Genomic DNA, 55888 nt, shown 5'->3' on the forward strand with positions numbered 1-55888 from the left:
CTCGTCGTCGCCCGAGCCGTCGCCGGTGAGGTTGTCGCCCGAGTGCTGGATCGTGCCGCCCAGGATCTGCAGGCGGCCGAAGTAGCAGGCGTCGATCATGTTGCGGTCGGGGCCGTAGGCGATGACCGACGCGTCCAGGTCGATGGCGCGGCCGTTCCACGCCGGCTCCCAGCCCAGGCCCATCTTCACCGAGCGCGTCAGCGGCTTGCCGCCCTTGACCAGGGACACGGTCTCGTTCTTGCGGAGGCTCACCCGCCCCTTGTCCAGGTTGATCTTCCCGGGGACGGCGGGCGGGGCGGCGGGAGCCGCGGGAACGGGCGGGGCGCCGACAGGCGCGACCGCCACCGGCGCGGGCGGCATCGGCGCGGTCACCGGCGCCACGGGCGCCGTAGGCGCCGCCGGTTCCTCCACGCTCACCCCGAAGTCCGTCGCGATGCCGGCCAGGCCGTTCGCGTAGCCCTGGCCCACCGCTCGGACCTTCCAGGCGCCGTTGCGGCGGTAGACCTCGACGATCAGCAGTGCCGTCTCGGTGCCCAGCGGCGGCGGGGTGAAGGTGGCGATCACGGAGCCGTCGTCCGCGCGGACGGTCGCCGTGGGCTCGATGCCGGCGAAGGTGGTACCGGCCGCGTCCGGGCTGGCCGTGACGACGATCTTCTCGATGGCGGCCGGGACGGCGGCGGTGTCCACGGTGATGGCGTCGGGCGTCGCGCCGGACGCGGCCCGGTGGGTCACGCCCGGTCCGTTGGGCTGGTTGTAGAAGACGAAGTCGTCGTCGGAGCGCACCTTGCCGTCGGCGGTGAGCAGCAGGCCCGAAACGTCGAGCCGCACGGGGGCGGTGACGTCCACCGTCACGCGGGCGACGGAGAGCGGGATGTTCGAGCCGGGTGTCATAGCGGTCATGTCCCGGGTAACGAGTCATGAGGCTTTACGGTTCCATGACCGGCGTGGCCGGGAATAATCGAACACCCGCTGCGGCTGGAGCCCTCGTACATCGTTTTCGATCTTGAAAATACGGGGGTATCGATGACTGTCGCCCAGGGCACCGTCGCCGAGGGGTTCGAGCCGGTGCGGGAGGCCTTCGAGGCCACGCTGGCGGAGGAGCGGGCCGGGCACTCCGCCCAGCTGGCCGCGTACGTGGACGGGCAGCAGGTCGTGGACCTGTGGGGCGGGCCGGAGATCACGGGGGACTCGCTCACCGGCGTGTTCTCCTCCACCAAGGGCGCCGCGCACCTGGTGGTCGCGCTGCTCGTCCAGGACGGCACGCTGGATCTGGACAAGGAGGTGCGGCACTACTGGCCCGAGTACGGCGCCGCGGGCAAGGAGGGCGTGACCCTTCGCGACCTGCTCTCCCACCGGGCCGGCTCGATCGGCGTCGAGGGCGGATTCACCGCCGAGGAGATCGCCGACGACCGGGCGATCGCCGAGCGGCTGGCGGCCGAGCGGCCGTACTGGCGGCCCGGGACCGCGTTCGGCTACCACGCCTATGTGATCGGCGCCCTGACGGGCGAGGTGGTGCGCCGGGCCACCGGGCAGACGCTGCAGGAGGTGTACGAGGCGCGCGTCCGGGCGCCCTACGGCATCGACTTCTACCTGGGGCTGCCCGAGGAGCAGGAGCACCGGGTGCTCGACATCCAGCCCATGGACCCCACGCCCGAGCAGAAGCGCGCCATGGCCGAGACGGCGCGCGGCGCCCAGAGCTGGGCCGGCGTGGCCTTCAACCACAACCACGCCGTGCCCACGGTGCTGGAGTCCCTGCCCAACTCGCGTGCCGTGCGGGCCGCCGGGCCCGCCTCCGTGGGCGGGATGGCCTCGGCGCGCGGCCTCGCCCGCATGTACGCGGCCGCCATCAGCGAGGTCGACGGCAAGGCGCCGCTGCTCACACCGCAGACCGCGGCCGAGTTCGCCCAGCCGCACTCGTCCGGCCATGACCTGGTGATCGGTCGGCAGACCACCTTCGGGCTGGGCTTCGCCTCCTCGTCCGCCGACTACCCCGTCCTGGGCGCGCGGTCCTTCGGGCACAGCGGCGCCGCCGGGTCGCAGGCGCTCGCCGACCCGAGTGTCGGCCTGGCCTTCGGCTACAACCGGCGGCGCTTCGCCTACCCCGGCGGTGCGGCCCCGGAGACGGGCGTGCTGGTGAAGGCCGTGCACGACTGCGTCACCCGCGCCTGACTCACCGCGGGGAGACGAATCCGCACTCGTAGGCGGCGATGACCGCCTGGGTGCGGTCGCGCACCCCGAGTTTGGCGAGGACGGCCGCCACGTGGGACTTCACCGTCGCCGCGCCCACCGTCATCCGCTCGGCGATCTCGGCGTTCGACAGGCCGGTCGTCATCAGCTCCAGCACCTCCGCCTCCCGCTCCGACAGTCGCTCGCGCAGCCTGGCCGCCCGGTCGTCGGCGTGGCGGCCGGTGTGGGCGGCGGCCAGGGCGCGGACGGCGGAGGGGAAGAGCACGCAGTCGCTGGCGGCGACGACCCGCACGGCCTGGACGAGCTCGTCGGCGCCCGCGCGCTTGAGGAGGAAGCCCGCGGCGCCGGCGCGCAGCGCGTCGTAGACGTAGCTGTCGTTCTCGAAGGTGGTGACGACGACGATGCGCGGCGGGTCGTCCATGGTGGCCAGGATGCGCTCGGTGGCGCGGATGCCGTCCACTTCGGGCATCCGGACGTCCATCAGGACGACGTCGGGGCGCAGTTCCCGCACCAGGGACACCGCTTCGGCACCGGTGGTGGCCTCGCCGACGACCTCCAGGCCGGGCTCGGCGCCCAGGATGGCGCGCAGCGCGGTGCGCACCAGGTGTTCGTCGTCGGCGAGGACGACGCGTATGGGGGCGGTCGTCATCGGGCGTCCCCCCGCAGCGGCAGGCGGACGGACAGCCGCCACACGCCGTCGGTTTCGCCCGAGGTGCTGCTGCCGCGCAGCAGCCGGGCGCGCTCGGCGATGCCGGTCAGGCCCCGGCCGCCGGTGCGGCGGGTGGCGGCGGAACCGGGTGCGAGGGGGTTCTCCAAGGTGACCTCCAGGTCGTCGTGGTCCAGGGTGACGCGCAGTCGGATGGGTGATCCGCCCGCGTGCCGCAGGGCGTTGCTCAGGCCTTCCTGCACGATCCGGTACGCCTCGCGGGAGACGACCGGCGGTATCTTCTCCAGGCCGCCGGGTGCCGTGCACTCGATCGTGGCGCCCGCCGCGCGGGTGCGCTGCAGCAGGCCGTCCAGTCCGGTGAGGGTGGGCGCGGGTGCGGCGGAGGCGGGGCCGTCCTCGCGCAGCAGGCCCAGGACGGTGTCGAGCTCGCCGACCGCATCGCGCGTGGTCTCCTCGATGGCGGCCAGGGCCTGCCAGGCGAATTCGGGGTTGCTGTCGAGGACCCTGCGCGCGGCGCTCGCCTGGAGGGAGACCGCGCTCAGGGCGTGCCCGACGGAGTCGTGCAGCTCGCGGGCCAGCCGGTTGCGCAGGGCCAGCCGCATGGCGTGCTGCTCGGCGGCCGCCAGGCGGTCGGCCGGCGTGGGGCCCAGCAGGACGGGCGCCCAGCGTGCCAGCAGCGCGCCCGCCGCCCAGGAGGTGCCGACGACCAGTGCCAGCAGCGCCAGCCCGGCGAGCGGGGCCAGCGGCCGGCCCGACTCGCGGAAGAACGCGACCCACTCCGGGTCGTCGGCCCGTCGGCCGCCCAGCAGGGGAATGATCATCAGGACCACCGCCGCCGGTGGCGTGGCGAGCGACATGCCGCTGACGATGCCGCCGAACAGCAGGTGCAGGACGTACCAGGTGGCCGTGCGGCCCCGGGCCGCCCACGAACGGGCGGGAGTCGCGTCCAGTTCCTCCTTCGGCACGCCGCACAGCGCCCGCGCCGCCCCGCTCACCATCGGCCGCGCGAGCGGGTGGAGGGCCGTGACGGCGGCCGGGGCGAGGGCCAGGCCGAACGTGGCGAACTGCCAGCCCACGCTGGGGGCGAAGAAGAGGCTGGCGCCGGGAACGTACGCCGACAGCAGGGTGTTGACGAGCAGGTAGTACGGCATCAGGAGCGCGCCGCCCAGCAGCAGGTGCACCCAGCGCAGCCGGGCGCGGCGGCCCAGCACCGCCTGCGCCGGGCGCCGGAGGGCGGCCGTCACGAGGCACGGGCCGGTATCGCGCGCCGGGTGAAGAAGCGGGCACCTGCCGCGAGCACCAGCAGTCCGATGATCATCTGCACAGAGTAGGTGACGGTCATCAGCCACGTCGCGGCCTTGCCGCCGTCCCGCGGGCCGGACAGCGTGGCCATGAGCAGCCAGCCGCCCCAGCCGGCGAGTGCCGCCGAGCCCACTCCGGCCAGTAGCAGGGGCACCCGCAGCGCCAGCCGGCTGCCGCCGGGGCGCAGCAGGAGCGCGGCGCCGGCGACGGTCGCGGCCGCGTAGAGGACGAAGCCCGTGTCGGAGGCGGCGGAGTTGGCGTCGTAGGTGTCGGCCAGGGTGGTCGCGAGGCCACTCCTGAAGCCGGACAGCCACAGCGCGTGCGTCACGGCGGGCCACAGCGCCAGCAGCGCGGCGGCCGCCACCGCGAGGCGCGGCCCGCGCCCCGGCGGACGGGCCGTCAGCTCACCGAGGCGGCCCTGCCACAGGTGGCCCCAGCGCTCGCGGGCGTACAGGACGAAGAGTGTTCCGAGCGCCAGGCCCTGCAGGATGAAGCCGGTGTAGACGACGTCGAAGACCCAGGGCTCGAGGAACGGCCGGTCCGGGGAGGCCGGGTCGGCCGCCTCGCCGCCGAGGGCCTGGGCGACCAGCCCGGCGGGGAAGCCGAACATGATGGGCGTCAGCAGTCCGACCGCGCCCCACATCGGCAGGGCGAGCAGCCAGGCGGGCACCCGCCTGCCCCAGGGGCGGGTGAGCAGCAGGGCGAGGACGGCGATGCACGCGTCCATGAGGACGGTCACGGCGTTCGCGACAGTGATCAGCACATCGCCGGACAGCAGCACGCTGCCCTCGGGGATGCCGATGTCGCTCCCCGCCAGCCAGGCGATCTTGAGGGAGAGGTAGGGCGCGGAGGCCGCCATGGCCAGGATCCGCAGGAAGATGGGGGTACCTCCCATGCCGTTCAGGCTATGGGGGAAGGTCGTCGTCATGCGCACCAGGCTTCCGTGGCGCGGCGGCCCGCACCTCGGCCCGGACGACGATCCGCCTCCGCCATGAGGCGGAACCGGATCTCGTCCTCGTCAGGGCCCGGCACCTCGTGGGACGCGCCGGGTGGGGTGGTCGTCCCGGTTGCCGCGCCCCCACAGGGCGTTCTGCGGCGAAACAGGCGAAAGAGACGGATTGCTGGTGATCTGCTGTGAATATTTCGTCAAGTTGCTCATAAGTCCAGAATTCCGCACCCGCCGCCCGGACACGTCGGTCTCAGGTCCGGAGCGTCTCGGTCGCCGGTGGGACTTCCCTCTCATGCTCACGCCAGAGAAGCCCGGCCCGGTTGCCCTGCCCACGACCGATCCCCGGATCGTCCTCAGGAAGGTCGCCCCGCGCCCCGCTCCCGGCGGGCGCGGGCTCGTACAGTGCGTGCATGGTCTCCATGAACGAGAGCGCGGCGGCGCCCGCACCCGCGAAGCCGCCGGTGCTGCACATCAAGGGACGGATATTGACCGGCGCGGACCCGCTCGACGGGGTGCGCGACGAACTGTGGGTGGTCGGCGGCAGGATCACCTTCGACCGGCCGGCCGGGGTACGCGACGTCACCACCCTCGAGGGCTGGGTCCTGCCCGGCCTGGTGGACGCCCACTGCCACGTCGGGCTCGACGCGCTCGGCGCCGTCGACGACACCACCACCGAGAAGCAGGCGCTCACCGAGCGCCACGCCGGCGCCCTCCTCCTGCGCGACGCCGGATCCCCGGCCGACACCCGCTGGGTCGACGACCGCGAGGACCTGCCGCGCATCATCCGCGCGGGCCGGCACATCGCCCGGACGCGGCGTTACATCCGCAACTACGCACATGAGATCGAGCCCGAGGACCTGGTGGCCTACGTGGCGCGGGAGGCGCGGCGGGGCGACGGCTGGGTGAAGCTGGTGGGCGACTGGATCGACCGGGAGACCGGCGACCTGGCGGCCTGCTGGCCGCGCGGCGCGGTCGAGGCGGCCATCACCGAGGCACACCGGCTGGGTGCCCGCGTCACCGCCCACTGCTTCGCCGAGGAGACCCTCGCCCCGCTCGTCGAGGCCGGCATCGACTGCATCGAGCATGCCACCGGGCTGACCGAGGAGACGATCCCGCTGTTCGCCGAACGCGGGGTGGCCATCGTGCCGACGCTGGTCAACATCGCCACCTTCCCCCGGCTCGCGGACGGCGGCGAGGGCAAGTTCCCGCGCTGGGCGGACCACATGCGCCGCCTGCACGCGCGCCGCTACGAGACGGTGGGCGCCGCCCACGACGCCGGCATCCCCGTCTTCGTCGGCACCGACGCGGGCGGCTCGCTGCCCCACGGCCTGGTCGCCCAGGAGGTCGCGGAGCTGGTCAGGGCCGGCATCCCCGCCACGGCCGCCCTGTCCGCGGCGACCTGGGGCGCACGCGAGTGGCTGGGCCGCCCCGGCCTCGAGGAGGGCGCGCCCGCGGACCTCGTCGTCTATGAGGCCGACCCGCGCGCCGACGTACGGGTGCTGGGGGCGCCGCGCCGGGTGGTGCTCAGGGGGCGCGTGGTGAGCTGACGCGGGTGCGGTGCCGTGCCGAGGGGTGCGGTGGGGTGCGGTCGCGGGGCCCGCCGGGGGGTCAGGAGGTCGACATCGCCTCTTCCAGGGCCGCTATGAAGCGGTCCGTCGTCGCCCGGTCCCGCACCGCGAGCCGCAGGTACTCCGGGCCGAGACCGGGGAACGTGTCACCCCGCCGCACCGCGAACCCCAGTCCGCGCAGCCGCGACCGCACGGCCTGCGCCCGCTCCGTCCGGATCAGTACGAACGGCCCGGCCGCCGGACCGTACACCGTCACATCCGCGAACTCCGCCAGCCGCAGCTGGAGATGGGCCCGGTCGACGGTGATCCGGTCGGCGGCCGCCGCGGCCTCGGCCAGCGCCGGGGCCGCACTGCACGCCTCCGCCGCCGCCAGCGCCGGCGAGGACACCGGCCACAGCGGCTGCGCCCGCTCCAGCCGCGCGATCTTGCCGGGCGAGGCCAGCACGTACCCGACGCGCAGCCCCGCCAGTCCCCACGTCTTGGTGAGGCTGCGCAGCACGACCAGCCCCGGCAGGTCCGTACGCGACGCCAGCGACTCCCGTTCACCGGGCACGGCGTCCATGAACGCCTCGTCCACCACCAGGATCCGCCCCGGCCGGGCGAGCCGCGCCAGGGCACGGGCGGGGTGCAGGACCGAGGTGGGGTTGGTGGGATTGCCGACGATCACCAGGTCCGCGTCCCCCGGCACCGCCCGCGGATCGAACCGGAACCCGTTCGCCGCGTCGAGCACCACCCGCTCCACGCTGTGCCCGGCGTCCCGCAACGCCGCTTCCGGCTCGGTGAACTGAGGGTGCACCACCACCGGCCGCCGCACCGGCAGCGCGCGGGCCAGCAGCACGAACGCCTCGGCCGCCCCCGCCGTCAGCAGGACCCGCTCCTCCGGCAGGCCGTGCCGCGCGGCCACGGCACGGCGGGCCGCCCGCCCGTCCGGGTAGGCGGCCAGCGAGCCCAGCGAGCCGGCTATGTGCTCGCGCAGCCACTGCGGGGGCGTACCGGCGCGCACATTGACGGCCAGGTCCGTCAGCTCCGCGCCCATGCCGCGTACTTCGGCGTCTCCGTGGTGCCGCAGGTCGGGCTCGGTGGTTTCGTGCATGCGATAGACGGTACTGAGGGGCCGACTGTGACGATCACTCGGGTCGGCGGGCGACGGCCGCGGTGACGTGCGCGGATTTCCGCTTCGGCACGGCGAGCACCGCCCCCGCGCCCGCCGCCAGCAGGGCGGCGGCCTCGGCGACGCCGGGCGTGCCCAGCGCCCTGCGGGCGGCTTCGGACGGGTGCGGCACCGGTTGCGCGGCGAGCGCGCCGGGGGCGTACGCGGTGAGGGGCACGCCCAGGTGCGCGGCCGCGGCCAGCAGGCCGGGCTCGGCGGCACGGGCCTCGACGGTCGCCAGCGCGCCGACCGGGCCGCCGCCGGCCTCCGCCACGGCCCGCCCGACCAGGGCGATCACCTCGTCGGCGGCCACGTCGCGGCAGGTGCCGACGCCGACGTAGAGCACGGCCGTCACCGCGCGCGGGCCCGCGCCACGAAGCGCTCCGCCGTACCGGGGGCTCCCGCCCAGTGGACGTGCAGGTACGAGGCGTGCACGTTGTCCTGGACGAAGCCCTCCACCTGGCGGCGGGGGTGGGTCACGCCCCAGGCGGGGGTGGCGCCGGCGGCCGGTTCGATCACCGTGCGGTGGAACTCGTGCCCCCGTACGCGGGTGCCCGCGGCGGCGAGCGGGTTGTCCGCGATCGCCACCGCCTCGCGGTAGCCGAGCGTCAGCCGCTCCGACATGCGGGCGTCCGCCGGAAGGACACCGCACATCGGCTTGCCGTCGAGGGAGCGGGACAGATAGAGCAGTCCCGCGCACTCGGCGGCGACCGGGGCGCCGGTGGCCGCGAGGGCGGCCACGGCCTTGCGGAGGGGGGCGTTGGCGGAGAGCTCGGGGGCGTACATTTCGGGGAAGCCGCCGCCAATGACGATGCCGGCGGTGCCGGCGGGGAGCCGCTCGTCCTTGAGGGGGTCGAAGGTGACGACCTCCGCGCCGGACGCGCGCAGCAGTTCGGTGTGCTCGGCGTACGAGAAGGTGAACGCCGGGCCGCCGGCTACGGCGATCACGGGGGTGCCGTTCGGGTGCGGACCGGTGGTCGCGTTGTGCCCACCCTCCCCCGGATTCAGCCCGTCCGGCGTTTGAGGACCGGGGTCCGGGGCGGAGCCCCGGTTACGGGAAGGGGCGGGGTGGGGGAATGACTCCTCCGGTGCCCACGCCGGCCCCGGCAGCGGTGGGGCGCTCCTCGCCAGCGCCAGCAGGGCCTCCAGGTCGCAGCCCTCCCGTACGCGGGCCGCGAACGCGGAGACCGCGTCGACCGCCTCCACCGTCCGTTCGGCGACCGGGACCAGGCCCAGGTGGCGGGACGGGGTGTGGATCTGTCCGGCGCGCCGTACGGCGCCCAGAACCTCCACCCCCGACTCGCCCAGCGCATCCCGCAGCAGCGTCTCGTGGCGGTCGGAGCCGACCTTGTTGAGGATCACGCCCGCGACCCGGACCTCCGGATCCCAGGACGCGAAGCCGTGCACCAGGGCCGCCACCGACCGCGACTGCGACGACGCGTCGACGACCAGCACCACCGGCGCCCGCAGCAGCTTCGCCACGTGTGCCGTCGACGCCAGCTCGCCCTGGCCGGCCGCCCCGTCGTACAGGCCCATCACGCCCTCGACCACGGCGAGGTCGCAGCCCGCCGCCCCGTGCAGGAACAGCGGCGCGACGCGCTCCGGGCCGCACATGAAGGAGTCCAGGTTGCGGCCCGGCCGGCCCGTCGCGAGCGCGTGGTAGCCCGGGTCGATGTAGTCCGGCCCCACCTTGTGCGGCGACACCGCGAGCCCCGCGTCCGCGAACGCCCGCATCAGGCCGGTGGCCACCGTCGTCTTGCCGCTGCCGGACGCCGGCGCGGCGATGACCAGCCGGGGGATGCGCGTACTCACCACTCGATGCCCCGCTGGCCCTTCTGGCCGGTGTCCATCGGGTGCTTGACCTTGGACATGTCCGTCACCAGATCGGCGAACCCGATCAGCTTCTCCGGCGCGTTGCGGCCCGTGATCACCACGTGCTGGGTGCCCGGACGGTCCCGCAGCACCGAGATCACCTCGTCGGTGTCGATCCAGCCCCAGTGCATCGGATAGGCGAACTCGTCGAGGACGTAGAGCTTGTACCTCTCCGCCGCCAGGTCGCGCTTGACCTGCTCCCAGCCCTCGCGCGCCTTCTCCTCGTTACTGAGTTCCCCTTCTTTGGCGTCTCGCTGGATCCAGGACCAGCCCTCGCCCATCTTGTGCCAGTCGACGGTCCCGCCCTCGCCCGAGGCGCCGAGCACCCGCAGCGCGTTCTCCTCGCCGACCTTCCACTTCGCCGACTTCACGAACTGGAACACCCCGATGGGCCAGCCCTGGTTCCAGGCCCGCAGGGCCAGGCCGAAGGCGGCCGTCGACTTGCCCTTGCCGATGCCGGTGTGGACGAAGACCAGCGGGCGGTTGCGACGCTGGCGCGTGGTGAGCCCGTCGTCGGGTACGACGGTCGGCTGTCCCTTGGGCATTACGCGGCCCTCCTCGAGTTCGTGTTCCGTACGGTACGCACCAGTGCGGAGACGTTGTCCGCACGCAGCTCGTCGAGCGTCACGACCGGACCGGCCAGGGCGAGCCCCAGCTCGCCCGCCAGGCCCAGCCGCACCGGCCCCGACTCGCAGTCCACGACCACCGACGCGATGCCCTCGCCCGCCAGCAGCCGCGCCGCGCGCCCGGCGCGCGCCAGCGGCTCGGGGCCGCCCGTGGCCCGGCCGTCGGTCACCACGACCAGCAGCGGACGGCGCGACGGGTCGCGCATCCGCTCCACCCGCAGCACCTCGTGCGCCCGCAGCAGGCCCGCCGCCAGCGGCGTGCGGCCGCCCGTCGGCAGCTTCTCCAGCCGCGCCGCGCCCGCCTCCACCGAGGACGTCGGCGGCAGCGCCACCTCCGCCTCCGCGCCCCGGAAGGTGATCATGCCGATCTTGTCGCGCCGCTGATAGGCGTCGAGCAGCAGCGACAGCACCGCGCCCTTGACCGCGCTCATCCGCTTGCGCGCCGCCATCGAGCCGGAGGCGTCCACGACGAACAGCACGAGGTTGCCCTCGCGGCCCTCGCGCACGGCCTCCCGCAGGTCGTCACGCCGGACCAGCAGCCCGGGGCCGCTGCGGCCCCGCGCCCGCTGGTGCGGGGCGGCGGCCCGCACGGTCGCGGCGAGGTGCAGCTTGCCGAGGGCGCCGCCGCGGGGGCGGCGCGCCCCCGTCGTCCGCCCGTGCACGGTGAGCGCGCGCGAACGGCGCCCGTCGGCGCCCTCGCCGAGGCCGGGGACGTCGAACCGGCGCGTGCGGAAGGGGTCTGCGGCGGCCACGGCGGGGGCTTCGGGGGCTTCACCGGTCGCGGGAGCACTCGCGCTCTCGCTCTCCTGCCGATCGGGTGCTTCCGAGTCCTCCCGCTGCCGCGGCACCTCGGGCGTGCCGTCGGGGCGGGGGCCGTCCTGCGGCGGACGGCCGCCGCCGTCCGGGCCACCGGGGCCGTCGTCGTCCGGGCCGCCGTCCTGCGGGCCCTCCGGCTCCGGGTCCGGCTCGGGCTCCGGCTCGTCGTCCTCGAACCCGTTCAGGATCTCGTCCAGCCTGTCCTCGTCCAGGCCGGGCGCGTCGAACGGGTTGCGCCGGCGGCGGTGCGGCAGCGACAGCAGTGCCGCCTGCCGCACGTCATCCTTCGTCACGTCCGTCCGTCCGGCCCACGCGGCCAGCGCGGTCGCGGTGCGCGCGGTGACGATGTCGGCGCGCATGCCGTCCACCTCGAACCCGGCGCACACGGCGGCGATCCGGCGCAGGGCGCCGTCGCCGAGCCGTACGTCCGGCAGCAGCGCGCGGGCCGCGGCGATGCGCTCGCGCAGCGCCTCCTCCTCGGCGGCCCACTTGGCGGCGAACGCGGCCGGGTCCTCGTCGTAGGCGAGACGCCGGCGCACGACCTCGACGCGCTCCTCGGTCTCCCGGGAGGCGGCGACCTCGACGGTCAGCCCGAAGCGGTCCAGCAACTGCGGGCGCAGCTCGCCCTCTTCCGGGTTCATGGTGCCGACGAGGAGGAAGCGGCTGGCGTGGCGGACGGAGACGCCTTCGCGTTCGACGTAGGAGGCGCCGGTCGCGGCCGCGTCCAGGAGGGCGTCGACCAGGTGGTCACCCAGCAGGTTGACCTCGTCGACGTACAGCACCCCCCGGTGGGCGTCGGCCAGCAGGCCCGGTTCGAAGGCCTTCACGCCCTCGGACAGGGCCCGTTCGATGTCGAGCGCGCCGACCAGGCGGTCCTCGGAGGCGCCGACCGGCAGTTCGACCATGCGGGCGGGGCGGGCCTCGCCCGTACCGCCGTCGTGCGGCCCGTCGGGGCAGGTGGGGTCCGGGGCGGCCGGATCGCAGGAGAACCGGCAGCCGGGGACCGTCACGACCTCGGGCAACAGCGAGGAGAGGGCTCGGACGGTGGTGGTCTTCGCCGTTCCCTTCTCACCCCGTACGAGGACGCCGCCGACGGCGGGCGAGACGGCGTTGAGCAGCAGCGCCAGCCGCAGGCTGTCCATGCCGACGATCGCGCTGAACGGGTAGGTGGCCGAGGCCATCAGTGCTTACCCCCTGTGTCGTGGTCCGGCGCCGGCACGGCCGGCGCCCCCGGCGGTATGAACGGGAAACCGGCCGGCACCCCGTCCTCGATCAGCCGCAGCAGCGCGTCCGTGTCCGCGTGTTCCTCGATCAGGTCGCCCAGGCGGTCCAGCTGTTCTTCGCGCAGTGCCGCGAACGACGTGTCCGGGGCCGGGACGAACGCCCGTCCCGCCGCCTTCGCCACGCGGCGCAGGAACGCGCGCCGGAAGCCGTCGCTCTCCAGCGAGCCGTGCCAGTGGGTGCCCCATACGGCGCCGACCCGGCAGCCGTCCAGGAAGGGTTCGTCACCGCCCCGGACGTCCGCGACGCCGTGGTGGATCTCGTAGCCCTCGACGTGCTCGCCCAGGGCCTCGCCCACCGGCCGGGCCAGGGTCTTCCCGGCCGCGAACCGCACCCGTACCGGCAGGAGCCCCAGTCCCTCGACCACTCCGGCGCGGGACTCGACCTCGTCCTCGATCCGCTCGCCCAGCAGCTGGAAGCCGCCGCAGATGCCCAGGACCGGGCGGCCCTCGGCCGCCCGGCGGGCCAGCGCGTCCGCGAGGCCGCGCTCGCGCAGCCAGGCCAGTGCCCGGACCGTTCCGCGGGTGCCCGGCACCACGGCGAGGTCGGCGTCGGCCAGTTCCTCCGGCCGGTCCACGAACCGCACGACGACGCCCGGCTCGGCCGCCAGCGCGTCCACGTCCGTGAAGTTGGACATCAGCGGCACCGCGCACACCGCCACCCGCAGCACGTCGGCGCCGTGCGGCGGGGCCACCACCGACTCGCGCACGGCACCGCGCAGCGAGACGCGCAGGCCGTCCTCCTCGTCGATGCCCAGACCGTGCGCGAACGGCAGCACGCCGAACGTCCGCCGGCCCGTCAGGTCGCGCAGCATCTCCAGGCCCGGCTCCAGCAGGCTCACGTCGCCGCGGAACTTGTTGACGATGTAGCCCGCTATCAGCTCCTGGTCCTCGGCCGAGAGGAGCGCGGTGGTGCCGAAGAAGGAGGCGAAGACGCCGCCGCGGTCGATGTCGCCGACGACGACCACGGGCAGCCGGCCCGCCCGTGCGATGCCCATGTTGACGATGTCGCTGCGCCGCAGGTTGATCTCGGCCGGGCTGCCGGCGCCCTCGCAGATGACGGCGTCGTGCGTGCGCCGCAGCTCCTCCAGGCACTCGGTGACCGTGCCGAACAGCTGCTCCTGGCGGCCCGCGTGGTAGCCGCGCGCGCTGAGTTCGCCGACGGGCCTGCCCATCAGCACCACCTGGCTGCTGCGGTCGCCACCCGGCTTGAGCAGCACCGGGTTCATCAGCGCGCTCGGCTCGACGCGCGCGGCGGCGGCCTGCATGGCCTGCGCGCGCCCTATCTCCGCGCCCTCGCGCGTCACATACGAGTTGAGCGACATGTTCTGCGCCTTGAACGGCGCGACCTTGACGCCCTTGCGGACCAGCCAGCGGCAGATCCCGGCGGTCACCACGCTCTTGCCCGCGTCGGAGGTCGTGCCGGCCACCAGCAGGCCCCCGCCCCTCCCAGCCGTCACCGACAACGCTTCCTCCTCGTCACGGCCGCCACGGCCGTCCTCGTCAGCACGGCCGTAGCCAGGGCCAGTACCGACACCCGGCGCGAGAGCCGTACCGCGCGTTCGATGTCCCCCACCTCGACGGGCCGGTTCTCCGCGCCCAGCACCGGACGGTGTTCGACGCGGCCCGCGTAGGCGAGGGTGCCGCCCAGCCGTACCCCGAGGGCCCCGGCGAAGGCGGCCTCGACGGGGCCGGCGTTGGGGCTGGGGTGGCGGGAGGCGTCGCGCCGGGCCACGCGCAGGGCGCCGCGCGGGTCCGGGCCCGCGAGGACGGCGAGGGCGGCGGTGAGCCGGGCGCCGGGCCAGCCGGCGACGTCGTCGAGGCGGGCGGAGGCCCAGCCGAAGCGCCGGTGGCGGGGGGACTTGTGGCCGACCATCGCGTCGAGGGTGTTCACGGCCCGGAAGCCCGCGAGGCCGGGGACGCCGGCGAGCGCGCCCCACACCAGGGCGCCCACGACGGCGTCGGAGGTGTTCTCGGCGACGGACTCCACGACCGCGCGCGCGATCTGCTGCTCGTCCAGTGCCTGCGGGTCGCGTCCGCACAGGTGGGGCAGCCGTTCGCGGGCGGCCGCGAGGTCGCCGGCGGCGAGCGCGGCGCCGACGGCGCGTGCCTCGCGGCCCAGGGACGTGCCGCCCAGCACGGCCCAGGTGACGGCGGCGGTCAGGGCGATGCCGGCCGTGCGGGAGCGGCGTGCGGCACTGGCCAGCAGGGCGGCGCCGACCGCGGTGCCACCGGCGCACAGCGCGGTGTGCAGGGCGCCGGCGCCGCGGTGGTCGCGCCACAGGCGCTGTTCGACGGCGTGCGCGGCCCGGCCGAAGGCGGCCACGGGGTGGCCGCGGCGCGGGTCGCCGAGGACGAGGTCGCAGGCGAAGCCGAGCGCCGCACCGCACGCGAAACCGATGGGGTCGTGACGCGTCGCGCGCATGGGGTCAGGCCGCCGTCGTGCCTTCGGGGAGCCGGGAGCGGGTGGGCGGTATGCGACGGCCGGGCATGGCGATGTGTCCTCACTCAGGGTCCGCGCCCTGGCTCGACGTGACCGGCGACCAGAGTCTCCTGGCTCCCGGATCGGCGTCGCTCCGGCCTTCCAGCCCGTGGTGGCGGGCCGTGGCCGTCGGTGGAGGACGCTCCCCGGTGACAGTGGCGGGACCGCGCCGGATTCGCACCGGCTTCCTCTGCTGTCGCCGTTTGGCTCCGGAAGTCCACCACGGCCCGGGAAGGGCAGTCAACTCACCCTGACCTGCGGTGAGGCTGCCGGCCACGGGTGGGGCGGCGGGCGACGCGGGCAACGACGAAGCGCCGGTCCGGCGGTGCCGGACCGGCGCTGTCGTGCGCACGGGTGCGAGGCCGCGGTGAGGCGGCGGTCAAGCGGTGATCAGGCGACGATCAGGTAGATGCCGTAGCCCACGGCGGCCGCGCACAGCGCGAAGCAGGTGTACGCGCCGATGCGGGCCGGCGCGCTCGGGCCGGTGGCCGGGGCGCCGGCCGTGGCCTGCGCCTTGCGGGACGTGCCGACGATGCCGAGGGTGAAGACGGCCACGAGGGCGATGGTGAAGACGAGGCTGACGCCGAAGACCTGGCCGAGAGCTGCCCAGTCGATGTTCATGTGGTTCTCCTCCGTTGCCCGGCGGTCAGCCGGTCGTCGCGGGGGCGGGGGCGGGGGCGGGAGCGGCGGCCGGGGTGACGGCGGGGCCGGCCGGCGGCGGGGCGACGGCCTGCAGGGCCGCGGTGACCACGCCGACGGGCTCGGCCGGGACGGAGACGCCCTGCGGCTCGTTCAGGTCGTTGACGTTGTCGTGGGTGACCGGCTTGCGGCGCGAGGCCAGCCAGATCGCGCCGCAGGCGGCCACGGCCAGGACGGCCACCGCGGTGACGCCCCAGTCGCCCTGGTCGGCCAGGAGCGCGGCACCGCCACCGACGAGGCCGGCGGCCGGGAGCGTCAGGCCCCAGGCGGCGACCATGCGGCCGGCGGTGGACCAGCGCACCACGCCGCCCTTGCGGCCCATGCCCGCGCCCATGACGGCGCCGGAGCAGACCTGGGTGGTGGAGAGCGCGAAGCCGATGTGGGACGAGGCCAGGATGGTGACGGCGGCGCCGGTCTGGGCGGCGAAACCCTGCGGCGGCTGGATGTCGGCCAGGCCCTTGCCGAGGGTGCGGATGATGCGCCAGCCGCCGAGGTAGGTGCCGAGCGCGATGGCGATGCCGGCGGAGGCGATGACCCACATAGGCGGGTCGGCGTCGGCGCCCAGCGCGCCGCCGGAGATCAGCGCGAGGGTGATGACGCCCATCGTCTTCTGGGCGTCGTTGGTGCCGTGGGCGAGCGAGACCAGGGCCGCCGAGGCGATCTGGCCGGCGCGGTAGCCCTTGGCGCTGGCCTCGGGGTCGGTGTTGCGCGCCAGGCGGTAGGTCATCCGGGTGGCCAGCACGGTCGCCAGGCCGGCCACGACCGGGGCGACGACGGCGGGGATGAGGACCTTCATGACGACGGCGTCACCGTGGACGGCGCCCGTACCGACGGAGGCGATGGTCGCGCCGATCAGGCCGCCGAACAGCGCGTGCGAGGAGCTGGAGGGCAGGCCCGCGAGCCAGGTGAGCAGGTTCCAGACGATCGCACCGACCAGTCCGGCGAAGATGATCTCCGGCCGGATGCCCGATTCGTCGACGATGCCCTTGGAGATGGTCGCCGCCACCTCCACGGACAGGAACGCGCCGACGAGGTTGAGCACCGCCGACATGGCCACCGCGGTCTTGGGCTTGAGCGCCCCGGTGGAGATGGTGGTGGCCATGGCGTTGGCCGTGTCGTGGAAGCCGTTCGTAAAGTCGAACACCAAGGCCGTGACGATCACGATCCCGATGAGAAGCGTGATGTTTTCCATTCACCCAGGCAATCAGCTCGATGGTCAGTACGCGGCGACCGTAGGGACTCCGGGTGAACGGAAGGTGAACTGGGACGGACCGAGCAATGACGCGAACCGGAGGCGAAGATCGATGAGGCCGCACGAAGAGACCGCAGCGGGCACCGGAACGCGCCGCGCCATCGGCGACGAGGCAAGGCACGCCTGGGCGGAGGTCGTCTCCACCGCCCGCCGCACCACCACCGACGGCCTGGTCGTCGGCACCTCCGGCAACGTCTCCGCCAGGGTCGGCGACGTGGTGCTCGTCACGCCCAGCGGCATCCCCTACGACCGGCTCGGACCCGGTGACATCACCGGCGTCGACCTGTCCGGCCGCCGGGTGATCGGCGAGCTGACCCCCACCAGCGAGCTGCCGATGCACCTCGCCGTCTACCGGGCCACCGACGCCACCGCGATCGTGCACACCCACGCCGTGCACGCCACGGCCGTCTCCACCCTCGTCACCGAGCTGCCGCCGGTCCACTACATGACCGCCGCCCTCGGCGGACCGGTGCGCGTCGCCCCCTACGCCCGCTACGGCACCGAGGAGCTGGCCGCCCATGTGCTGCGCGCCCTCGACGGCCGCACCGGCTGCCTGCTGCGCAACCACGGCACCCTCACCTACGGCGCCGGCCTCGACCAGGCCTACGATCGCACCGCCCAGCTGGAGTGGATGTGCCGGCTCTGGCTGGCCGCCTCCGGCGTCCCGGGCCGCACCCCCACCCTGCTCTCGCCCGGCGACCTGGAGGAGACGGCGGCCGCCCTGCGCGGGTACGGGCAACAGGGCGCCTGAACGCCCACTGGCCCCGGCCGGGGCCCGCGCCCACACTGAAGACGTGGGCATACGCGAAGCGGCGGCGGTGACCGCCGGCACCGTGATCGGTGCGGCAACGGCCGCCGTCGTCGCCGGCCGCTACGCCGGTGACGCCGCCCTCAAGGCCGCCCCCGGCCGGCCGCCGCCCGGCCAGCCGCGCATCGCCGTCCACGAGACGGGCCCCGGCACCCTGACCCTCACCCGCACCCCCGCGGCACTGCGCCCCGGCCGCTACGGACTGGCCGGCCGCGGGCTGCACGCGGTCGTCGGCGACGTGGTGGCGGACGTCTCGCACCCGCACCACTGCGTGGTGCGCCGCCTGGAGCGCGTCACGCACGGTAGCCCGCGCCCGGGGGACCAGGTCTGGCTCACCCCGGGCCTGCACGCCGGCAACCCCCGCGACGCGCTCGGCATCGACCACGACGACGTGGAGGTGCCCGGCGAGCTGGGGCCGCTGCCCGCCTGGTTCGTGCCCGGCGCCCGCGACACCTGGGTGATCACCGTGCACGGCCTGGGCGCCACACGCGAGCACCCCATGAACGTCCTGCCGTTCCTGCGCGGGCAGCGGCTGCCGGTGCTGTGCATCACCTACCGGGGTGACCCCGGAGCACCCCGCCCGGCGCACGGAATCAGCCACTTCGGCGCCAGGGAATGGCGGGATCTCGACGCCGCCGTCCGCTACGCGCTGCGCCACGGGGCCCGCCACGTCGTCCTGTACGGCTGGTCCACCGGCGCCACCATGGCCCTGCTGACCGCGCTGGACTCCTCGCTCGCCGCCCACGTCGGCGGCCTCGTGCTGGACTGCCCGGTCCTCGACTGGCCGGCCGCGCTGCGCGCCCTCGCCGCCCACCGCGTCCCGGCGCGGCTCATTCCGCTTGCTGTCCGGGCCACCGAGGGCAGGATCGGCCTCGCCCCCGACACCCTGCGGGCCGCCGCCGACCCCGCGCGGCTGTCCGTCCCCACCCTCGTGATGCACGGCACCGAGGACCCCCTCGCGCCGCTCGCCCGCTCCCGCGAACTCGCCGCCGCCCGGCCGGAACTGATCACCCTGCGGGCCGTTCGCGGAGCCGGTCACGCGGGCGCCTGGAACGTCGATCCGGCGGGCTGCGAAGAGGCCCTGCGGCGCTTCCTGATCCCCCTGATGTAGCGGGCGCACACCGGCGCCCGCGCCCTGCCTGCGGCTTCCCGTCAGGAGCCGTCCGGCACCGGATAGTTGATTCCGATTGGGTTTTCGGAGCGTGAACGGCAAGACTGCTCCTGTGACGTCCCGTACTCCGCGCGACTCCCGGCTCAGACTCGTCCCCCGACAGCCGATCGCCGCCGCCCGCCGGGCCGTGGCGAACCGAGGCTCCCGCCCGGCGCCCCGACCGCCCGCAGGCACCCCGGCCCGGCCGGAACTCGCCCGGCAGGCGAGAGCCGGACTGGCCGGCGCGGTCCGGCTCGCCCGCTGGGCCGCCGAGGAGCGTGCCCCCGGCGGCGCCCTGCGCGAGGAGACCGCCGACCGGGCCGCCGCCGCACTGGGACTGACGGCCGGCCAGGTGCGGTCCGACTGGGACCGCGCCCGCCTCGCCGGGCTCCTCGAACTCCACGACGGCACCGCCCGCCCCGGCTGGCGGCTGCAGGCCTGGGACCGCGACGACAGCGCCGTGCTGCGTGGCTGGGTCGCCCTCTTCGACGCCTGGTCCCTCGCCCACCCCGAGCCCGCCGGCACCGATCCGACCGTCGCCGCCGAGGTCGTCGAGGCCGCCCCCCAGCTGCTGTCCGTCATGCACCTGTCGGCCGGACCCGTCTCCGTGGCCATGCTGCTCGACCTGCTCCAGCAGCGGGTCGCCGAGATCCGCGCCGAACGCTGCGAGATCCCCTACGGTGACCGGCCCGCACCGGCCGCCCCCGCCCCCGTCACCGGCGACCCCCTGCCCGAACTGCTCGACTGGGCGCTGCGCGGCCTGGCCTCGGTGGGCGCCCTCGTCATGCGCGGCGGGAGCGGGGCACCGGCCGAGGCCCTGCTCACCCCGCTCGGCAACTGGGCGGTGTGGGTCAAGCTCGAGCAGATCTGCGTCGCGGCCCAGAGCCCGGCGGGCAACATCGAACTGTCCGCCGAGGCCATGCTGCGCGGCTGCGCCGACCTCACCCCGGGGCCGGCCCGCGCCGAGTACCGGGCCTGGCTCGCCGCCCGGCCCGTGCGCAGCGCCGTCGAGGAGCTGCTGGACGCCGCTCGCGCCGACGACGCCATGGTCCGGGGCCTGGCCTTCGAGGCCCTGCGCGCCGTGGGCGCCCCGGCGGAGCCCGCCGTGCGGGCCGTGGCCGGCGAGCCCGTGCTGCGCCCGTACGCGCTGCTGTGGCTGGCCGAGCACGAGGGGCACGACCCCGAGGACGCGGCCGAGGTCCTCACCCGTGAGGAGGCCACCTGGCTGTGGGTGGACACGGCGGCCGCGGTCGCGGACCACGGCGAGAGCCGGCTGCTGGTGCGGCACCTGGACTCGGCCGTCCAGGGCACGGTGCCCGGCCTCCTGGAGGAGGTGCGGGCGGTGGGCCACCCCCGCACGGTGCAGGTGCTGGTCGCCCTCGCCGCCGCGCACCCGGACCCGGCGCTGGCCAAGGCGGTGCGCCGGGCGGCCTTCCAGGTCCACCGGGGCGGCGCCTAGGGGTGTCCGACCCATCGGACACACCCCCTAGGGCATGCCCTGGCGGAGAGGCCTCAGGCGGTGATCTCCGGCCCCTTCGGGGCGTAGGTGCCGAAGCTCCAGATGTTGCCCCCGACGTCCCGCGCCATGTAGTCGCGCGAGCCGTACTCCTGGTCCGTCGGGGGCATCAGGATCTCCGCGCCGTGCTCCACCGCCCGCGCGTGGTGGGCATCGGTGTCCTCGACGACCACGTAGACCGCCGCCGGGCCCGCCTGTGCCATGGCCTGGTCGAACACGCCGTCCCGGCCCCTCGAGCCGAGCATGATCATGCCGTTTCCGTAGACGAGCTCGGCGTGCAGGACGACGCCGTCCTCGCTCTCGTACAGTGCCGACCGCGTGAACCCGAAGGCCTCCGTGAGCTGCCGGATCGCTGCCTGCGCGTCGTCGTAGAGCAGCGCCGGAGAGATCGTCGGCGCCGCCGTGCCGGTGTCCGTCATGCCGTTCACTCCTCTCCCGGCCCAGGGCTTTCCTCCCCGAGTATCCGTGAATCACCCCTTCTCTGCCCTTTCCGGAGCGCGGCCACCGGCGCGCGACGGAAGGAAACCGGCTTGCGCGCCCCCGTTAGACTGGTCCGCATGGCATTCCTCCTCGCGCATTAGACGGCGTCATCGCGACCCAGTCCGTCCCACCGCCGTCCACTTCGCACAGGAGCAGAAACCCCCGTGATCACCGCCTCCGGCATCGAGCTGCGCGCCGGCGCACGCGTCCTCATCGAGTCCGCCTCCTTCCGTATCGCCAAGGGTGACCGCGTCGGTCTCGTCGGCCGCAACGGCGCCGGCAAGACCACCCTCACCAAGTGCCTGGCCGGTGAGGGCATCCCCGCCGCCGGCACCATCAGCCGCTCCGGCGAGGTGGGCTACCTCCCGCAGGACCCCCGCACCGGCGACCTCGACGTCCTCGCCCGTGACCGCATCCTCTCCGCGCGCGGCCTGGACACCGTGCTGCGCAAGATGCGCGAGAACGAGGACCGGATGGCCAACGGCAAGGGCGCCACCCGCGAGAAGGCGATGAAGAAGTACGAGCGCCTGGAGACGGAGTTCCTGACCAAGGGCGGCTACGCCGCCGAGGCCGAGGCCGCGACCATCGCCGCCAGCCTCGGCCTGCCCGACCGCATCCTCACCCAGCCGCTGCACACCCTCTCCGGCGGCCAGCGCCGCCGCGTCGAGCTGGCCCGGATCCTGTTCTCCGACGCCGACACGCTGCTGCTGGACGAGCCCACCAACCACCTCGACGCCGACTCCATCGCCTGGCTGCGGGACTACCTCAAGACCTACCGCGGCGGCTTCATCGTCATCTCCCACGACGTCGACCTCGTCGAGACCGTCGTCAACAAGGTCTTCTACCTCGACGCCAACCGTTCGGTCATCGACGTCTACAACATGGGCTGGAAGCTCTACCAGCAGCAGCGCGAGGCCGACGAGAAGCGCCGCAAGCGCGAGCGCCAGAACGCCGAGAAGAAGGCCGCGGCCCTCAATTCGCAGGCCGACAAGATGCGCGCCAAGGCCACCAAGACCGTGGCCGCGCAGAACATGGCCAAGCGCGCCGAGCGGCTGCTCAAGGGCCTGGAGGAGGTGCGCGCCTCCGACAAGGTCGCCAAGCTCCGCTTCCCCGAGCCCGCGCCCTGCGGCAAGACCCCGCTCACCGCGGAGGGCCTGTCCAAGTCCTACGGCTCGCTGGAGATCTTCACCGACGTCGACCTGGCCATCGACAAGGGTTCCCGCGTGGTGATCCTCGGCCTCAACGGCGCCGGCAAGACCACCCTGCTGCGGCTGCTCGCGGGGGCCGAGAAGCCCGACACCGGTGAGGTCACCCCCGGCCACGGCCTCAAGCTCGGCTACTACGCCCAGGAGCACGAGACGCTCGACCCGGACCGCACGGTCCTGGAGAACATGCGCTCCTCGGCCCCCGACCTGGACCTGGTCGAGGTCCGCAAGACGCTGGGCTCGTTCCTCTTCTCCGGCGACGACGTCGACAAGCCCGCGGGCGTGCTCTCGGGCGGTGAGAAGACCCGGCTGGCCCTGGCCACCCTGGTCGTCTCCTCCGCGAACGTCCTCCTGCTGGACGAGCCCACCAACAACCTCGACCCCGCCAGCCGCGAGGAGATCCTGGGCGCCCTGCGCACCTACAAGGGCGCGGTCGTGCTGGTGACGCACGACGAGGGCGCCGTGGACGCGCTCGAGCCGGAGCGGATCATCCTGCTGCCCGACGGCGTCGAGGACCTGTGGGGCCCGGACTACGCGGACCTGGTGGCCCTCGCCTGACCGGCCCCGCCGGTCTCTTGATCAGTGTCGTCCCGATCATTCGGCCGATGTGTGATCCATCATCTGAGTGAGGGCGGCTCGTACCCCCGCCCCGCCCGGCGCCCCGGCGCACGCGCTGTGCGAGGTGCGGGGCGCCGTTCGCGCCGTGCGTGAGGGAGCCCCGTCTGACCTGCCGCTTCGCGCCGCCACCCGTACGGCCGTACGAGCCGGATCCCACGGAATTGCCTGCTCCGGGCACTGGCGTGGCCGGAAAACGCGGAATCTCTTTCCCTTGGACTTCTCATCGACCTTGCCGAATGGGTGGCCAGGAGGCCGCCTAGGGGTGATCATGAGAGACAAGAGGCGCATCTCCCATGAGGAGGCACGGGTGGCCGAGACTCTGAAGAAGGGCAGCCGGGTGACCGGCGCCGCGCGCGAGAAGCTCGCGGCAGACCTGAAGAAGAAGTACGACTCCGGTGCGAGCATCAGGGCGCTGGCCGAAGAGACCGGTCGCTCCTATGGCTTCGTGCACCGGATGCTCAGCGAATCCGGCGTGATCCTGCGGGGTCGCGGCGGAGCCACGCGCGGCAAGAAGGCCGCCTCGGCCTGACGCCGCGCACAGGGAGCACAGCAGTCAGGACAGTTCCCACCCGGTCGGCCGACCGGCCGTCCGGGTGGTTACTGTGCAGTCAACCAACGCGACTGCGGCCATTCGGAGGCCCCACATGACTGCTCGCAACACCCTGCTCGACCGCGACGGCGTACGACTCGTCGTCGACGACACGGTCGCCACCGTCACGCTCACCAACCCCGCCAAGCGCAACGCACAGTCGCCCGCGCTGTGGCGTGCGCTGACCGAGGCGGGCCGGCTGCTGCCGGGTTCCGTGCGGGTGGTGGTGCTCGGCGGCGAGGGCAAGTCCTTCTCCGCCGGCCTGGACCGGCAGGCCTTCACCCCCGAGGGCTTCGACGGCGAGCCGTCCTTCCTGGACCTCGCGCGCGGTACGGACGAGGCGCTGGACGCCGAGATCGCCACGTACCAGGAGGCCTTCACCTGGTGGCGCCGCAACGACATCGTCTCCATAGCCGCCGTGCAGGGCCACGCCATCGGCGCCGGCTTCCAGCTCGCCCTCGCGTGCGACCTGCGGGTGTGCGCGGACGACGCCCAGTTCGCGATGCGCGAGACCAGCCTGGGCCTGGTCCCCGACCTGGGCGGCACCCAGCCGCTGGTGTCCCTCGTCGGCTACGCCCGCGCGCTGGAGATCTGCGCCACCGGGCGCTTCGTCTCCGCGGCCGAGGCCGGGCAGACCGGCCTGGCCAACGTGGTCGTCCCCGCCGCCGAACTCTCCGCGGCCGTCGAGGACTTGACCGCCGCCCTGCTGGCCGCCCCGCGCGACGCCGTCATCGAGACCAAGGCACTGCTGCGCGGCGCCTCGGGCCGCACCTACGACGAGCAGCGCGTCGCCGAGCGCGCCGCCCAGGCCCGCCGCCTGCGCGACCTGGCGGGGCTGGGGGAGTAGGTCGAGCCCACCTGCGGCCCGCCGTCCGTTCCGTTCCCGCGCATCGCCCGGCGGGCCGCGGTGGGCCCGCCTAAGGTGGCAAAGGGAAGGGAAGCGAGGCTGAGAGGCGACCGACCATGACCGACACCGCGGGCGCGGCCCACCAGAGCGGCAAGACCAGCCAGGCCGGGAAGAGCGGCCAGCCCGGCGCCGTCAAACAGCCGCCGGTCGCCGCCGCCGACCGGGGCCGCACCACCATCGCCGACGGCGTCGTGGAGAAGATCGCCGGACTGGCCGCCCGGGACGTGGTCGGCGTCCACGCCATGGGCGGCGGCCTCTCGCGCACCTTCGGGGCCGTCCGCGACCGCGTTCCCGGCGGCAACCGCTCCCTGACCCGCGGGGTCAAGGCGGAGGTCGGCGAGGTCCAGACGGCCCTCGATCTGGAGATCGTCGTCGATTACGGCGTGGCGATCGCGGATGTCGCCCGCGCGGTGCGGGAAAACGTCATTGCGGCGGTGGAACGCATGACGGGCCTGGAGGTCGTCGAGGTCAACATCGCCGTGACCGATGTGAAGCTGCCGGACGAGGAAGAGGAAGAGCCCGAGCCCAGGATCCAGTAGGCCGCGGGGCCGGCGGGTCCAGTGAGGAGCGCGCGATGAGCACGGCCGTGGTCGGCATGATCGCCGGCATGGCGCTCGGATTCGCCGGGTACTTCGGCGGATTCGGGGCCTTCCTGCTGGTGGCGGCGCTGGGCGCCGTCGGTTTCGTCGCGGGCCGGTTCCTCGAGGGGGACCTGGAGCCCGGCGACTTCTTCCGCCCGCGCGACGGACGCGGGAGGTAGGGCGTGCGGCCGCCACGCGCGGTGGAGCCCGCCGAGCGCGGCGCGACCCGCATCGCCGACCGCGTCGTCGCCAAGATCGCCGCACAGGCGGCGCGCGAGGCGCTCGGCGAGCCGTCCGCGACGGACCACGAGCCCCCGCACGCCTCCGTCACCGTCCACGACGGCTCCGCCCGGATCGGCGTGTGGGTGGAGCTCGGCTACCCGACGGACATCGGCGCCCGCTGCCGCGCGGTACGCCGGCGGATCACCGAGCGGGTGAAGGGGCTGGCGGGGATGGACGTCCCGGAGGTGATGATCACAGTGGAGCGGCTGCACTCGGCGCACGGGGACCGCACGGGCGGGGAGCGGGTGCGATGAGCGAACAGGTGCCACTGGAGAAGGACGCCCCCGGACCGCCGGACGAGCCCGCCCCCGCCGCCCCCGCCGCGCGCCGCTTCCGCTCGGCCCGCCGGGTGCCCGCCGCACTCGTCGCGGCCGGCCTCCTGGGCGCCACCGGCATCCTCCTCTACGACGTCGCCGCCGTACGGGCCGGCCGTCCCGCCCTGGGCTGGCGCCGCCGCCTGGCCCACCAGCTCGCCACCCGCCACCTCGACGACCCGTGGGTCGTCGCGGCCGCCGCGGCGGCCGTCGTGCTGGGCGCCTGGCTGATCACACTGGCCGTCACGCCCGGACTGCGCCGGATCCTGCCGATGCGCGGCGAGTCCCCGGACGTACGCGCCGGACTCGACCGCACCGCCGCCGCCCTGGTGCTGCGCGACCGGGCGATGGAGGTCGCCGGGGTGCGGTCCGTACGCGTCGACGTCGGCCGCCGCGTCGTCCGGGTCCGGGCCCAGTCGCACTTCCGCGACCTGGACGAGGTGCGCACGGACGTGAACTCCGTACTGGCCGAGGGCGTACGGGAGATGGGCCTGGCACGGGAGCCCTCGTTGTCCGTGCGCGTCGACCGCCCCGCGAAGAGGTGAGCGCCCGGTGCTGAGGGCCGTCAACCGGATCCTGCTGGCCCTGGCCGGTCTCGTGCTGCTGGCGCTGGGCGCCGCCGTGCTCACCGGCGCCCTCGACCTGCAGCGGCACTGGGGCTTCACGCTGCCCGCCGCCTGGCCCTTCGACGGGCCCGGCGACGTACTGCTGGGCGAGGCGGACCGGCGCGGGTGGAGCGGGCGCGGCTGGTGGTGGCCGGCCGTCATCACCGCCCTGGCCGTGCTCGTCCTGCTGTCCCTGTGGTGGCTGCTCGCCCAGATGCGCCGTCGCAGGCTGCGCGAGGTGACCGTCGACAGCGGCGACGGCGCGACGGTGGTGGTGCGCGGCCGGGCTCTGGAGGAGGCACTGGCCGCCGAGGCGCGGGCGCTGGCCGGGGTCGACCACGCCCTGGTCGCGCTCACCGGCAGGCGCTCCGCCCCCGCGGCGCGCGTCGTGCTCACCCTCGCCCCGCACGCCCGGCCCGCCACGGCCCTGCGCGGGCTGGGCGCCGAGGTCCTGCGCCACGCCAGGACCTCCGTCGGGCTGGCGCGCCTGCCGGCGGAGGTCCGGCTGCGCGCGGTGCGCCACCGCGCGGAGCGCGTGGGGTGAGCGGGGCGGGTTCAGAAGCCGTGCCGGGCACCGCCGTCGACGGGCAGCATCACTCCGGTCAGGTACGAGGCCGCCGGCGACAGCACGAACGCCGCCACCTTGCCGAACTCCTCCGGGTTGCCGTACCGGCCCAGCGGGATCGTCGCCGAGCGGCGGGCCCGGCTCGCCTCGGGATCCCCCGAGAGCGCGTCGAGCTCCCGCATCCGGTCGGTGGCGATCCGGCCGGGCAGCAGCCCCACGACCCGGATGCCGCGCGGGCCCAGGTCCACCGACAGCGACTTCGCGAAGCCCGCCAGGCCCGGCCGCAGCCCGTTGGAGATCGCGAGCCCGGGGATCGGCTCGTGCACCGAACCCGACAGGACGAAGCCGATCACGCCGCCCTCGCCCAGCTCGGCGGCCGCCGTGCGGGCCAGCCGGACCGCGCCGAGGAAGACGGAGTCGAAGGCCGCCCGCCACTGCTCGTCGTCGTTGTCGGCCGCCGAACCGGGCGGCGGGCCGCCGACGCTGATCAGGATGCCGTCGAAGCGCCCGAAGCGCTCGCGCGCGGTGGCCACGAGGCGTTCGGCCGCCGCAGGGTCGGCGTTGTCCGCGCAGACCCCGACGGCATTCGGGCCGATCTTCTCCGCCGCCGCGGCCGCCGTCGCCCCGTCGCGCCCGGAGACGACCACCCGGGCGCCCTCGGCGGCCAGTTCACAGGCGGTGGCGAAGCCCAGCCCACGGCTCGCACCGGTCAGGACGTACACCCGGTCCCTCAGTCCAAGATCCATGCGGTCAGTGTGCCGTCTCCGCACCCGTCAGGAGAAGGGCGGTGCCCACGAGAGCGATGTGGCTGAACGCCTGGGGGAAGTTCCCCAGCTGCCGGCCCACCACGGGGTCGTACTCCTCGGCGAGCAGCCCGACGTCGTTGCGGACGGCCAGCAGCCGCTCGAACACCTCGCGGGCCTCCTTGTGCCGGCCGGTCAGGCACAGCGCGTCGGCCAGCCAGAACGAGCAGGCCAGGAACGCGCCCTCGCCGCCGGGCAGGCCGTCCACGGGGCTGCCCTCGAGGGTGTAGCGGTGGACGAATCCGCCCTGCTCCAGCTCCCGCCGGACCGCCTCGATCGTGCCGGTCACGCGCGGGTCGCCGGGCGGCAGGAAGCCGGTGCGGGGGATGAGGAGGGTGGCCGCGTCCAGTTCACGCGAGCCGTAGTACTGGGTGAAGGTGCCGCGGTCCGCGTCGAAGCCCTGTTCGCAGACCTCGCGGTGGACCTCCTCGCGCAAGGTGCGCCAGCCGTCGAGGTCACCGCTGAGGCCGGGGTCGTTCTCCAGGGCGCACACGGCCCGGTCGGCGGCGACCCAGGCCATCACCTTGGAGTGCACGAAGTGGCGGCGCGGGCCGCGGACCTCCCACAGCCCGGCGTCGGGCTCGCGCCAGTGGTCCTTGAGGAATCCGAGCATGCTGCACTGGATGTTCCAGGCGAGCGGTTCGGTGCCGCGCCCGCCGCCGCGCGGGACCGCGTGCAGGGAGTCGACGACCTCGCCGTACACGTCCAGCTGCAGCTGGGTGACGGCGGCGTTGCCGATCCGCACCGGGAAGGACCGCTCGTAGCCGGGCAGCCAGTCCAGCACCGTCTCGGGCAGCCGGCGCTCGCCCCCCAGCCCGTACATCGTCTGCAGGTCGGCCGGGTCGCCGGCGGCCGCGCGCAGCAGCCAGTCGCGCCAGGCGGCGGCCTCGTCCTCGTAGCCGACGGCGAGCAGCGAGTTGAGGGTGAGGGTGGAGTCGCGCAGCCAGCAGTGGCGGTAGTCCCAGTTGCGGACGCCGCCGATCTCCTCGGGCAGCGAGGTCGTCGGCGCGGCGACGATGCCGCCGGTGGGTGCGTAGGTGAGGGCCTTGAGCGTGATCAGGGAACGGAGGACGGCCTCGCGGTGGGGGCCCCGGTAGGCGCAGCGCGCCGCCCAGGCCCGCCAGTCCTCCAGGCTGTGGCGCAGCGCTTCGTGCGGGTCGACGAGCGGGGGCCGGGGCTCGTGGGAGGGGTGCCAGGTGAGGACGAACGCCACCCGCTGCCCGGCGTCGACGGTGAACTCCGAGCAGGTGCTGAGGTCCCGGCCGTAGGTGGGCACGGGCGGCTCGCTGCGCAGCCAGGCCGAGTCGGGCCCGGCGACGGCGACGCGGTGGTCGTCCAGGCGGCGCACCCAGGGGACGACATGGCCGTAGTCGAAGCGCAGCCGCAGCACGCCGAGCATGGCGACGGATCCGCTGACGCCCTCGACGACGCGCACCAGGTCGGGGGCGCGGTCGCGCTGCGGCATGAAGTCGGTGACCTTGACGGTGCCGTCGTCGGTCTCCCAGACGGACTCCAGGACGAGGGAGTCCTCGAGGTAGGCGCGGCGGGTGCAGTCCCCGGCGCCGGCGGGCGCGAGCCGCCAGTGGCCGTTGTCCGGGCCGCCGAGGAGGGCGGCGAAGCAGGCGGGGGAGTCGAAGCGGGGCAGGCACAGCCAGTCGATGGAGCCGTTCCGCCCGACCAGGGCCGCGGTCTGCAGATCGCCGACGATCGCGTAGTCCTCGATGAGTGCCACGCGAGGCGCCTTCCCGGATCGCGCGGGGGCTACTCGGAGGAAGGGGCTGTCCGGGCGACTTCGGCGTCCGGTGCGGCGGTGGCGGGCTCGCCGACCTCAGCGTCTGCCGCTGCCGCCGCGGCGGCAGCGGCGCGGTCGCGGCGCTCGCGGCGGACCAGGATGAACCAGCCCACGGGCACGAAGGCGGCGAACAGCCACCACTGCACGGCGTAGGCCATGTGCGGGCCGATGCTGCTGTGGTCGGGGGCGCCGACCGGGCGCGGCTGGTCCTTGCCCGGGGCCTCGGTGAGTTCGACGTAGCCGCCGAGCAGCGGGCGCTTCAGCTCCTCGGCGCGCTGCTCGCTGTTGATGAGCATCACCTGGCGGGGCGGCAGGCCCGCGGTGTTCTTGATGCCGCTCGCCGTGGTCTCGTCCGCCCGCAGCCGGCCGGTGACGGTGACCTTGCCGGTGGGGGCGGCGGGCACGTCGGGGAACTTCGTCAGATCGCCGCCGGCCGGGACCCAGCCGCGGTTGACGAGGACGGCGCGGCCGTCCGCCATCACCAGCGGGGTGAGGACGAAGTAGCCCTGGTTGCCGTCGCCGTCGGTGCGCATCCGCACGACGACCTCGCCCTGGGGGTCGTAGGTGCCGCTCGCGGTGACCGTGCGCCAGACCGCGTCGCGCGCCACGGTGCGTCCGGGCGCGGCCAGCTCGGTCACGGGGACCGGGTCGGCGGACAGGCTCCGGGCGATCTGGTCGTTGCGCGCTACCCGGTGCTCGTGGCGGTGGAACTGCCAGAAGCCCAGCTGGATCATCGCCGGGATGAGGGCGAGCCCCACGAGAGTGGTGATCACCCACTGCCGGGACAACAGGAAGCGGTACACCCTTTGACGGTACCTGGTGGGGTTCGCCCCACGGGCGGCGGGTGCCCGCGAGTGCTATGCGGGCTTATGTGGCTTTTTTAGGGTTTCGTCCCGGCCGGGGCGATATGGGACAACAGCTGTATGAACGCCGCCTCGTCGACCACCGGCGTCCCGAACGAGCGGGCCTTGACGGTCTTGGAGGTGGGGGACTCCGGGTCGTTGGTGACCAGCAGGCTCGTCAGCCGGGACACGCTCGTGGCCACGTGCAGCCCCGCCTCGACCGCCCGGTCCTCCAGCAGCTCCCGGTCGACGGAGGTGTCGCCGGAGAACGCCACCCGCATGCCCTGCACCAGCCGGCCGCCCGGCGCGTAGCGCCCCGGGTTGGGGTACGGGCAGGCCGGGCGCCTGCGGCTGGGCCGCCAGGTGCCGGACCGGTACGACGGCTGGTAACCGATCCTCGCCGAGGACGCGGCCGGCGACGGGCCGTCGGACCACTCCGTCAGCGGCTGGCAGGCCAGCAGTGGCAGCCGCAGGTCCTTCTCGGCCGCCAGGTGCAGGCTCGGCCGGAACGCCTCGGCCAGCACCCGGGCGTCGTCCAGCGCGTGGTGGGCCCGCTGCTGCACGACGCCGTAGTGGGCGGCCAGCGACTCCAGCTTGTGGTTGGGCAGCGGCAGCCCCAGGTCCTTCGACAGGGCGATGGTGCACAGCCGCTGGCGGACCGGGGCGGTCACCCGCGCGCGGGCGTACTCGCGGGCGATCATCGACCAGTCGAAGGCCGCGTTGTGCGCGACGAGCACCCGCCCGTCCAGCCGCTTGGCGAACTCGTCCGCGATCTCCGGGAACAGCGGCGCGTCGGCGAGGACTTCGGAGGTGAGCCCGTGAATCCACACCGGGCCGGGGTCGCGCTGGGGGTTGACCAGCGTGTACCACCGGTCCTCCACCCGGCCCCGGGCGTCCAGCTGGTAGACGGCGGCCGACACTATCCGGTCGTCCCGGGCGAGCCCGGTGGTCTCCACGTCGACGACCGCGTATCCCTGCGGATACGCGGCCGGCCACGGGGTGGGCGATGCGGCGTCGGTGCGGTCTTCGAGCATGGTCCAAGAGCTTAAGGGCCGCCGCTGACAACGCCGCAATCCGGCCGCGGACCCGCGGCCCGCGGACTGCCGGGATCAGGCCAGATCCGTGCCCGCCCCGAGGGCCGGCCGCCGCGCGCCCGGTGTCACCCGGACGGTGAACACCGGTCGGCGGCGACGGCTGCCCCGCACCATCGGTGGCCCCGGCACCGAACCCGAGGTAACACTCTTCGGTACCCGAGGGTAACAACCCCTAGCCGCAGGCCAGTCGGCCCGTTTATGGTGCGGCCATGCCACACCTCCCCGATGTCGTGCTGTGGTCCGTACCCGCCTTCGTCCTGCTCACCGTGCTGGAGTTGGTGAGCTACCGGCTCCACCCCGACGACCGCTCCGAGGGCTACGAGGCCAAGGACGCGGCCACCAGCATCGGCATGGGGCTGGGCAGTCTCCTCTTCGACGCGCTCTGGAAGATCCCCATCGTCGCGGTCTACACGGCCGTCTACGAGCTCACGCCCCTGCGGGTGCCCGTCCTGTGGTGGACGCTGCCCCTGATGCTCCTCGCCCAGGACTTCCTCTACTACTGGTCGCACCGCGGCCACCACGTCGTCCGCGTCCTGTGGGCCTGCCACGTGGTGCACCACTCCAGCCGCAAGTTCAACCTGACCACCGCGCTGCGCCAGCCGTGGACGTCGCTGACGGTCTGGCCGTTCTACCTGCCCATGATCGCGCTCGGCGTGCACCCGGCGGCGGTGGCGTTCTGCTCGTCGGTCAACCTCGTCTACCAGTTCTGGGTGCACACCGAACGGGTCGGCAAGCTGCCCCGGCCCTTCGAGTACGTCCTGAACACCGCCTCCCACCACCGCGTGCACCATGCCTCGCAGGGCGGCTACCTGGACCGCAACTTCGGCGGCATCCTGATCGTCTGGGACCGGGTCTTCGGCTCCTTCGTCCCGGAGGGCGAACGTCCGGTCTACGGGCTGACGAAGAACATCGACACCTACAACCCGCTGCGCGTGGCCACCCACGAGTACGCGGCCATCGCCCGCGACCTCCGGGCCGCCCGCGACTGGCGCGAAAGGGCCGGGCGCGTCTTCCGGGGGCCGGGCTGGCAGCCGGCGCCGCCGCCGGCGGTCTCCCCGGCCGAGGCCGGACCCAACGCCCCCGCCGCCCCCGCCGCCCCCGCCGTGCCCGAGCGGGCCGCGTGAGAGCGGCCCGCGAGGCGGCACCGGCCGCGCTCGCCGTCACGCTGGGGGCGGTGGCGGCCGTCCACCTGGGCGCGCTCCTCGCGCACGCCACCACCCTCGCCCAGGTGACCAAGCCCGCCCTGATGCCGCTGCTGGCGGCCCACGTCCTCGCGCGCGGCGGCCCGCGCCTGCTCGCCGCCGCCCTGCTCCTCGGCTGCGGCGGCGACACCCTGCTGCAGACCGGCCGGGAGACCCTCTTCCTGGTGGGCATGGGCTCCTTCGCCGCCGGGCACGTCTGCTACCTCGTGCTGTTCGCCCGGCACGGCAGTCCGGGCGGCGCCCGCACCCGCCGGCTCGCGGCGGGCTACGCCGTCGCCTGGGCGGTGACGGTCGCACTGCTGTGGCCCGGCCTGGAGGCGGGACTGCGGGTGCCCGTCGTCCTCTACAGCCTGCTGCTGACCGCGATGGCGCTCGGCGCGACCCGGGCCCGGCTGTGGGCCGGGGCGGGCGGCGCGCTGTTCCTGCTGTCGGACACGCTCATCGCCGGCGGACTGGCGCGGTGGCCGCAGGCACCCGTGCCCCAGTTCTGGATCATGCTCACCTACATCGCCGCCCAGTGCCTGCTGGCCCAGGGGGTGCTCACCTGCGCCGCGCAGACGGAAGGGGCCGGGCGGCGTCCGCCCGGCCCCTCGTCCCGATCCGGCAGGCGTCAGTCCTGGACCGCCGCCAGGGCGTCCACGATGCCGTAGCCGTAGAAGCTGTTGACGTTCTTGTTGCCGGTGCAGGTGGCCTTCCACTTACCGGTGCCGTCCGGGTCGTACGCGGTGGTCGGGCAGCCGGGGTTCTTGGCCTGGGCCTTCAGGAGCCACTGGATCTCCTGCGGGCTGGACTTGGGGTGCGTGCTCTTCAGCAGCGCCGCCACACCCGCGACGTGCGGGCCGGCCATCGAGGTGCCCTGCAGGTAGGCCCAGTCGCCGCCCGGCATGGTGGAGAGGATGCCGCCCTCCTTGGCGGGGGCGTCCGGCACCTGCATGGTGTCGCCGCCGGGGGCCGCGACGTCGACGGCCTTGAGGCCGTAGTTGGAGTAGAACGACTTGGCGGACTTCACGCCCGTGGCGCTCACGGTGACGACGCCGTCGAGCTGCGCCGGGACGTCGAGGCAGACCTTGGGGTCGATCTTGCGCGCCGGCGGCTTGGAGCCGGTGTCGTTCGGGCTGGAGTCGTCGGTGATCTCCTTGGCCGCGAGGTCGAAGTTGGAGTTGCCCGCGGAGGCGACGTTGACGACGCCCTTGTCCTGGGCGTACTTCGCGGCCCGGCCGACCGCGTCGGCTATCGCCTTCTGGTCGAAGTTGTCGGGGCAGTTGAACATCCACGGGTCGACGTAGTAGCTGTTGTTCGTCACCGCGGCGCCGCGGTCGGCGGCGAAGACGAAGGCGCAGACCACGCTCTCCGCGTAGAAGAGGCTGTTGCCCGGCGTGCTGACCTTGATGCCGGAGACCTTCACGCCAGGGGCGACACCGGCCACGCCGACGCCGTTGCGGGCCGCGGCTATGGAACCGGCCACGTGCGTGCCGTGGTAGTCCTCCTTCGGGTCGAAGGGGCGCCACGCGCCGGCGCTGGTGTCGGCCTTGCCGGAGACGCAGCTGGCGGACTGGCTCGCGGAGAAGTTCGGGGCGAGGTCGGGGTGGGTGTCGTCGACGCCGGTGTCTATGACGGCGACGGTGACGTTCTTGTTGCCCGGGTTGACCTTGGCGGCCTTGTCGGCGCCGATGGCGGGGAGGTCCCACTGCAGGCTCTCCAGCGGCTCCTTGCCGGTGCCGGCGGTGCGGGCCAGGGACTTGGCGCCGTCCTTGGTGAGCTTCAGTCGCTCCGGCTTGCCGTACTCGGTGGTGGCCGCCGACTTCAGCGGGGCGGTGCGGGTGGCACCCGCCGACTGCACACCGGGCACCGCGCGCAGCGTCTTGCCGAACTCGGGGTTCTTCGAGTGCGCGACGATGACGCCGATCTTGTCGTAGGAGACCACGACGGTGCCGCCGGCCTGCTTGACGGCCTTCTTCACCTTGGTCAGAGTGCCGCGGTCGGTGCCGGTGTTGACCACGTACGACAGCAGCGGACCGTCCGTCGTGACGGCCGCCCGCGCGGCCGTGGTGTCCTGCGGGGCGGCCGAGGCGGCGCCGGGCAGGAAGCCGAGGGAGGCGGTGAGCGCCAGTCCGACGGGGGCCGCCAGCAGGGCGTGCCGGCGTCTGGAACGCAGCTGAGCCATGGGTTCTCCACATCATCAGGAAATCCGCCCGGACGCATGGGCGCGCACGGGCGGGTACATGACGAGTGAAGCTAGCGCCGATCATGGCGCCGGGCAATGAATTCATCCAGAAATAACAATGGGAAGGAATGACTCCGCACCTGGTGACGGCGCGTCAGGGGCGCGCGGCCGTCCGGAAGAACGGCCGGATCGGGACGGGATGCCCCGGTCGCACCGGCCTCCGGCACGGGAGCCGTCAACCTGACGCTCCCGAACGGGCGCCGGCCGCCGGTTGAGCGGGCAGAGGCCGGGGCAGTGCTCACACCAGGGTCAACGAGCCCGGAGCCGGGCGGCTTTGCCCGGCGTGACGAACGCTGCGGTATTCAACGATCAACCCCCTGTCGCATACTGCGGTGTCCCTCTACGATGCGTGATCCCAGTCACAGGATCGGCTCGCGCTCCGTAATCACCTGTCAGGAGAGACCGTGGACTCTGAAGAGGCCGTGGGCACCACACCGACCACATCGAAGGGCCCGGACGAGCCCGTTCGACCCACCATTCCCGCTCAGCCCGACCGGTTCACCGACGTACAGACCAGCGGGGAATTCGGCGAACTGCGCCGGGCGCACCGCTCCTTCGCCTTCCCCCTCACCGTCGCCTTCGTCGCCTGGTACCTGCTCTACGTCCTGCTCTCCAATTACGCGGGCGAATTCATGGACACCACGGTCGTCGGCAACATCAACGTCGCCCTGGTGTTCGGGCTGGCGCAATTCCTCACCACCTTCCTCATCGCCTGGTGGTACTCGCGGCACGCCGCGGCGAACATCGATCCGAAGGCCGAGGCCCTCAAGGCCCGTATGGAGGCGGCGGAATGAGCACGAGCACCACCGCCCTGCTGGGTGCCACCGCACAGCCGCTGGCCGCCGGGGGCGCCGGCGAACACCGCACCCTGATCATCACGCTCTTCTCGGTCTTCGTCGCCATCACCCTCGCCATCACCGTGTGGGCCGGCCGGCAGACCAAGGACGCCACCGACTTCTACGCCGGCGGCCGCTCCTTCACCGGATTCCAGAACGGCCTCGCCATTTCCGGCGACTACATGTCCGCCGCGTCCTTCCTGGGCATCGCCGGCGCCATCTCCCTCTTCGGATACGACGGTTTCCTCTATTCCATCGGATTCCTCGTCGCCTGGCTGGTCGCCCTGCTGCTCGTCGCCGAGCCGCTGCGCAACTCCGGCCGTTTCACCATGGCCGACGTTCTCGCCCACCGGCTGAGGCAGCGGCCGGTGCGCACCGCCGCGGGCACCTCCACCATCGTGGTCTCGATCTTCTACCTGCTGGCCCAGATGGTCGGCGCCGGCGCCCTGGTGGCACTGCTGCTGGGTGCCACCGGCGAGGGATCGCGGCGCTGGATCATCGTCCTGGTCGGCCTGGTGATGGTCCTCTACGTGACCATCGGCGGCATGAAGGGCACCACCTGGGTGCAGATCGTCAAGGCCGTCCTGCTCATCGCCGGCACCCTGCTGATCACGGTCCTGGTCCTCACCAAGTTCAACTGGAACCTCTCCACCCTGCTCGGCCGGGCCGCCGAGGAGAGCGGCAAGGGCAAGGCCTTCCTCGAGCCGGGCCTGCAGTACGGCAAGGACGGCACCTCCAAGCTCAACTTCATCTCGCTCGGCCTGGCGCTGGTGCTGGGCACCGCCGGGCTGCCGCACATCCTCATCCGCTTCTACACCGTGCCCACCGCCCGCGCCGCCCGTACGTCCGTGAACTGGGCGATCGGCATCATCGGCGCCTTCTACCTGATGACCATCGCGCTCGGCTTCGGCGCGGCGGCCCTGGTCGGCCCGAAGGCGATCACCGCCTCCAACGAGTCCGGCAACACCGCGGCGCCCCTGCTCGCCCAGGAGGTCGGCGGCGGCGCCGGATCCACCGGCGGGGCCATCCTGCTGGCCGTGATCTCGGCCGTCGCCTTCGCCACGATCCTCGCCGTGGTCGCGGGCCTGACCCTGGCCTCCTCCGCCTCCTTCGCCCACGACCTGTGGGCCAACGTCATCCGGCGCGGCAGGACGAGCGAGAAGGAGGAGATCCTCACCGCCAAGGTCGCCGCGATCGTCATCGGCGCGATCTCCATCGTGCTGGGCATCTTCGCCCACCGGCTCAACGCCGCAGCCCTGGTCGCCCTCGCCTTCGCCGTCGCCGCCTCGGCCAACCTCCCCACGATCCTCTACAGCCTCTTCTGGAAGCGCTTCACCACCCGGGGCGCCCTCTGGTCGATCTACGGCGGCCTGATCTCCTCCGTCACCCTGGTGATCCTCTCCCCGGTCGTCTCCGGCAACCCCAAGGCACTCTTCCCGGGCCTGGACTTCGACTGGTTCCCGCTCGCCAACCCCGGCCTGGTCTCCATTCCGCTCGGCTTCCTGCTCGGCTGGGCCGGCTCCCTGCTGTCGAAGGAAGCCCCTGATCAGCAGCAGAAGTACGCCGAACTGGAGGTCCGCTCCCTGACGGGCTACGGGGCGCACTGAATCCCCGTACGGAATCCCGTACGGCCCCTTCCCCGGACGATCGCGTACGCTGCCACGAAGCGAAGACGAACGAGAGTTCCAGTCCGGCGGGAGGGGCCGCATCATGCTGATGGACACCTACGGCCGTGTCGCCACCGACCTGCGCGTCTCCCTGACCGACCGCTGCAACCTGCGCTGCACCTACTGCATGCCCGAAGAGGGCCTGCGCTGGCTCGCCAAGCCCGACCTGCTCACCGACGACGAGATCGTCCGCCTGGTCCGCGTCGCCGTCACCGCCCTCGGTGTCACCGAGGTCCGCTTCACCGGCGGCGAGCCCCTGCTGCGCCCCGGCCTGGTCTCCATCGTCGAACGCTGCGCCGCCCTCGCCCCCCGCCCCCGGCTGTCGCTCACGACCAACGGCATCGGCCTCGCCCGCACCGCACGCGCCCTGAAGGACGCCGGGCTGGACCGGGTCAACGTCTCCCTCGACACCCTGCGCCCCGAGGTCTTCGCCGCCCTCACCCGCCGCAAGCGCCTCCACGACGTCCTCGACGGACTGGCCGCCGCCCGCGCCGCCGGACTGACGCCCGTCAAGGTCAACGCCGTGCTGATGCCCGGCCACAACGCCGACGAGGCCCCCGACCTGCTCGCCTGGGCCGTCGAGAACGACTACGAGCTCCGGTTCATCGAGCAGATGCCCCTCGACGCCCAGCACGGCTGGAAGCGCACCGGAATGATCACCGCCGAGCAGATCCTGGCGAGCCTGCGCACCCGCTTCGACCTCACCCCCGAGCAGGCGGACGAGCGCGGCTCCGCGCCCGCCGAGCGCTGGATCGTCGACGGCGGCCCGGCCCGCGTCGGCGTCATCGCCTCCGTCACCCGGCCCTTCTGCGCCGCCTGCGACCGCACCCGGCTGACCGCCGACGGGCAGATCCGCACCTGCCTGTTCGCCACCGAGGAGTCCGATCTGCGCACGGCACTGCGCTCCGGAGCCACGGACGAGGACCTCGCGCGGCTGTGGCGGATTGCGACGCGGGGCAAGAAGGCGGGCTCGGGCCTCGACGACCCCGCGTTCCTGCAGCCCGCGCGCCCGATGTCAGCGATCGGAGGCTGACGCCTCCCACTCCTCCAGGGTCACCACGTCCTTGAGGAAACCGCGCAGGCCAAGGAAGTTGGACAGGTGCTCGCGGTGATCGTCACAGGCCAGCCAGGTCTTGCGGCGCTCGGGCGTGTGCAGCTTGGGGTTGTTCCACGCCAGCACCCACACCGCGGCGGCACGGCAGCCCTTGGCGGAGCAGATCACGGCATTCTCGGGGGAGTTCACCCCTCGACTCTACGACGTCCGGATCTTGCCCGGTCCGCCGGACACGGCGACGCCGGGCAGCCACGGGGGGAGCCGCCCGGCGTCGGTCTGTCGCTCCGACGGGGGATGCGGAGCGCCTACGAAGTATGTCACGGGGGGCCCTACGGGGGGCACCGATCCACATGATTGATCTGAGGTTTTCTTGAGCTTGTCACACCGCTCCGGGACCGCCCGCCCGGAACCGGAGGATCAGCCGTGGTCAGGTCCCTGATCACGCCGGGAGGAGCGATCGTCTTCCGGGACGGATTCCGCCCCGCCCGCCGGCGGGCCGGCCGTCAGCACCGGCCGGGTGGGCGCCGGAACGAACGTGCCCGGCAGCGAAGGGGCGTTCTCCCGGCCCGCGTTGGCTATCACCACCGCCACATAGGGCAGCAGCGCGCCCAGGACCAGCGTGCCCACCGCCACGTAACGCTCGATGTTCCACAGGACCACGGTCAGCACCACGGACAGCGTGCGGATGCTCATCGAGATCACATACCGGCGCTGGCGCCCGCGGACGTCCTCCGTCAGGCCCCTGCGGGCCCCGGTGATCCGGAAGGTCTCGTTACCGCCCGGCTTCCGCATCACATTCCACCACCCGACTGCCGCGCCGACGCCCTTCGGGCTTGTACGTACCCCACGTTACGCCGCGGCCCGTCGGCGGACGAGACCGGGTCACCCGCCGGATGGCTCGCGCACAGGCGCCCGACGTGCGCGTACGGCGTACGGACCACTCCGACGTGCGCCGTAGGGGGTGCGGACCCACACTGACGGAGCACGCCACATCGCCCGGACCGAGGAGGCGGCATGGACTGGTTGTGGGCAATCATCGTCGGCCTTGTCCTGGGCCTGATCGCCAAGGCGGTCATCCCCGGCAAGCAGCAGATCCCGCTCTGGCTCACGATCATCTGCGGCATGATCGGCAGCCTGCTCGGCAACTGGGCGGCCACCGGACTGGGTGTCGAGGACACCAAGGGCATCGACTGGATCCGGCACCTGCTCCAGCTGATCGGCGCGATCGTCGTGGTCGCCGTCGGCGACCGGCTGTGGGTCGGGATGCGCGGCAACCGGCACCGCGCCACCTGACCCCTCACCCGACGCGACCGCACACAGGCGAAACGGGGCGGCCGGCACGCGTCACGCGCACCGGCCGCCCCGTTCGGCACAGGGAGCAGGGGTCGACCAGGCGGTCGACCAGGGGTTACAGCCCGCGCAGCTCGGCGATCCTGCGGCCGGCCTTGAGGTAGACACCGCTCACCTCGCGCCCGGCCAGCAGCTCACGGGTCACCTCGGCCAGCGGCCGGATGGCGTCGGCCTCGGCCAGCACCACGGCCTCCTGGCCGCCGTCGGCCTCGAGGACCAGCCGCAGGCCGTTCTGCTTGGCCACCCGGCGGGCGGCCGAAGCGCTCGGCTGGAAGCCCAGCACCTTGCTGAGCACCGCCGTGGCCGGCTCCGCACCGTGCTCGGCCAGGTCCACCACCGGCGTCTCGACGTCGGTGAAGCTCTTCTTCGAGAACTGCGCGACGAAGCCCGCACGCGCCGCCATCGCCGCCTCCACGCCGTACAGCGCGGCCACGACCTCGCCCGCCAGGACCTTCTTCAGGTCCATCGGGTGCAGCGACTTCTCCTCGACGCGGGAGAGCACGAGCGCGATCTCCGCGTCCGTCCACTCCGTCCAGGCCTTCAGGTACGGCTCCATCAGCCGGTCCGGCACCGACATGATCTTGCCGAAGACGTCGTCGGCGGGCGCCGAGAGACCCACGTAGTTGCCCTTGGACTTGGACATCTTCGCGCCCGTGCCGTCGGTGCCCTCGATCAGCGGCATGGTGACCACGAGCTGCGGCTTCTGCCCGTGCACCTCCATCAGCTTGCGGCCCATCTGCAGGTTGAGCAGCTGGTCCGCGCCCCCGAGCTCCACGTCGCAGTCCAGCGCCACCGAGTCCAGGCCCTGCGCGATCGGGTACAGCAGCTCCGACATCGTCAGGCCCGAGCCGGCCGCCAGCCGGTTGCGGAAGTCCTCGCGCTGCAGCAGCTGCGAGACCGGCACCTGCGAGAGCAGGCCGAGCAGCTTGGGGAAGGTGTAGGGCGCCAGCCACTCGCTGTTCTGGACGAACCGGACCTTCTCGAAGTCGAAGAAGGGCCGGACCTGCTCGCGGTAGCCCGCCAGGTTCGCGGCGATGTCCTCGTCGGTCAGCGGCGGACGCTCCGCCGTGCGGCCCGTCGGGTCGCCGATCTTGGCGGTGAAGTCACCGATGAGCAGGGTGACGTCGTGGCCCATCCGCTGGAACCGGCTGAGGATGATCACCGGCACGGCGTGCCCGAGGTGCACGTCGGCGGCCGTCGGGTCGATGCCCAGCTTGATGCCCAGGCCCTTGCCCTCGGCCCGGCGCTGCTCGATCCGCTCGGCCAGCTTGGCCACGCCCGGCAGCACCTCGACGGTGCGCGAGGCGATCAGCTCGGCCTGGTCCTTCGCCGGCAGGTCCGTCAGGTCCAGATAGCGCCTCGCCTTCGTCTCCGTGAGCAGCTGCTCCACGGTCGAGTCGGTGGAGAGGTCCTGCGCCAGCAGTGCGCTGGCGCGCGCGACGGAGTCGCCGAGGCGTGTCATCGTGGCGTTCCTGTAGTGGGTTGTCGGACAAAGGACAGGTCGAGTCTATTTGCTCGGGGGACTTCCTTCCCCGCCGGTCACACGCCCCGGCTCACCGAGCTCATGTTGAAGTCGGGAATCCGCAGCGCCGGCATCGCCGCCCGGGTGAAGTAGTCCCCCCACTCGCGCGGCAGCGTCGGCTCGGTGCGGCCCGCCTCGGTGGCGCGGGAGAGCAGCGAGACCGGGGACTCGTTGAAGCGGAAGTTGTTCACCTCCCCGACGACCTCGCCCTTCTCCACCAGGTACACCCCGTCCCGGGTCAGCCCGGTCAGCAGCAGCGACGCCGGATCCACCTCGCGGATGTACCACAGGCAGGTCAGCAGCAGGGCCGGACCGTCGTGGCCGCTCGCGGCGACCATCTCCGCCAGGGACCGGGTGCCCCCGCCGTCCAGGATCAGGTTGTCGGTGTACGGGGTCGTGGGCAGCCCCGTCAGCCCCGCGCTGTGCCGGGTGGTCAGCAGGTGCTCGAGGACCCCCTCGCGGATCCACTCGGTGGCCGCGATCGGCAGACCGTTGTCGAAGACCGACGCGTCGTCGCCCGAGCTGCCGGCGAGCACGAACGGCGCGCACTCCAGGCCCGGCGCGTGCGGGTCGCTGCGCAGCGTCAGCGGCAGCCGGGAGAGCTTCTCCCCGATCCGGGTGCCGCCACCGGCCTTGGAGAAGACGGTGCGGCCCTCGGCCGCGTCCCGGGCCGCGGCCGACCACTGCTGGTAGACCAGCAGGTCCGCCACGGCCGTCGGGGGCAGCAGCGTCTCGTACCGCCCGGCCGGCAGCTCGAGCCTGCGATTCGCCCACGCGAGCCGCTCGGCGAGCTCGGCGTCCATCGCGCCGGGATCCACGTCGGTGAAGTCCCGGGTGGACCGGCCCGCCCAGGCCGAGCGGGTGCGGTCGGGGGACTTGGCGTTCAGCTCCAGGGTGCCGGTGGGCTGGTCGTGGCGCAGCCGCAGGCCCGCCGAGGTGCCCAGGTAGCTGGAGGCCATCTCGTGGCGGGCGAAGCCGTACAGCTCGCGCCCCTGGGAGCGGGCGCGGGCGAAGGCCTCGCCGAGGGCCGGCGCGAAGGCGTCGAAGACGGCGGAGGAGGTCTCGGCGGGCGCGTCGGTGAACGCGGGGGAGTGCGGGACGCCCGTCACCAGCGGCTGCGCGTCCTCGGCGGGCCCCGCCTCGCGGGCGGCGGCTTCCGCCGCCCGCACCAGCGGCTCCAGATCGGCGGCGGTGACCGCGGACCGGGTGACCACGCCGGACGCGGTGCCCTCGGCCCCGTCCACGGTGGCGACGACGGTGACGTTCCGCCCGCGGGTGACGCCGTTGGTGGTCAGGGCGTTGCCGGCCCAGCGCAGATTGGCGGTGGACTCCTCGCTCGCGATCACGACGCACCCGTCGGCACGGGAGAGCTCGAGGACCCGCTCGACGATCTCGTGGGGCTTCGTGGTGTTCCGCGGGCTCACTGACCGGCCTCCTGCGTCGTGTTCAGGCTGTGCTTGCCCGGGGGGCGACCCCCGGACCCCCGGCCGTTCCCGTGCTCGCCGCTCACTGACCCGCCTCCTGCGTCGTATTGAGAATGTTGACGCCCTCGAAGAGGGCGGACGGGCAGCCGTGCGAGACCGCCGCCACCTGGCCCGGCTGGGCCTTGCCGCAGTTGAAGGCGCCGCCCAGCACATAGGTCCGCGGACCGCCCACGGCCTTCATCGAGCCCCAGAAGTCCGTGGTCGTCGCCTGATAGGCGAAGTCCCGCACCTGCCCCCGCAGCCGGCCGCCGCGGATCGCGTACGCCCGCTGCCCCGTAAATTGAAAGTTGTACCTCTGCATGTCGATCGACCACGACCGGTCGCCGACGATGAAGATGCCGTTCTCCACCCCGGAGATGAGCTCCTCCGTCGACGGCCCGTCCGCCGCCGGGCGCAGCGAGACGTTCGCCATCCGCTGCACCGGCACGTGCGAGGGCGAGTCGGCGTACGCGCAGCCGTTGGACCGCTCCCGGCCCGTCAGCCGGGCGATCCGGCGGTCGGTCTGGTAGCCGACCAGGACGCCGTCCTTGACCAGGTCCCAGGACTGGGCGGCCACGCCCTCGTCGTCGTAGCCGACGGTCGCCAGGCCGTGCTCGGCCGTGCGGTCACCGGTGACGTTCATCAGCGGCGAGCCGTAGCGCAGCGTGCCCAGCAGGTCGGGGGTGGCGAACGAGGTGCCGGCGTAGGCGGCCTCGTAGCCCAGCGCCCGGTCCAGCTCGGTGGCGTGGCCGATCGACTCGTGGATCGTCAGCCACAGGTTGGACGGATCCACCACCAGGTCGTACGTGCCCGCCTCGACGGACGGCGCCCGCATCTTCTCGGCCAGCAGCGAGGGGATCTCCGCCAGCTCGGCGTCCCAGTCCCAGCCGCCGTCGCCCGTCAGGTACTCCCAGCCGCGCCCGACCGGTGGGGCGAGCGTGCGCATCGAGTCGAAGCCGCCGGTGGCCGGGTCCACGGCCACGGCCGTCAGCTGCGGATGCAGCCGCACCCGCTGCTGGGTGGTGACGGTGCCCGCCGAATCCGCGTAGAACTTGTTCTCGTGGACGGTCGTCAGGGTCGCGTCCGCGTGCGCCACCTCCTCCGCCGCCAGCAGCCGCTCGCTCCAGTCGGCCAGCAGCGCCGTCTTCTCGGCGTCCGGCACGGCGAAGGGGTCGACCTCGTACGAGGACACCCAGGTGCGCTCCGCGTGGACGGGCTCGTCCGCCAGCTCCACCCTCTCGTCCGAACCGGCGGCCGCGATCACCTTGGCCGACAGCTTGGCCATGGCCACCGCCTGCGAGGCCACCCGGGCGGCGGCGTCCATGGTCAGGTCCACGCCGGACGCGAAGCCCCACGTCCCCCCGTGCACCACCCGCACCGCATACCCCAGGTCGGTGGTGTCCGAGGACCCCGCCGGCCGGGCGTCCCGCAGCCGCCACGAGGCGCTGCGCACCCGCTCGAAGCGGAATTCCGCGTGCGAGGCGCCCAGCGCGCGGGCCCGCGCGAGAGCGGCGTCGGCCAGCGGCCGCAACGGCAGCGCGAGGAAGGACGGGTCGATCTCATGCGGCACAGTCCACTCTCCTTGTCGTCATGTGACCGCAGTGAACCACGGCCCCCGCCGCCGCAGCCGGGTTCTGTAGAGATCCAACAGTGACCGCCCATCCCCCCTGTCGCAGGTCGATTGCTTCTTCGGGGACGTCTACCGATACGTTCTGTGTAGTCCAGCAGTACCGATGGATACGTAAACGGAAGGGTGATCCTGTGAGCCGCTCGGTTCTCGTCACCGGAGGAAACCGGGGCATCGGCCTCGCCATCGCGCGCGCCTTCGCCGATGCGGGGGACAAGGTCGCCTTCACCTACCGCTCGGGCGAGCCGCCCGCCGAGCTCCTGGAGCTGGGGTGCCTCGCCGTCAAGTGCGACATCACCGACCCGGAGCAGGTCGAGAGCGCGTACAAGGAGATCGAGGAGAAGCACGGCGCGGTGCAGGTGCTGGTGGCCAACGCCGGCGTCACCCGTGACCAGCTGCTGCTGCGCATGTCGGAGGAGGACTTCACCTCGGTGGTGGAGACCAACCTGACCGGCACCTTCCGCGTCGTCAAGCGCGCCTCGAAGGGCATGCTGCGCGCCCGCAAGGGCCGCGTGGTGCTGATCTCCTCCGTGGTCGGCCTGATGGGCTCGGCGGGCCAGGCGAACTACGCCGCCTCCAAGGCCGGCCTCGTCGGCTTCGCCCGTTCGCTCTCCCGTGAGCTGGGCTCCCGCAACATCACCGTCAATGTCGTCGCGCCCGGGTTCGTGGACACCGACATGACCCGCGTGCTCACCGACGAGCAGCGCGCGGACATCGTCGGCAACGTCCCGCTGGGCCGCTACGCGCAGCCCGAGGAGATCGCCGCCTCGGTCCGCTTCCTCGCCTCCGAGGACGCCGCATACATCACCGGAGCCGTCATTCCCGTAGACGGCGGATTGGGCATGGGTCACTGATCGACATGAGTGGAATCCTCGCAGGCAAGCGCATCCTGGTCACGGGTGTCCTCACCGAGTCGTCCATCGCCTTCCAGGCCGCCAAGGTCGCCCAGAACGAGGGCGCCGAGGTCATCCTGACCGGCTTCGGCCGCCTGTCCCTGGTGGAGCGCATCGCCAAGCGCCTGCCCAAGGAAGCGCCGGTCATCGAGCTGGACGTGACCAACCAGGAGCACCTGGACGGGCTGGCCGGCAAGATCCGCGAGCTGCAGGGCGAGGACGCCCGGCTCGACGGCATCGTGCACTCCATCGCCTTCGGCCCCCAGGGCGCCTTCAACTTCCTCGAGGCGAGCTGGGAGGACGTCTCCACGGCCGTCCAGGTCTCGGCGTACTCCTACAAGTCGCTGGCCATGGCCCTGCGGCCGCTGATGGGTCCGGGCGCCTCGATCGTGGGCCTGACCTTCGACGCCCAGATCGCCTGGCCGAAGTACGACTGGATGGGTGTGGCCAAGGCCGCGCTGGAGTCGACCAACCGCTACCTGGCCCGCGACCTCGGCCCCGAGGGCATCCGCTGCAACCTGGTCTCCGCCGGCCCCATCAAGTCGATGGCCGCCAAGTCGATCCCCGGCTTCGAGGAGCTCGCGGACGTCTGGAACCACCGCGCCCCCATCGGCTGGGACCTGGCCGACCCGGAGCCGGCCGGCCGCGGTGTCGTCGGTCTGCTGTCGGACTTCTTCCCCCGCACCACGGGCGAGATCGTCCACGTCGACGGCGGCGTGCACATGATGGGTGCCTGACGCCCGTAGCGCCCCTGCCACCCGCAGCGCTTCCGATGCCCGTCCCGGCCTCCCGCCGGGGCGGGCATCGCGCGTTCCCGGGCCCCTGTGGCGCCCCGGGTCGTGCGGTGCGGGCATCGCCCGCACACTGGTGGCCAGGGAGGAGGTACCAGAGGAGGTACCAGGTGACGCGCTTCCCGATATGCCGCGCGGCGGCGCTGCTGCTGGCGACCGCCGCCCTGTCCGGTGCCCAGGCCACCGCCGCCGGGCACGGCGCCGGGCCGCGTCCCGCGCCGGAGCCGCGGCGCGAGGCGGAGTGCCACACGCGCGTGCACGGCTCCCACGCCCGGTCCGACTGCTTCAACGGCGACTCCCGCCCCGACCGCGTCCAGCTGCACGTGGTGTGCGCCCGCTGGTGGGATCCCGCCATGGACACCGCCCAGGTCACCGTCGGCCCCGCCCGCCACGTCGAGCTGACCCGGCGCTGCTGGCTGGAGATCCGCAGGGCCTGGGTGACGCACACGCCCGGGTGACGACGCGGGGGAGGGGGGTGGGAGACTGTTGCCATGCCCGTCCTCGACGAGAACCCCAAGAACGGCCAGAAGGCCCTGCTGACCATCCTCGGCGTGATGCTCGGCATCACCGTCGTCATCGGCGTCATCGCCACCATCGCCTCCCCCTGACGGACGGCCTGACGACGGCCTGACGACAGCCCCGGCGGCGGGCCGCCCGCGGCCGGCCCGTGGTGGGGCTGGCCCCACCATCCCCTAGGGGGCCAGTGTCAGGGGCGAGTGGGTAGGTTGCCGGATGGGCGGCGGCGGCCGCGCTCCGTAGGTTCGAAGTACACCGCGACGCGGCGGTGCACCGAACCGCTCGGAGGCGATTCACATGTCCGCCGGCAGGCAGGCCCCCGTCACCGCCCGTCCCCGTCCCCGCCCGCAGGCCCGGCTGCCCTGGTGGGCCCTGGCGCTGCCCGCCGCCGCGTTCGTGACCCTGTTCTGGCTGCTGTCCTCGCCCGCCTCGGCCCACGACGGCCCCGCCCCGGCGGGCGGCACGATCACGCGCGTGGTGCAGCTCGTGCAGCACACCGCCGCGCGCTGGGCGCCGTGACGGCCGGGCGCCGTGCGCGCCGTGCGCTCCGGGGCACCACCCTGCCGGGGCATGCCTGCCAACACCCCGCGCCTCGCCGTACGTTTCATGCGAAGCTGGACGGCATGAGCTCCGAACCGACCCGCAGGATCGTCATCCTCCGGCACGCCAAGGCCGAATGGTCCGACGGCGACGACCACGAACGTCCGCTCGCCGACCGCGGCCGCAAGGACGCCCCGGTCGCCGGCCGCTGGCTCGCCGGTTCCGGCGTCACCCCCGACCTGGCCCTCTGCTCCACCTCCGCCCGCACCCGCGAGACCTGGAAGCTGGCCGTCTCCGAACTGCCGGAGCGCCCCCGGACGGTCTACGAGGAGCGGATGTACGAGGCGTCCCTTGGTGAGCTGATCGCGCTGCTCAACGAGGTCTCCGACGAGGTGCGCGACCTCGTGCTCATCGGCCACAACCCCGGCATGCACGCGCTGGCCGACGCCCTGGCGGGCGAGTCCGACGGCGACCTGCTGCCGCGGATGAACCGTTCCGGCTTCCCCACCTCCGCCATCGCGGTGCTGACCTTCACCGGCTCCTGGAAGTCCGTCGAGCACGGCGTGGCACGGCTCGTCGCCTTCTGGGCGCCGCACGCCTGAACCCGCCCGCGGGCGGCCTCACTCGTGGGTGTTGGCCGCCTCGACCTCTTCGCGGGTGACACCCAGCAGATAGAGCACGGTGTCCAGGAACGGCACGTTCACGGCCGTGTGCGCCGCCTCGCGGACCACGGGCTTGGCGTTGAACGCCACACCCAGGCCCGCCGCGTTGAGCATGTCCAGGTCGTTGGCGCCGTCGCCGACCGCCACCGTCTGCGCCAGCGGCACCCCCGCCTCCGCCGCGAACCGGCGCAGCAGCCGGGCCTTGCCCGCCCGGTCCACGATCTCGCCGGTCACCCGGCCGGTCAGCTTGCCGTCGACGATCTCCAGCGTGTTGGCGGAGGCGAAGTCCAGCCCCAGCCGCTCCCGCAGATCGTCGGTGACCTGGGTGAACCCGCCGGAGACCACGCCGACCTGGAAGCCCAGCTGCTTCAGCGTCCTGATCAGCGTGCGGGCGCCCGGCGTGAGCCGCACCTCGGCCCGCACCTTCTCCACCACCGACGCGTCCAGCCCCGCCAGCAGCGCCACGCGCGCGTGCAGGGACTGTTCGAAGTCCAGCTCGCCGCGCATCGCCTGCGCGGTCACCTCGGCCACCTCCGCCTCGCAGCCCGCGTGGGCCGCGAACAGCTCGATGACCTCGTCCTGGATGAGCGTGGAGTCCACGTCCATCACCACCAGCCGCTGCGCCCGGCGCTGCAGACCGGCCGCCACCACCGCCACGTCCACGCCCAGCACCGCCGATTCGGTGGCGAGCGCCGTGCGCAGCTTCTCGGTGTCCGTGCCCGACACCGCGAACTCCACCGCCGTCACCGGGTACTTGGCGAGGCGGAAGATGCGGTCGATGTTGCCGCCGGTGTCGGTGATGGTGGCCGCGATGGCCGCCGTCGACTCCGCGGTGAGGGGGTGGCCGAGCACGGTGACGTGGGAACGGCCCGTGCCGCGCGGCCGGTTGTCGCCCCGCCCGGAGATGATCTCCGTCTGCAGGTGCATCGACTCCGCCCAGCTGTGCACGGTCGCCCGCAGCGCGCCCTCCGTCACCCCGCCCCCGGTGGGGGCGGTGACCAGCGCGCACAGGGTGATCCGGCCCCGTGTGACGATCTGCTCGATGTCTATGACGTCCACGGCGTAGGCGGCGAGGGTGTCGAAGAGCCCGGCGGTGATGCCCGGCCGGTCCTTCCCGAAGATCTTGACCAGGAGGGTCGGGTCGTCTTCGCCTGTGACGGCGGTGGCAGGCGGGGTCTGCGATGCGCTCATGGTGGTTCCTACGGTATCCGGCCCCGTGCCGGACCCGTACACGTGTCCCGGCTGCCGGACACCGCCGCCCGTGCCCGGGGCGTGTCCTACCGGCGGCCCCCGGGCGGTGGCGGCGGCCGCTCGTCCGGCGGCGGCACCGGAGAGGAACCGTAGGTGTAGCGGGGCCGCTGCCGCGGCATCGGAGGCAGCGGCGGGGGCTTGCCGGTCTGGGTCGGCGCGCTGTACGGATCGTCCCCCGGCTGCCGCAGGTAGGGGTTGGTGTCCGCCCGCGCGGGCCGGTAGCCCGGCGAGGGGCTGTACGGGCCCGGCCGGTACGCCAGGTCGGGGTAGGTACGGGCCCCCGCGCCCGCGCCGGCGCCCGCCCCGCCCCGGGCGAACGGCGCGGCCCGCCGCCCCGCCGCCCCCGCCGCGTACGCCAGCAGCCCCCCGGCGAAGCCCGCGACCAGCCCCCACACCGCGCCCAGCGCGAGCGCGAGCGGCACGCTGCCGCGCAGCTCCAGGCCCGCGCCCATGGCGTCGATGCCCAGGACCGACAGGGACGCGTCCGCCTTCACCCGGGTCGCCAGCACCAGCAGCGGCAGCGCCACCGCCGTGGCCGCGCCCAGCGACAGCCCGCACCGCCCGGCGAAGCCGGCCGCACCGGCCCGCCCCCGGGGCGTACGCGCCGCCGTGAGCACCCCGGCCGCAAGCATCAGCAACCCGCACCCCATGGACAGCAGCCACACCAGCGGCTCCAGCTCGGCGAGCCGCGCCACCGACACCGATCGATCGCTGCTCATGCGCAGCAGGTCGTCGAGCGGATGGGGCAGCATCTGCAGCAGCGACCCGCTCGCCATGCCCCGCAGCGGCACGAACAGCCCCAGCGGCACCCCCAGCCAGACCCCGTTGGGCGCCCCCAGCAGCGCCGCGCCGGCCACCCTGCCCGGGTGGCCGTCACCCGCCGCCGCGAACACCGCGGCCGCCAGCCCCGCCACCACCGAGAGCACCAGCACCGCGCGCAGCGCCGAGGCCGCCGGGCGGATGCCGCGGTGTGCCGCCTCCCAGCCGCGCGGCACCGGGGCCCGGCGGGACGTGAGCACCGTGACCAGCAGGACGCCCAGCACCCAGACCAGCCCGCCCAGGAGCGAGGGGCCGGTGCGCACGGAGAAGCCGACGGACGCCTTGGCGTCGGCGAGGTCCTTCAGACGGTCGGTGAGGCCACCGCCGATGTCCCCGAGGTCGCCGAGGCCGGGTATCTCCAGCCCCGGGCTCCGCGTCCCGCCTCCCGGCGCCGGCCCGAGCGCGCTGCCGTCGAAGGTGACGGTGGACGAGCCCGCCCAGGCCAGCCCGCCGAGGATCAGGACGAACAGGACGGTCACCGCCCCCGCCCGCACGGCCAGCTCCGTCAGGCGTACGGTCGGCCCCGAGCCGCGCAGCGACCGGGCGAAGACCCAGCCGAGCAGCAGCGCCCCTACCAGGCTCACGCCCAGTGGCGCGATGTCGATGGTGGTGTGCGCCCCCGCGCCCGTCAGGCCGAATGCTTCGACGGAGCCCGACGGGGTGATGGACCCGCCGACCGCCAGGACGACCACGGCGGCGGTCATCGGGCCCAGGGAGCCGGCGGCGTCCGCCCCCAGCAGATGCAGGCCCAGCGCCGCGACTCCGGCCATGGCGAGGAAGGCCCAGCTCACGGCGGCGATCGCGGTGAGGAGCAGATCCGCGCCCCGTGCCGCGCGGCTGCCGCTGGTCATGGTCATCGCGATCCCCCGGTCCATACCAGTTGCCCGGATGCTCATGATCCGTGCGCATCCATCGCTTCCATGGGCGGTTACTACTGTCAGGGCGTGTTTCGCATCGGTCAACGGCGCCTGTTACAGGCCCGGTACACGGTCGCGTCACTCCCGACTTTCGGTTGGGGGACTGCGCCTGAAATAGTTCCTCCCGATGTTCGCCATCCCTAGACTCCCCGTGCAGGGGGCTCATCGGGGGACAAGTAGTGGGGCATGGAGTGCCGGAACTCGTACTGGAATTGAATGGACAGACCTGGACATTGGATCCGTCCCGGTCATACACCCTCGGACGTGATCCGCAGGGTGACATGGTGCTGGAGGACGCCCGCGTCTCATGGCGGCACGCCACCATCCGGTGGGGCGGCCGAAGCTGGGTCATCGAGGACCACGGCAGCACCAACGGCACCTATGTGCAGGGTCAGCGGATCCATCAGATGGAGATCGGCCCCGGCTCGGCCGTGCACCTGGGCAACGCGACGGACGGCCCGCGGCTGAGCCTCTCCGGTGCCCCCGGCGCCCCGGCCGCCGACCTGTACAGCGCGCAGACCGCCATGGCCTCGCCGGTGCAGCACGGCCAGCAGCCCCCGCAGCAGTACCAGCAGCCCGGTCAGCCGGCCGGCGGCCAGGGCTGGCCCGGTCAGCAGTACCAGCAGCCCCCGCAGCAGCAGGGCTGGCAGCAGCAGCCCCAGCAGCAGTCGTACGTCCCGCCGCAGCAGCAGGCCCAGCCGGACCGGCAGCCCACGGGCGGTCCGTCCGGGGCGCCGCCCGTCTACGGCGACCGCAGCCCGACCAGCTTCCACCAGATGGCCGTCGGCCGGGTGATGCGCATCGGTCGTGCCCTGGACAACGAGCTGGTCGTCTCCGACCTCCAGGTCTCCCGGCACCACGCCGAGTTCCGGGCCACCGCCGGCGGCTTCGAGATCGTCGACCTCGGCAGCCACAACGGCACCTACGTCAACGGTCAGCCGGTCCGCCAGCAGCTCATCGGCCCCAACGACATCGTCGGTGTCGGTCACTCGACCTTCCGGCTGGTCGGCGACCGCCTCGAGGAGTTCGTCGACACCGGTGACGTCTCCTTCTCGGCCCGCCACCTCACCGTCACCGTCGACGGCGGCAAGCAGATCCTCAAGGACGTCTCCTTCGGCGTCCCCGAGAAGTCGCTGATCGCCGTCATCGGCCCCTCCGGCTCCGGCAAGTCCACCCTGCTCAAGGCGCTCACCGGCTACCGGCCCGCCAACCAGGGCGACGTCCTCTACGACAACCGGAACCTGTACAAGCAGTTCGCCGAGCTGCGCCAGCGCATCGGTCTGGTCCCGCAGGACGACATCCTGCACAAGGAGCTCACCGTCCGTAAGGCGCTGCGCTACGCGGCCAAGCTCCGCTTCCCCGGCGACACCGCGGCCTCCGAGCGCGAAGCCCGCATCGACGAGGTGCTGCGCGAGCTCAAGCTCGACATCCACAAGGACAAGAAGGTCACCGCCCTCTCCGGCGGCCAGCGCAAGCGCGTCTCGGTCGCCCTGGAGCTGCTGACCAAGCCCTCGCTGATCTTCCTGGACGAGCCGACCTCCGGCCTCGACCCGGGCATGGACCGCGACGTCATGCAGCTGCTGCGCGGCCTGGCCGACGACGGCCGCACCGTCCTGGTCGTCACCCACTCCGTCGCCGAGCTCGCGCTCTGCGACAAGCTGCTCGTCATGGCGCCGGGCGGCTCGGTGGCCTACTTCGGCCCGCCGGAGGAGGCGCTCAACTTCTTCGGCTACGAGACCTGGGCGGACGTCTTCTCGGCCTTCGAGAACTACCGCGACTACGACTGGTCCGGCCGCTGGCGCGGCTCGCAGCACTACCAGATGTACGCGGCCGACATCGACGCCGTCGCCCCGCAGTCCGTGCACGTCCAGCCGCAGATGGTGCGCCCGCCGGTCCCGCAGAGCTGGGGCTCCCAGCTGTGGACGCTGATGCGCCGCTACTGCTCGGTGATCGCCTCCGACCGCGGCTTCATCGCCCTGATGCTGATCCTGCCCGCCGTCCTCGGCGGGGTGAGCACGGTGATCCCGTCCGACTTCGGCCTCGGGGCACCGGGCAAGGGCCACTTCAACCAGGACGCCGGCACCATCATGCTGATCCTCGCGGTCGGCGCGTGCTTCTCCGGCGCGGCCAACTCCGTCCGTGAGCTGATCAAGGAACGGGTCATCTACGAACGGGAGCGCGCCGTCGGCCTGTCCCGCTCGGCGTACCTGATGTCCAAGGTCATCATCCTGGGCCTGATCACCGCCGTCCAGGGCGTGATCATCTCCGCGATCGGCTTCTCGATCCGCACGCTGCCGGAGGAGGGCCTGATCCTCAAGGCCCTGCCCGCCGCCGAGCTCTGCCTGGTGATCATCGCGCTGGGCTTCACCTCGATGATGATCGGCCTGGTCATCTCCTCGCTGGTGAAGACCGCCGAGAAGACCATGCCGCTGCTGGTGATGTTCGCGATCGTCCAGGTCGTCTTCACCGGCATCATGTTCAAGATCTACGACTCGCCCGGCATCGAGCAGTTCGCCTGGCTGATGCCCTCGCGCTGGGCCATCGGCGCCGCAGGCGCCACGCTGGACCTCTCGCACATCATGGCCCCCATGGACAAGGGCGACCCCAAGAACCTCGACCCGCTGTGGGAGCACAGCGCGGCCACCTGGGGTCTCGACATGATCGCGCTCATCGCCATCGGCATCGCGTGCGGCTTCGCCGTCGCCCGCCTGCTGCGCCGCCACGAGCCCGAGGTCATGCGCAAGTAACGGCCCCGGCCGGCCTCGCGCCGCCCTGCCGATACGCCGAAGGGCGGCACCCGTTGACGGGTGCCGCCCTTCGGCATTCGCTGTCCCCCGGCCCTCGCGGAGAGGCCGAAGTCCGGTAGTACTCGACGCTTGAGTACGTGGCCGATTAGTACGCCGAGTTGACGTTGTCCATCGAGCCGTAGACCTTCCACGCGTAGTTGCACGCGGCGGTGATGTTGGCGACCGGGTCGTAGATGTCCCAGGAGGTGCCCTCGACGTGGTACGCCTTGAAGGTCGGGTCGATCACCTGGAGCAGGCCCTTGGACGGGATGCCCTTGGCGGCGTTGGAGTCCCAGAGGTTGATGGCCCGCGGGTTGCCGGTCGACTCCCGCATGATGTTGCGGTAGATGCCGTTGTAGGAGCCGGGGATGCCCTTGGCCTTCATGACGTCCAGCGCCTCCTTGATCCAGCCGTCAAGGTTGTTGGCGTAGGTCTTGGGCGCCGGGGCGGCGGGCGCGGCCTGGACCGGCTTGCGCTCCTCGGAACGGCTCGCGGCCTGCTTCTCGGCGCGCTCCTTGTCGGCCTTCGCCTTGGCCTCCGCCTCGGCCTTCTTCTTGTTGGCCTCGGCCTCGGCCTTCGCCTGCTTCGCGGCGTTGTCCGACTGCTTGGTCAGCTCGGCCTGCTGCGTCTCACCGAAGGCGGATGCGTTCCAGGCGACCGGCTTGACGGCCACCGTCTCCTCGGCGTCGGCCGAGCCGCTGGGAACGGCCGCGAACACCAGGGCGGCGGCACCGGCCGCGGCGATGCCGGCGGCGGAGAACTTGTGAACCTTGGTCAGACGGGTATAGCCAGAGATGGGGGAGCGCATGCTGAGCTGATCCTCTTCCAGTCGCTTGAGTCGCATCAGGCCCGGATCGGCGCGAAGGAAGCGCCGCGTCTCGATCGACGGCGCCGTGCGACGGGGGCAATTCTTAGCGGCTGCAAAAAGGTGTGGCAAAGGTGCGACCTACTACCCCGCTTCGTTGCGTAGGCCGGGACCAAGGACCTGGGAAAGCGGCCCACTCCCTGCTGAGGCGACCACTTATGACCGCTTTACCCGTCCACTAGGCTTCTTCGTATGTGACCTGCGTCCCATGAGCGGGCTCACACCGGGGGAACGCAACGCTCACCCGGCGTGGCCGCACAGGCGCATAGCGTTTGCGATCAAAAACGCTTGATCAAGTGACTGCCGCCCTACCGGCAGGTGGCCGCGTCCCGACCGGCAGGTGACTCCACCTCGACCAGCACCTGCTCCAGGCTCTTGCGCACCAGATCCGGCACCCGGCAGTCCGCCGCCGGATACCCCACCGGGATCACCGCGAACGCCTTCTCGTTCGCCGGCCGCCCCAGCACCTCCGACAGGAACCGCATCGGACTGGGCGTGTGCACCAGCGCCGCCAGCCCCGACAGGTGCAGCGCCGACAGCAGCATCCCCACCGCGATGCCCACTGACTCGTCCACGTAATAGTGCTTGCGCCGCTCACCGCCCTCGCCCAGCCAGTAGCGCTGCTGGAACACCACGATCAGCGCGGGCGCGTCCGTCAGATGCGGCTTGACCTCGTCCGTGCCCAGCGGACGCAGCGCCGCCAGCCACTCCTCACCCAGCCGCCCGGCGTAGGAGACCCGCTCCTCTTCCTCCGCCGCCTCCCGGATCCGCCGCCGCACCTCGGGATCCTTGACCAGGACGAACGTCCACGGCTGCTGGTGCGCCCCGGAGGGCGCCGTGGCGGCGCACGCGATCGCGTCCCGCACCACCTGCTCCGGCACCGCGTCCGTGGAGAACTGCCGCACGGTCCGCCGCCCGCTCATCCGCTCCCGCAGCTCGGCCGCGCGCGCCAGGGACTCCTCGGCGGGCATCCGCTCGGGACGATAGGGCACCGGACGGTAGGGATCGCCGTGCGTGGGCGTCCACTGCATTGGTATAGACATGACGGGAGTCTGCCCACCGGACCACCGGCCTAGGCCCCATGGCCCACCCCTCGCCACCCCGGGCCCGATGCCCACCCCGGCACCCCCTGGATACGGTGAGATCATGACCAACGGCCCCCGCTCCGGCCTCACGGCCGTGAGCACCGCACTCCTCGCCATGAGCCGGCACCTGGAGGTCCGCGACGTCCTCAAGACGATCGTCGTCTCCGCCCGCGAGCTCCTCGACGCCGAGTACGCCGCCCTCGGCGTCCCCGACGACCACGGAGGCTTCGCCCAGTTCGTCGTCGACGGCGTCGACGACGAGGAGTGGAAGGCCATCGGCCCCCTGCCCCGCCAGCACGGCATCCTCGCCGCCATGCTGAAGGACGCCACCCCCCAGCGCCTCGCCGACGTCCGCCAGGACCCCCGCTTCGAGGGCTGGCCCGACGCCCACCCCGACATGAGCGACTTCCTCGGCATGCCGGTCGCCGACGGCGACGAGATCCTCGGCGCGCTCTTCCTCGCCAACAAGAAGCGGCGCGGCCCCGGGGAACCGGCCGGCTGCGGCTTCACGGCCGAGGACGAGCAGCTCCTGGGCGTCCTCGCCCAGCACGCCGCCATAGCCCTCACCAACGCCCGCCTCTACGAACGCAGCCGCGAGCTGACCATCGCCGGCGAGCGCGCCCGCCTCGCCCACGAGCTCCACGACGCCGTCTCCCAGAAGCTCTTCTCCCTCCGCCTGACCGCCCAGGCCGCCACCGCCCTCGTCGACCGCGACCCCGTCCGCGCCAAGGGCGAGCTGCACCAGGTGGCCCGCCTCGCCGCCGAGGCCGCCGACGAGCTGCGCGCCGCCGTCGTGGAACTGCGCCCCGCCGGACTC

The 55888-nt window shown here is 73.2% G+C and carries 55 protein-coding genes and 1 riboswitch (2 of these 56 only partly in view); of the genes, 27 read left to right on the forward strand and 28 right to left on the reverse strand.

All coding sequences use genetic code 11. The annotated features are described in order from the left end of the window. Window positions 1–891 carry the 5' portion of a TerD family protein gene (locus ACIG36_RS04875; protein ID WP_399922226.1) on the reverse strand. The gene continues 300 nt to the left of window position 1, outside the view, so the window shows 891 of its 1191 coding nt (coding positions 1–891); it begins with the start codon at window positions 889–891; its stop codon lies beyond the left edge, outside the window. 132 nt (window positions 892–1023) lie between these two features. On the opposite strand from ACIG36_RS04875, the gene ACIG36_RS04880 reads away from it, so the two are divergent. Further along, window positions 1024–2169, forward strand: a complete 1146-nt coding sequence (locus ACIG36_RS04880; protein WP_399921884.1) for a serine hydrolase domain-containing protein — start codon at window positions 1024–1026, stop codon at window positions 2167–2169. A 1-nt stretch (window position 2170) separates the two neighbouring features. On the opposite strand, the gene ACIG36_RS04885 is transcribed toward ACIG36_RS04880, so the two are convergent. Genes ACIG36_RS04885 through ACIG36_RS04895 form a run of 3 tightly spaced genes read right to left on the reverse strand, consistent with a single transcriptional unit; the run spans window position 2171 to window position 5051 of the window. Continuing rightward, on the reverse strand, window positions 2171–2836 hold the full coding sequence (locus ACIG36_RS04885) for a response regulator (protein WP_399921887.1): 666 nt from the start codon (window positions 2834–2836) through the stop codon (window positions 2171–2173). Further along, window positions 2833–4098 carry a sensor histidine kinase gene (locus ACIG36_RS04890; RefSeq protein ID WP_399921890.1) on the reverse strand — a complete coding sequence of 422 codons (1266 nt, stop codon included), beginning with the start codon at window positions 4096–4098 and terminating at the stop codon, window positions 2833–2835. The genes ACIG36_RS04885 and ACIG36_RS04890 overlap by 4 nt, the downstream gene beginning before the upstream one ends. Beyond that, complete coding sequence (locus ACIG36_RS04895) at window positions 4095–5051, reverse strand: hypothetical protein (protein WP_399921892.1); 957 nt, start codon at window positions 5049–5051, stop codon at window positions 4095–4097. Before ACIG36_RS04895 ends, ACIG36_RS04890 begins: the two co-directional genes overlap by 4 nt. A gap of 464 nt (window positions 5052–5515) precedes the next feature. Here ACIG36_RS04895 and ACIG36_RS04900 point away from each other — a divergent pair, with 464 nt between their 5' ends. Further along, complete coding sequence (locus ACIG36_RS04900) at window positions 5516–6652, forward strand: amidohydrolase family protein (protein WP_399921895.1); 1137 nt, start codon at window positions 5516–5518, stop codon at window positions 6650–6652. 61 nt (window positions 6653–6713) lie between these two features. On the opposite strand, the gene cobC is transcribed toward ACIG36_RS04900, so the two are convergent. The 9 genes from cobC to ACIG36_RS04945 form a co-directional block, all read right to left on the reverse strand. Beyond that, complete coding sequence (cobC, locus tag ACIG36_RS04905; RefSeq protein WP_399921899.1) at window positions 6714–7766, reverse strand: Rv2231c family pyridoxal phosphate-dependent protein CobC; 1053 nt, start codon at window positions 7764–7766, stop codon at window positions 6714–6716. A gap of 34 nt (window positions 7767–7800) precedes the next feature. Beyond that, the gene (locus ACIG36_RS04910) at window positions 7801–8169 is read right to left on the reverse strand and encodes a cobalamin biosynthesis protein (protein ID WP_399921902.1); all 369 of its coding nucleotides are present in this window, start codon (window positions 8167–8169) and stop codon (window positions 7801–7803) included. Between the two features lie 5 nt (window positions 8170–8174). Then, window positions 8175–9635 carry a cobyrinate a,c-diamide synthase gene (locus ACIG36_RS04915; protein WP_399921905.1) on the reverse strand — a complete coding sequence of 487 codons (1461 nt, stop codon included), beginning with the start codon at window positions 9633–9635 and terminating at the stop codon, window positions 8175–8177. After that, window positions 9632–10240, reverse strand: coding sequence for a cob(I)yrinic acid a,c-diamide adenosyltransferase (cobO, locus tag ACIG36_RS04920; RefSeq protein WP_399921908.1), 609 nt, complete (start codon window positions 10238–10240; stop codon window positions 9632–9634). Before cobO ends, ACIG36_RS04915 begins: the two co-directional genes overlap by 4 nt. Continuing rightward, window positions 10240–12318 carry a putative cobaltochelatase gene (locus tag ACIG36_RS04925; protein ID WP_399921910.1) on the reverse strand — a complete coding sequence of 693 codons (2079 nt, stop codon included), beginning with the start codon at window positions 12316–12318 and terminating at the stop codon, window positions 10240–10242. The genes cobO and ACIG36_RS04925 overlap by 1 nt, the downstream gene beginning before the upstream one ends. Continuing rightward, entirely contained in the window at window positions 12318–13877 is a 1560-nt protein-coding gene (locus ACIG36_RS04930; RefSeq protein ID WP_399921913.1) for a cobyric acid synthase, read from the reverse strand. Before ACIG36_RS04930 ends, ACIG36_RS04925 begins: the two co-directional genes overlap by 1 nt. Further along, window positions 13874–14842 (reverse strand): cobalamin biosynthesis protein, encoded by a 969-nt coding sequence (locus ACIG36_RS04935; RefSeq protein ID WP_399921916.1) that lies wholly within the window; start codon window positions 14840–14842, stop codon window positions 13874–13876. The genes ACIG36_RS04930 and ACIG36_RS04935 overlap by 4 nt, the downstream gene beginning before the upstream one ends. 121 nt (window positions 14843–14963) lie before the next feature. Continuing rightward, window positions 14964–15091: riboswitch (cobalamin riboswitch) on the reverse strand. Between the two features lie 198 nt (window positions 15092–15289). After that, complete coding sequence (locus ACIG36_RS04940; RefSeq protein ID WP_399921919.1) at window positions 15290–15520, reverse strand: hypothetical protein; 231 nt, start codon at window positions 15518–15520, stop codon at window positions 15290–15292. Between the two features lie 25 nt (window positions 15521–15545). After that, the gene (locus tag ACIG36_RS04945; protein WP_399921922.1) at window positions 15546–16790 is read right to left on the reverse strand and encodes an anion permease; all 1245 of its coding nucleotides are present in this window, start codon (window positions 16788–16790) and stop codon (window positions 15546–15548) included. 112 nt (window positions 16791–16902) lie between these two features. Here ACIG36_RS04945 and ACIG36_RS04950 point away from each other — a divergent pair, with 112 nt between their 5' ends. From ACIG36_RS04950 to ACIG36_RS04960, 3 genes are all read left to right on the forward strand, one after another. Beyond that, window positions 16903–17601, forward strand: a complete 699-nt coding sequence (locus ACIG36_RS04950) for a class II aldolase/adducin family protein (RefSeq protein WP_399921925.1) — start codon at window positions 16903–16905, stop codon at window positions 17599–17601. A 43-nt stretch (window positions 17602–17644) separates the two neighbouring features. Then, window positions 17645–18769, forward strand: coding sequence for an alpha/beta hydrolase (locus tag ACIG36_RS04955; RefSeq protein ID WP_399921927.1), 1125 nt, complete (start codon window positions 17645–17647; stop codon window positions 18767–18769). Window positions 18770–18881: 112 nt separating this feature from the next. Beyond that, window positions 18882–20267: a hypothetical protein gene (locus tag ACIG36_RS04960; protein ID WP_399921930.1), complete on the forward strand. Its 1386-nt coding sequence runs from the start codon at window positions 18882–18884 to the stop codon at window positions 20265–20267. Window positions 20268–20320: 53 nt separating this feature from the next. Here the strand turns inward: ACIG36_RS04960 and ACIG36_RS04965 are convergent, their stop codons facing one another. Next, the gene (locus ACIG36_RS04965; RefSeq protein ID WP_399921933.1) at window positions 20321–20743 is read right to left on the reverse strand and encodes a VOC family protein; all 423 of its coding nucleotides are present in this window, start codon (window positions 20741–20743) and stop codon (window positions 20321–20323) included. Window positions 20744–20968: 225 nt separating this feature from the next. On the opposite strand from ACIG36_RS04965, the gene ACIG36_RS04970 reads away from it, so the two are divergent. The 8 genes from ACIG36_RS04970 to amaP all read left to right on the forward strand — a co-directional run bounded on the left by ACIG36_RS04970 (window position 20969) and on the right by amaP (window position 26449). Further along, on the forward strand, window positions 20969–22567 hold the full coding sequence (locus ACIG36_RS04970) for an ABC-F family ATP-binding cassette domain-containing protein (protein WP_399921936.1): 1599 nt from the start codon (window positions 20969–20971) through the stop codon (window positions 22565–22567). Between the two features lie 367 nt (window positions 22568–22934). After that, window positions 22935–23156, forward strand: coding sequence for a helix-turn-helix domain-containing protein (locus ACIG36_RS04975; RefSeq protein WP_030366669.1), 222 nt, complete (start codon window positions 22935–22937; stop codon window positions 23154–23156). 115 nt (window positions 23157–23271) lie between these two features. Beyond that, window positions 23272–24063, forward strand: a complete 792-nt coding sequence (locus ACIG36_RS04980; protein ID WP_399921940.1) for an enoyl-CoA hydratase/isomerase family protein — start codon at window positions 23272–23274, stop codon at window positions 24061–24063. A gap of 116 nt (window positions 24064–24179) precedes the next feature. Further along, window positions 24180–24662, forward strand: a complete 483-nt coding sequence (locus ACIG36_RS04985; RefSeq protein ID WP_399921943.1) for an Asp23/Gls24 family envelope stress response protein — start codon at window positions 24180–24182, stop codon at window positions 24660–24662. Window positions 24663–24697: 35 nt separating this feature from the next. Further along, complete coding sequence (locus ACIG36_RS04990; protein WP_399921946.1) at window positions 24698–24883, forward strand: hypothetical protein; 186 nt, start codon at window positions 24698–24700, stop codon at window positions 24881–24883. A 3-nt stretch (window positions 24884–24886) separates the two neighbouring features. Further along, the gene (locus ACIG36_RS04995; RefSeq protein ID WP_399921949.1) at window positions 24887–25240 is read left to right on the forward strand and encodes an Asp23/Gls24 family envelope stress response protein; all 354 of its coding nucleotides are present in this window, start codon (window positions 24887–24889) and stop codon (window positions 25238–25240) included. Next, window positions 25237–25845 carry a DUF6286 domain-containing protein gene (locus ACIG36_RS05000; RefSeq protein ID WP_399921952.1) on the forward strand — a complete coding sequence of 203 codons (609 nt, stop codon included), beginning with the start codon at window positions 25237–25239 and terminating at the stop codon, window positions 25843–25845. Before ACIG36_RS04995 ends, ACIG36_RS05000 begins: the two co-directional genes overlap by 4 nt. 7 nt (window positions 25846–25852) lie before the next feature. Continuing rightward, the gene (amaP, locus tag ACIG36_RS05005; protein ID WP_399921955.1) at window positions 25853–26449 is read left to right on the forward strand and encodes an alkaline shock response membrane anchor protein AmaP; all 597 of its coding nucleotides are present in this window, start codon (window positions 25853–25855) and stop codon (window positions 26447–26449) included. Between the two features lie 11 nt (window positions 26450–26460). Here the strand turns inward: amaP and ACIG36_RS05010 are convergent, their stop codons facing one another. The 4 genes from ACIG36_RS05010 to ACIG36_RS05025 form a co-directional block, all read right to left on the reverse strand. After that, window positions 26461–27216, reverse strand: a complete 756-nt coding sequence (locus tag ACIG36_RS05010) for an SDR family oxidoreductase (RefSeq protein WP_399921958.1) — start codon at window positions 27214–27216, stop codon at window positions 26461–26463. Between the two features lie 4 nt (window positions 27217–27220). Next, the gene (locus ACIG36_RS05015; RefSeq protein WP_399921960.1) at window positions 27221–29005 is read right to left on the reverse strand and encodes a glycoside hydrolase family 15 protein; all 1785 of its coding nucleotides are present in this window, start codon (window positions 29003–29005) and stop codon (window positions 27221–27223) included. Window positions 29006–29034: 29 nt separating this feature from the next. After that, window positions 29035–29868, reverse strand: coding sequence for an SURF1 family protein (locus tag ACIG36_RS05020; protein WP_399921963.1), 834 nt, complete (start codon window positions 29866–29868; stop codon window positions 29035–29037). A 77-nt stretch (window positions 29869–29945) separates the two neighbouring features. Further along, complete coding sequence (locus ACIG36_RS05025) at window positions 29946–30941, reverse strand: DEDDh family exonuclease (RefSeq protein ID WP_399921966.1); 996 nt, start codon at window positions 30939–30941, stop codon at window positions 29946–29948. A 269-nt stretch (window positions 30942–31210) separates the two neighbouring features. Here ACIG36_RS05025 and ACIG36_RS05030 point away from each other — a divergent pair, with 269 nt between their 5' ends. Beyond that, entirely contained in the window at window positions 31211–32125 is a 915-nt protein-coding gene (locus ACIG36_RS05030) for a sterol desaturase family protein (protein WP_399921969.1), read from the forward strand. Beyond that, on the forward strand, window positions 32122–32853 hold the full coding sequence (locus ACIG36_RS05035) for a lysoplasmalogenase (protein ID WP_399921972.1): 732 nt from the start codon (window positions 32122–32124) through the stop codon (window positions 32851–32853). Before ACIG36_RS05030 ends, ACIG36_RS05035 begins: the two co-directional genes overlap by 4 nt. On the opposite strand, the gene ACIG36_RS05040 is transcribed toward ACIG36_RS05035, so the two are convergent. Next, complete coding sequence (locus tag ACIG36_RS05040; protein WP_399921974.1) at window positions 32814–34367, reverse strand: S8 family serine peptidase; 1554 nt, start codon at window positions 34365–34367, stop codon at window positions 32814–32816. The two genes, ACIG36_RS05035 and ACIG36_RS05040, sit on opposite strands and share 40 nt — an antisense overlap. Window positions 34368–34903: 536 nt before the next feature. Here ACIG36_RS05040 and ACIG36_RS05045 point away from each other — a divergent pair. The 3 genes from ACIG36_RS05045 (at window position 34904) to moaA (ending at window position 37963) form a co-directional block, all read left to right on the forward strand. Beyond that, the gene (locus ACIG36_RS05045) at window positions 34904–35221 is read left to right on the forward strand and encodes a DUF485 domain-containing protein (RefSeq protein ID WP_399922229.1); all 318 of its coding nucleotides are present in this window, start codon (window positions 34904–34906) and stop codon (window positions 35219–35221) included. After that, on the forward strand, window positions 35218–36870 hold the full coding sequence (locus ACIG36_RS05050) for a cation acetate symporter (RefSeq protein WP_399921977.1): 1653 nt from the start codon (window positions 35218–35220) through the stop codon (window positions 36868–36870). The genes ACIG36_RS05045 and ACIG36_RS05050 overlap by 4 nt, the downstream gene beginning before the upstream one ends. A gap of 103 nt (window positions 36871–36973) precedes the next feature. After that, on the forward strand, window positions 36974–37963 hold the full coding sequence (moaA, locus tag ACIG36_RS05055) for a GTP 3',8-cyclase MoaA (protein WP_399921980.1): 990 nt from the start codon (window positions 36974–36976) through the stop codon (window positions 37961–37963). Here the strand turns inward: moaA and ACIG36_RS05060 are convergent. Then, window positions 37946–38173, reverse strand: a complete 228-nt coding sequence (locus tag ACIG36_RS05060) for a hypothetical protein (RefSeq protein ID WP_399921983.1) — start codon at window positions 38171–38173, stop codon at window positions 37946–37948. The genes moaA and ACIG36_RS05060 overlap by 18 nt on opposite strands. 228 nt (window positions 38174–38401) lie before the next feature. After that, window positions 38402–38776 (reverse strand): DUF3099 domain-containing protein, encoded by a 375-nt coding sequence (locus tag ACIG36_RS05065; RefSeq protein WP_399921986.1) that lies wholly within the window; start codon window positions 38774–38776, stop codon window positions 38402–38404. Window positions 38777–38998: 222 nt separating this feature from the next. Here ACIG36_RS05065 and ACIG36_RS05070 point away from each other — a divergent pair, with 222 nt between their 5' ends. Next, on the forward strand, window positions 38999–39277 hold the full coding sequence (locus ACIG36_RS05070; RefSeq protein WP_399921989.1) for a GlsB/YeaQ/YmgE family stress response membrane protein: 279 nt from the start codon (window positions 38999–39001) through the stop codon (window positions 39275–39277). Window positions 39278–39392: 115 nt separating this feature from the next. Here ACIG36_RS05070 and tyrS read toward each other — a convergent pair whose 3' ends face one another. From tyrS to ACIG36_RS05085, 3 genes are all read right to left on the reverse strand, one after another. Continuing rightward, window positions 39393–40796: a tyrosine--tRNA ligase gene (tyrS, locus tag ACIG36_RS05075; RefSeq protein ID WP_399921992.1), complete on the reverse strand. Its 1404-nt coding sequence runs from the start codon at window positions 40794–40796 to the stop codon at window positions 39393–39395. A gap of 77 nt (window positions 40797–40873) precedes the next feature. After that, entirely contained in the window at window positions 40874–42280 is a 1407-nt protein-coding gene (locus ACIG36_RS05080; protein ID WP_399921995.1) for a metallopeptidase TldD-related protein, read from the reverse strand. An 82-nt stretch (window positions 42281–42362) separates the two neighbouring features. Further along, a complete protein-coding gene (locus ACIG36_RS05085; protein WP_399921998.1) occupies window positions 42363–43889 on the reverse strand; it encodes a TldD/PmbA family protein in 1527 nt (508 codons plus the stop codon). Window positions 43890–44080: 191 nt separating this feature from the next. Between ACIG36_RS05085 and fabG the strand changes: the two genes are divergently transcribed. The 6 genes from fabG to ACIG36_RS05115 all read left to right on the forward strand — a co-directional run bounded on the left by fabG (window position 44081) and on the right by ACIG36_RS05115 (window position 47288). Then, window positions 44081–44800, forward strand: a complete 720-nt coding sequence (gene fabG / locus ACIG36_RS05090) for a 3-oxoacyl-[acyl-carrier-protein] reductase (protein WP_399922001.1) — start codon at window positions 44081–44083, stop codon at window positions 44798–44800. Between the two features lie 5 nt (window positions 44801–44805). Next, a complete protein-coding gene (gene fabI, locus ACIG36_RS05095) occupies window positions 44806–45576 on the forward strand; it encodes an enoyl-ACP reductase FabI (RefSeq protein WP_399922004.1) in 771 nt (256 codons plus the stop codon). Window positions 45577–45740: 164 nt separating this feature from the next. Further along, entirely contained in the window at window positions 45741–46088 is a 348-nt protein-coding gene (locus ACIG36_RS05100; protein WP_399922007.1) for a hypothetical protein, read from the forward strand. A 33-nt stretch (window positions 46089–46121) separates the two neighbouring features. Continuing rightward, window positions 46122–46238, forward strand: coding sequence for an SGM_5486 family transporter-associated protein (locus ACIG36_RS05105; RefSeq protein WP_361898397.1), 117 nt, complete (start codon window positions 46122–46124; stop codon window positions 46236–46238). A gap of 205 nt (window positions 46239–46443) precedes the next feature. Then, complete coding sequence (locus ACIG36_RS05110) at window positions 46444–46665, forward strand: hypothetical protein (RefSeq protein WP_399922010.1); 222 nt, start codon at window positions 46444–46446, stop codon at window positions 46663–46665. A 104-nt stretch (window positions 46666–46769) separates the two neighbouring features. Next, window positions 46770–47288 carry a SixA phosphatase family protein gene (locus ACIG36_RS05115; protein WP_399922013.1) on the forward strand — a complete coding sequence of 173 codons (519 nt, stop codon included), beginning with the start codon at window positions 46770–46772 and terminating at the stop codon, window positions 47286–47288. Between the two features lie 18 nt (window positions 47289–47306). Here ACIG36_RS05115 and serB read toward each other — a convergent pair whose 3' ends face one another. Both serB and ACIG36_RS05125 read right to left on the reverse strand, forming a co-directional pair. After that, window positions 47307–48539, reverse strand: a complete 1233-nt coding sequence (gene serB / locus ACIG36_RS05120) for a phosphoserine phosphatase SerB (RefSeq protein ID WP_399922015.1) — start codon at window positions 48537–48539, stop codon at window positions 47307–47309. Between the two features lie 86 nt (window positions 48540–48625). Further along, window positions 48626–50314 carry a streptophobe family protein gene (locus tag ACIG36_RS05125; RefSeq protein WP_399922018.1) on the reverse strand — a complete coding sequence of 563 codons (1689 nt, stop codon included), beginning with the start codon at window positions 50312–50314 and terminating at the stop codon, window positions 48626–48628. 200 nt (window positions 50315–50514) lie between these two features. Here ACIG36_RS05125 and ACIG36_RS05130 point away from each other — a divergent pair, with 200 nt between their 5' ends. Beyond that, window positions 50515–53082, forward strand: a complete 2568-nt coding sequence (locus ACIG36_RS05130; protein ID WP_399922021.1) for an FHA domain-containing protein — start codon at window positions 50515–50517, stop codon at window positions 53080–53082. Window positions 53083–53227: 145 nt separating this feature from the next. Here the strand turns inward: ACIG36_RS05130 and ACIG36_RS05135 are convergent, their stop codons facing one another. Both ACIG36_RS05135 and ACIG36_RS05140 read right to left on the reverse strand, forming a co-directional pair. Continuing rightward, window positions 53228–53929, reverse strand: a complete 702-nt coding sequence (locus ACIG36_RS05135) for a transglycosylase SLT domain-containing protein (protein ID WP_399922024.1) — start codon at window positions 53927–53929, stop codon at window positions 53228–53230. Window positions 53930–54294: 365 nt separating this feature from the next. Next, window positions 54295–55029 (reverse strand): nitroreductase family protein, encoded by a 735-nt coding sequence (locus ACIG36_RS05140; protein ID WP_399922027.1) that lies wholly within the window; start codon window positions 55027–55029, stop codon window positions 54295–54297. Between the two features lie 103 nt (window positions 55030–55132). On the opposite strand from ACIG36_RS05140, the gene ACIG36_RS05145 reads away from it, so the two are divergent. Next, window positions 55133–55888 carry the 5' portion of a GAF domain-containing sensor histidine kinase gene (locus ACIG36_RS05145; RefSeq protein ID WP_399922030.1) on the forward strand. It continues 396 nt past the right edge of the window, so only the first 756 of its 1152 coding nucleotides appear in the window; it begins with the start codon at window positions 55133–55135; its stop codon lies off the right edge, out of view.

The organism is Streptomyces sp. NPDC053048 (assembly GCF_044547045.1).
Lineage (GTDB): Bacteria > Actinomycetota > Actinomycetes > Streptomycetales > Streptomycetaceae > Streptomyces.

Excerpts from the sequence above, each read along its gene's own strand:
- ACIG36_RS04880 (WP_399921884.1), top strand. The coding sequence starts at position 1,024 with ATGACTGTCGCCCAGGGCACCGTCGCCGAGGGGTTCGAGCCGGTGCGG.
- ACIG36_RS04885 (WP_399921887.1), bottom strand. The coding sequence starts at position 2,836 with ATGACGACCGCCCCCATACGCGTCGTCCTCGCCGACGACGAACACCTG.
- ACIG36_RS04895 (WP_399921892.1), bottom strand. The coding sequence starts at position 5,051 with ATGGGAGGTACCCCCATCTTCCTGCGGATCCTGGCCATGGCGGCCTCC.
- ACIG36_RS04900 (WP_399921895.1), top strand. The coding sequence starts at position 5,516 with ATGGTCTCCATGAACGAGAGCGCGGCGGCGCCCGCACCCGCGAAGCCG.
- cobC (WP_399921899.1), bottom strand. The coding sequence starts at position 7,766 with ATGCACGAAACCACCGAGCCCGACCTGCGGCACCACGGAGACGCCGAA.
- cobO (WP_399921908.1), bottom strand. The coding sequence starts at position 10,240 with ATGCCCAAGGGACAGCCGACCGTCGTACCCGACGACGGGCTCACCACG.
- ACIG36_RS04925 (WP_399921910.1), bottom strand. The coding sequence starts at position 12,318 with ATGGCCTCGGCCACCTACCCGTTCAGCGCGATCGTCGGCATGGACAGC.
- ACIG36_RS04935 (WP_399921916.1), bottom strand. The coding sequence starts at position 14,842 with ATGCGCGCGACGCGTCACGACCCCATCGGTTTCGCGTGCGGTGCGGCG.
- ACIG36_RS04940 (WP_399921919.1), bottom strand. The coding sequence starts at position 15,520 with ATGAACATCGACTGGGCAGCTCTCGGCCAGGTCTTCGGCGTCAGCCTC.
- ACIG36_RS04945 (WP_399921922.1), bottom strand. The coding sequence starts at position 16,790 with ATGGAAAACATCACGCTTCTCATCGGGATCGTGATCGTCACGGCCTTG.
- ACIG36_RS04950 (WP_399921925.1), top strand. The coding sequence starts at position 16,903 with ATGAGGCCGCACGAAGAGACCGCAGCGGGCACCGGAACGCGCCGCGCC.
- ACIG36_RS04965 (WP_399921933.1), bottom strand. The coding sequence starts at position 20,743 with ATGACGGACACCGGCACGGCGGCGCCGACGATCTCTCCGGCGCTGCTC.
- ACIG36_RS04980 (WP_399921940.1), top strand. The coding sequence starts at position 23,272 with ATGACTGCTCGCAACACCCTGCTCGACCGCGACGGCGTACGACTCGTC.
- ACIG36_RS04985 (WP_399921943.1), top strand. The coding sequence starts at position 24,180 with ATGACCGACACCGCGGGCGCGGCCCACCAGAGCGGCAAGACCAGCCAG.
- ACIG36_RS04990 (WP_399921946.1), top strand. The coding sequence starts at position 24,698 with ATGAGCACGGCCGTGGTCGGCATGATCGCCGGCATGGCGCTCGGATTC.
- ACIG36_RS05000 (WP_399921952.1), top strand. The coding sequence starts at position 25,237 with ATGAGCGAACAGGTGCCACTGGAGAAGGACGCCCCCGGACCGCCGGAC.
- ACIG36_RS05010 (WP_399921958.1), bottom strand. The coding sequence starts at position 27,216 with ATGGATCTTGGACTGAGGGACCGGGTGTACGTCCTGACCGGTGCGAGC.
- ACIG36_RS05025 (WP_399921966.1), bottom strand. The coding sequence starts at position 30,941 with ATGCTCGAAGACCGCACCGACGCCGCATCGCCCACCCCGTGGCCGGCC.
- ACIG36_RS05030 (WP_399921969.1), top strand. The coding sequence starts at position 31,211 with ATGCCACACCTCCCCGATGTCGTGCTGTGGTCCGTACCCGCCTTCGTC.
- ACIG36_RS05040 (WP_399921974.1), bottom strand. The coding sequence starts at position 34,367 with ATGGCTCAGCTGCGTTCCAGACGCCGGCACGCCCTGCTGGCGGCCCCC.
- ACIG36_RS05050 (WP_399921977.1), top strand. The coding sequence starts at position 35,218 with ATGAGCACGAGCACCACCGCCCTGCTGGGTGCCACCGCACAGCCGCTG.
- moaA (WP_399921980.1), top strand. The coding sequence starts at position 36,974 with ATGCTGATGGACACCTACGGCCGTGTCGCCACCGACCTGCGCGTCTCC.
- ACIG36_RS05065 (WP_399921986.1), bottom strand. The coding sequence starts at position 38,776 with ATGCGGAAGCCGGGCGGTAACGAGACCTTCCGGATCACCGGGGCCCGC.
- ACIG36_RS05070 (WP_399921989.1), top strand. The coding sequence starts at position 38,999 with ATGGACTGGTTGTGGGCAATCATCGTCGGCCTTGTCCTGGGCCTGATC.
- tyrS (WP_399921992.1), bottom strand. The coding sequence starts at position 40,796 with ATGACACGCCTCGGCGACTCCGTCGCGCGCGCCAGCGCACTGCTGGCG.
- fabI (WP_399922004.1), top strand. The coding sequence starts at position 44,806 with ATGAGTGGAATCCTCGCAGGCAAGCGCATCCTGGTCACGGGTGTCCTC.
- ACIG36_RS05105 (WP_361898397.1), top strand. The coding sequence starts at position 46,122 with ATGCCCGTCCTCGACGAGAACCCCAAGAACGGCCAGAAGGCCCTGCTG.
- ACIG36_RS05110 (WP_399922010.1), top strand. The coding sequence starts at position 46,444 with ATGTCCGCCGGCAGGCAGGCCCCCGTCACCGCCCGTCCCCGTCCCCGC.
- ACIG36_RS05115 (WP_399922013.1), top strand. The coding sequence starts at position 46,770 with ATGAGCTCCGAACCGACCCGCAGGATCGTCATCCTCCGGCACGCCAAG.
- serB (WP_399922015.1), bottom strand. The coding sequence starts at position 48,539 with ATGAGCGCATCGCAGACCCCGCCTGCCACCGCCGTCACAGGCGAAGAC.
- ACIG36_RS05125 (WP_399922018.1), bottom strand. The coding sequence starts at position 50,314 with ATGAGCATCCGGGCAACTGGTATGGACCGGGGGATCGCGATGACCATG.
- ACIG36_RS05135 (WP_399922024.1), bottom strand. The coding sequence starts at position 53,929 with ATGCGCTCCCCCATCTCTGGCTATACCCGTCTGACCAAGGTTCACAAG.
- ACIG36_RS05140 (WP_399922027.1), bottom strand. The coding sequence starts at position 55,029 with ATGTCTATACCAATGCAGTGGACGCCCACGCACGGCGATCCCTACCGT.